The organism is Zhihengliuella salsuginis, from assembly GCF_014651715.1.
Classification (GTDB): domain Bacteria; phylum Actinomycetota; class Actinomycetes; order Actinomycetales; family Micrococcaceae; genus Zhihengliuella; species Zhihengliuella salsuginis.
The window spans coordinates 1-42,660 of the sequence record NZ_BMXK01000015.1 but is presented as its reverse complement, the minus strand read 5'-3'; the positions used below and the strand labels follow the sequence as shown (position 1 = coordinate 42,660).

Genomic DNA, 42,660 nt, shown 5'->3' with positions numbered 1-42,660 from the left:
CGTCGAGCTCGAAGTACATCGGCACGATCTCGAGCGGGAGCCCGGGCAGCAGCACGTCGCCGAGGACCGCCGGCGTCGTGAGGCCGCCCATCCCGTTGCCGGCATCCACGACGACCTTCAGCGGGCGGATCCCCGACAGGTCCACCAGCGACCGCAGGTACGCGGCATAGTCGGCCAGGACGTCGACCTCGTCGACCGAACCGCCGGCGACGCCGTCGGGCAGGCCGGAGTCCAGGTAGCGCACCGCGGCGTCGCGGATCTCGAACAGCCCCGTGTCGGCGGAGATCGGGACGGCGCCGGCCTTGGCCATCTTCATGCCGTTGTACTGCGCCGGGTTGTGGCTCGCGGTGAACACCACGCCCGCCGCCTCGCGGACACCGCAGGCGAAGTACAGCTCGTCCGTCGAGATCAGACCGAGCAGCTGGACCCGGCCGCCGCGACCCGCCGCGCCGCGGGCGAACGCCGCCGCGAACTCCGGCGACGACGGCCGCATGTCCCGACCCACCAGCACGGTCTGTCCGGAGAGGCCCAGCACGTCCACGAACGCGGCACCGACGGCCTCGGCCGATTCGGCGGTCAGCGAAGTGCCGACGAGGCCGCGAACGTCATACGCCTTGAAGGCGTCCTGCAAATCTACGTTGGTTTTCACGCCTTAGAGCCTACCGGCAGAAGGCCGCGCAGCGGGGACGGTCCACGCGAGGGCCGGTCTCTGCCGTGCACCCGTCAGGTTTAACGCTTCTTTCATTGAATAAACGAGTCTCAATCCGGCTGTCCGGTGCTCAGAAGAGGTCCGACCCGGCCGGTTCGCCCTCGCTGGAATCCCAGATGGTCCCGCCGCCGTGCTCCTGGTCGGGCGCGCGTCGCGACTGCTTCGCCGTGTAGTACAGAACTCCCGCTGCCACGGCGATCAGCAGCAGCATGATCGCCGAGATGGCCCAATTTTCGATCCCCATCATCCCTCATTCTCCGGATGCTCGATATGCCCGCTCGGTCGGCGCGCGGATCGCTCCTGCACGCTTACTATGGATGATAGTGCACTTCGTGTCCGTCGGGAAGTGGTGGGTTCTCCACAGATGCCGCCGATGCTCAGCATGGCACGCGGGTCGCCTGACATACTGGCGGGCATGGTGGAGAACACGACGACACAGGCCGCAACCGATCTGCGACGCGATGCGACGGAGGTGCTCCGGCGCCTGGTGGGAAGGCCGGACGCGGAGTTCCACGAGGGGCAGTTCGAGGCGATCCAGGCCCTCGTCGAGGGAGGGCGGCGCGCCCTCGTCGTCCAGCGGACGGGCTGGGGCAAATCGGCCGTCTACTTCGTCGCGAGCCTCCTGTTGCGTGCGCGGGGCTCCGGCCCGACGCTGATCGTCAGCCCGCTGCTCGCTTTGATGCGCGATCAGGTCGCGGCCGCGGAGCGGGCCGGGGTGCGCGCTGCGGCCATCAACTCTGCGAACGCGGTCGAATGGGGCGAGATCCGCGGCCGCCTCGAGGCCGACGAGATCGATGTTCTGCTCGTGTCGCCGGAGCGCCTGAACAATCCGCGGTTCCGTGCCGAGCAGCTGCCCGATCTCGTCCGGCGGATGGGTCTGCTCGTGATCGACGAGGCGCACTGCATCTCCGACTGGGGCCACGACTTCCGGCCCGACTACCGGCGCATCAAGGACCTGATCCGCGAGCTGTCGGACTCCGTGCCGGTGCTCGCCACGACGGCGACGGCCAACGAGCGCGTCGTGCACGACGTCGAGGAGCAGCTGGCCGCGGGCACGGCGGAGGTCTTCTCCCTGCGCGGGCCGCTCGCGCGAAAGTCGCTGCGCCTGGGCGTACTCCGGCTCTCCGGGCCCAAAGCGCAGCTGGCCTGGCTGCTCTCCAACCTCGATGCGCTCCCGGGCAGCGGCATCGTCTACAGCCTGACGGTCTCCGCAGCAGAGGATATCGCCCGCGCACTGCGCGATGCCGGCCACGTCGTCCGCTCGTACACGGGCCGCACCGACGCACAGGAGCGGGCCGAGGCGGAGCAGGACCTCAAGGACAACAAGGTCAAGGCGCTGATCGCGACCAGCGCACTGGGGATGGGATTCGACAAGCCGGATCTGGGCTTCGTCGTCCACGTCGGCGCACCGAGCTCACCGGTCGCCTACTACCAGCAGGTCGGCCGTGCCGGCCGCGGCACCGACAACGCCGACGTCCTGCTGCTGCCCGGGCCGGAGGACCGTGCCATCTGGCAGTACTTCGCGACCTCGTCCATGCCGGACCAGGAGCGCGCCGAGGCCGTTCTGGCGGCGCTCGGACAGAACGGCACCATGTCGGCGCCCCAGCTCGAAGCCAGCGTCAATCTCCGCCGGAGTCCCCTGGAGCTGCTGCTCAAGGTGCTCGCCGTGGACGGGGTCGTCGAACGGGTCCAGGGCGGTTGGGCCTCGACCGGCAGGCCCTGGGTCTACGACGCGGAACGCTATCAGCGGGTGGCCGCCGCCCGTGTCGCGGAGCAGAACGCGATGCTCGACTACGAGCACACGGAGGGGTGCCGCATGGAGTTCCTCTCCCGCGCGCTCGACGACCCGGCCGCCGCCCCGTGCGGACGCTGCGACAACTGCGCGGGGGCCTGGTACCCGACGGGCATCGACGAGACGGCCCAGCAGGGTGCCCAGTCGGCGCTCGGGCGCGTCGGCGTCGAGCTCGAACCGCGTGCCATGTGGCCCTCCGGAATGGATCGGCTGTCCGTGCCCGTCAAGGGCAGAATCAAGCCGGAAGAGCAGATGGGGTCCGGCCGGGCCCTCGCCCGCCTGACGGACCTCGGCTGGGGATCGCGACTGCGGGAGATCTTCGAGGGGCAGGGCGCCGACGGCCCCGTGCCCGACGACATGCTCGCCGCATGCGTGCAGGTGCTGGCCCAGTGGGGGTGGGGCGAGCGGCCCGTCGCCGTCGTCAACCTCCCCTCGCGGCGACGGCCCGAGCTGGTGCGCTCGCTCGCGCAGGGCCTCGCGAGCGTCGGAAGACTGCCCTACGGCGGGGAGCTGGCGTATGCGCACGACGGGCCTCGGAACGGGCCGGGCGGCAGCAGCGCCTTCCGCCTCGCGGACGTGTGGGAGCAGTTCTCAGTGCCCGCCGAGATGGCGTCCAACGTCCAGGCGGCCCCCGGCCCGATCCTGCTCGTCGACGATCTCGCGGACAGCCGCTGGACGATCACCGAGGCAGCGCGCACCCTGCGCCGGGCCGGCGCGGACGGGGTGCTGCCCTTCGTTCTTGCGCTGAACGCGTAGCGGGGAAACCGACTCTCAGGGTCAAGGACTAGACTTGTCACCATGCTCGAAACGCTGCTCTGGGTACTCGTACCGATCCTGGTCCTGACGCTCGGCTTCTGGTGGGTTTCCAGCCTCCGGAAGCGCAACGCCAGGCAGGTGGCCTCTGCCGTCTCGCCCGAGTCGGCCCGCGCCGCCGCGGAACGGCTGACGCCCGAACAGCACCGGTCGGTGTACCGGAATCTGGCCGCCGGGAACTTCCTGGGCGCTGTCCAGGAGTACCGGAACGCCACGGGCACCCGCAGCGTCAAGGAGTGCATCGTCGCCGTGCGCAGCCTCGAGACGCACCCCCAGGTCGCCGGCGACAGCGGTGCACGTCCCGCGGTCTCCTCACCCTCGGCACCCGAGGCCGCTGCACCGGCGCCGGAACCCGAGGCCGGCGCGGACGATCCGGCGGCCGGCGGCCAGGGGCCGGACGGCGACGGGGCCGGTGAGCTGCCCGACAACTTCGTGGTCCCCGACGACTGGACCGAGAAATTCGGCGGCGACGCCGGTCGGACTGTGGCCACCTACAAGATCACGGAGCAGGTCGACGGCGAGGCCCATGAATTCAGCACCGCCGACCTCCCCCCGGCGGAAGCGGACCAGTTCCAGTCGCTCATGCGGGATGCGAACTTCTCCGGCGCGGCCGACCTGCTGGCCTCCTACTCCGGCCTCACACGCGAGAAGATCCAGCCGCTCCTCGAGGCGGCCCCGGACGCGTCCAACGGGACCATCGAGGACGGCTTCTCTGACTTCGGGTTCGAAGGGGAGGGGCCGGACGGCCGCATCTCGTTCAACTCGGCCCACCTTCCCGGGGAACAGCGGTCCGCCTTCCTGCAGCACCTCGCCGAGGGGCGCCTCGAGGAAGCCGGCCGGATCGTCGCCGACTTCACCGGGCTGTCGGAAGCGGCCATCCGCCAAGTGCTCTCCTCCTTCAACGACGGGCGTTGAGCCAGTCGGGCCGAAGGCCCGCACCGCTCTTGCGGAACCCCTGACGCGCGCGGGCGCCTAGAGGCAATTCTCGTGCGCCGTACGGCAATCCCCGGAGGTGATGCACCTCATAATATGGTCCCCAGCCGCGGGAAGCGGCGTCCGCAGACCCGGGGAGGACCACGCATGAACGGCCCAGCCGATGTGCTCATCACCAACGCTCGCATCGACCCGGACGGTACGGGCGGCCCGCCCGGTGCGCAACTGGCGATCAGCGGTACCCGCGTCGTCGCGGTCGGCGACGACCTGGAGGGCCTCCGCGGCCCCGGCACCCGGGTCGTGGACCTGGAGAACCGGTATGTCATGCCCGGCTTCGCCGACGTCCACACGCACCACCTGCTGGCCGGAGAGGCCGACCTCTTCGAGCTCCGCATCAGTCCCGCGGCGACACTCGATGAGTTCCTGAACCGGGTCGCCGCCCACAGTGCGGGCCTCGGTCCCGAGGAGTGGGTCGTCGGCGGCGACTGGGGAAGCGGTCTGCTGGAGGCCATCGACAACCCCGAGGCGCTCGCGCGGCTGGACGAAGCCACGGGCGGCCGCCCCGCGATGTTGCGCGATGACAGCAAGCACAACCGGTGGGTCAGCACTGCCGCGCTCGCGGCCGCCGGGATCACGGACGCGACCCCCGACCCGGACGGAGGGCAGATCCTCCGCGACGGCGCCGGCCGCGCGACCGGAGTCCTCATCGAGGCCGGTGGGCTCGCCGTCGAAGCGGCGCGCTCCGCCACCGGGGACGACTCCGTCGAGCGAACCGCGCGCGCCTCGGAGCGCGGCATCGAGATCCTCCATTCCTATGGCGTCACCGCGTTCCAGGACGCCGCCGCGTCGCTCCAGCTGCTGCAGGGTCTCAAACACCTGGACGAGCGGGGGCGGTTGAAGGCCTGGGTCGTGACCTCGATGCTGGCGAACGATTTCATCTTCGGCGCCGAGCCGCTCGGGGAGGGGATCATCGAACGGCGAGACGGGTACCGGTCCTCGCACCACCGGCCCGACTTCATCAAGATCTTCCTCGACGGAGTCCCGCCGACGCGCAGCGGCGCCTTCCTCGAGCCCTACCTGCCGGACGAGGCGCACGGATGCGACCACCGGGGGCAGACCACCATGGGCCCGGAGGAGCTCGAGAGGTGGCTGCTGTCGACGGCCGAGCGCGGAATCTCGGCCAAGATCCACTGCACGGGAGACGCCTCCGTCCGGCTCGTCCTCGACACGGTTGAGAAGGTTCGCGGGCGCGGCTTCGACGGGCCGCGCTACCACGTCGCCCACGGGCAGTTCGTCCACCCGGACGACATCGGCCGGTTCGCCGAGCTCGGCGTCGACGCGGACATCTCGCCCGCGCTCTGGTTCCCGGGCGTCATCGCCGAGGCCATCGCGACGGTGCTGCCGCACGAGCGTGCGACCCGGATGCAGCCCAACCGGGACCTGCTCGCAGCGGGAGCGGTCCTGGCGGGCGGATCGGACTGGCCGGTGGCCGAGAGCCCCAACCCCTGGGAGGCGGTCTACGGCCTCGTCACCCGGCAGGACCCGACGGGCCGCTTCCCCGGAACGCTCTGGCCGGAGCAGGGCATCGAGCTGTCGCAGGCGATCGCCGCCTACACGACGTCGTGCGTTCGCGCGATGGGGCTCGACGACGTCACCGGCACGCTCACCCCGGGACTGTCGGCCGACTTCGTCGTGCTCGACGAGAGTCCCTACGAGGTCGACATCGACCGACTGCCGCACTTCTCCGCGGCGCAGACCTGGTTCGCCGGCGAACCGGTCCACTCCCGCTGACCCGCCGGCGGCCCGGGGCAAAACAAAAAACCCCCTCTGACGAGGGGGTTTTTGGCGGACACGGGGGGATTTGAACCCCCGGTCGAGTTTAACCCCGACCCTTCATTAGCAGTGAAGTCCGTTCGGCCGCTCCGGCACGTGTCCAGACCACTGGCAAAGCCAGCTAGACAAGACTAGCGAATCCGCCCGGCCCGATCAAAACGGGGGGCCGCCGCGGCGGGCGGCCTGCGGCGCGCGGCGGATCAGCCGGCGACGTGGCGCCACAGGAACTCGTAGCTGGTGGCCAGTTTCCGGGCCGTCTGCCGGTTGTCGGTGGCGCCGGCGTGGCCGCCCTCGAGGTCCTCGTGGTACCAGACGTTCGCGGCGCCGCGGTCGGCCATCTTGGCGTACATCTTCCGCGCCTGGACGGGGCCGACCCGGTCGTCGCTCGTGGCCGTCCAGATCAGGGAGGCCGGGAACACCGCGTCGTCGTCCATCTCGTCGAGCCGGTGCAGCGGCGAGAAGGTCCGCACGTACTCCCACTCCTCGGGCACGTCCGGGTCCCCGTACTCCGCGATCCACGAGTGCCCGGCCGAGAGCTGCGTGTAACGCCGCATGTCCAGCAGCGGGACACCGCAGGAGATCGCCCCGAACAGGTCCGGGAACCCCGTCATCATGTTGCCCATCAGCAGCCCGCCGTTGCTCCCGCCCGACGCGGCCAGGTGCTCCGGTCGCGTGACGCCGCGGGCCACGAGGTCGCGCGCGATCGCGGCGAAGTCCTCGTAGGCGCGGTGGCGGTTCTGCTTCAGCGCCGCCCGGTGCCAGGCCGGTCCGTACTCGCCGCCGCCGCGGATGTTCGCCACCACGTACACGCCGGTGCGTCCGTCGTCGTTGCTGCGGGTCAGCCACGCGCGCCCCACGGCCGCGGAGTACGACGGCGTCAGGCTGATCTGGAAGCCCCCGTACCCGTTCATGAGGGTCGGGTTGGCGCCATCGCACACCAGATCCGCGGGGCCGACCTGGAAGTAGGGGACGGCCGTGCCGTCGTCGCTCGTGGCGAAGTGCTGCTCGACCACCAGGCCGGCCGCGTCGAACCGTCCGACGGCGCGCTTGACGGGCGCGAGGCCGGTGAGGGACGGGGCCGGGTCGCCCGGCTCCAGTGTGCCGCGCATGAGCGTCGTCGGAGTCGTGAAGCCGGTGCGCGTGAGCCAGAGGTCGTTCCCCGCCGACTCGTCCTCGTCGTCGACCGCCGCCACCGCGACGGTCTCGAGCGTCCCGCCCGGGTCGAGTTCGGTCAGTTCCCAGCTGGTCGCGGGGGAGGCGACGAGGACGGCGGAGACGACGTCGCGGAGCACGGTGAGCACCACGAAGTCCCGGGTGAACGAGTAGGAGGACAGGGACGTGCGCGCATCCGGGGTGAAGACCACGTGCACGTCGGTGTCTCCGGCGAGGAACGCGTCGAGTTCGGCGACGGCCAGGGACCCGGCCGGGACGGGCACCCCGCCCGCGTCCCAGTCGGTGCGCGGGCTGAAGAGCACCCACTGCCGGTGCACGTCGACGTCGACGTCGGTGGGCACGTCGATCAGGCGCCACTCGCCGTCGACCTCGACGTGGGCGCGGGCGTTGTGGAAGTCGATCATGTCGAACGCGAAGGTGCGCTCGAACCCGGGGGTGGAGTCGTGGCTGACGACGGCCATCACGTGCTCGGCGTCGACGGCGAAGACCTCGGGGGCGTCCGCGGGGTCGACGCCCCGCTCGAGGCGGCGCACCGTCCGGGCGTACGACGACTTCGTGACGGTCGGCCCACCGTCGGCTCCCGGTCCGAAGTCGGTGGCGAGGTAGACCGTGTCGGGCCCCGCCCACGACAGCCGGGTCTTCGCCACGGGGAGGTCGAACCCGCCGTCGGCCGGGTCCACGAAGGCGCGGTCGACGACGTCGTACTCCCTCACCCGCACCGCGTCGCCGCCGTCGGGGGACAGGTTGACGAGGGCGCGCCGGTACGGCTGGCCGGGCGCGGGCCGCAGCATCGCGACCCCCGCGTACATCCAGTCGGTGCCCTCGTCGGCGGCCAGGGCGTCGACGTCGAGCAGGACCTCCCAGTCGGGCTCGTCGCGCAGGTACGACTCCCAGGTGGTGCGCCGCCAGAGGCCCTTGGGGTTCTCGGCGTCGCGCCAGAAGTTGTAGTAGAAACCGCCGCGCTTGACGACGCCCGGGATCCGGTCCTCGGCGTCGAGGGCCTCGAGCAGGGAGGCCTCCAGCCGGTCGAAGGCCGGCGTGTGCAGCCAGGCCTCGGTGTCGCGGTTCCGTGCGCGCACCCAGTCGAGCGCGTCGGTCGAATGGATGTCCTCGAGCCACGTGTACGGGTCGGGGCTCTGCGTCGTCGTCTCGCTCATGCCGCTCAGTCTAGGGTTCCGCCGGCGCGCTAGGCTGAAGGGGTGCCGCCGTGTCCATCCGGGCCGGCGGCCGAGCGATTTCACGCCGCGAAGGTTGCCCGCGCCCGGGCAGGGAGGAGACCCATTGTCGCGCGAGAGGTACGTCGTCACGGTCATCGGTGCGGGGCCGCGCGGCACGTCCGTGCTGGAGCGGCTGCTGGCCAGGCTCGAGGCGGACCGGCGCGACGACGATGCGTACCCGCACGACGGCGAGCCGCGGGCCGAGGGGTCCGCCGCCAGCGCCCCCGGCCGCCTCGCGATCCAGATCGTCGAGCCGTACCGGCCGGGCTCCGGGCACGTCTGGTCGAGCGCCCAGTCGAGGCTGTTCCTGATGAACACCCCGGCGGTGTACCCGACGGTCGCGCCGCCCCGGAGCGCCGACGGGCCCGGGCTCACGTTCGACCAGTGGCGCGGTCTCGGCGGGGACGGCGCCGTCCTCGCGCCCGTCGAGCAGCAGGAGCTGTCCGCGCTCGGGCCCGGCGACTACCCCTCGCGGGCCCTCTACGGGCGCTACCTGGAGCACGTGTACGACGCCGTCGTCGCGCGGCTGCGCGCCCACCCGAACGTCGAATCCGTCGAGCACCTGCGCGCAACCGCAGTGGCCCTGGAACGCCGCAGCACCGACTACCGGATCGAGCTCGCCGCCCACGACGACGCCGTCCGCACCTCCCGCGGGCGGATCGCCCCGACGGCCGGGCTGCGCGACCGGCGGCCGGGTGCCGCCGGGATCCCGGCGGAGGTTCCCGAGGCCGTGGCGAGCGACGCCGTCGTCCTCGCCGTGGGGCACGTGCCCGCGGAGCTGAACCCGCGTCAGGCCGCCGCCGGCCGCCGCGCGGAGGAGCTCGGGCTCAGCTACCAGGGGCCGAACGTGCCCTCCGACGTCGACTGGGAGATGTTCCCGGGCGGCGAGCCCCTGCTGGTCCGCGGGCTGGGGCTGAACTTCTTCGACGCGCTGGCGCAGCTGACCACCGCCCGCGGCGGCGACTTCGTGCCCACCGGCGCGGGGCCCGGCCGCGCGCTCGAGTACCGGGGCAGCAGCCGCGAGCCGAGGATCTTCGCAGCCTCTCGCCGCGGGGCGCCGTACCGGGCGAAGGCCGATGTGCCGGCGTTCGTGCCGCCGAGCGTGGAGCTCGTGTACCTCACGTTCGAGCGGGTGCACGCCCTCGCCGCTGCCGGCGCCCCGGGTGAACCGCGCGGCAAGGTCGGGTTCGACGCCCACATCTGGCCGCTGCTGCACCGCGACGTGCTGCGCACCTACTACCGGGTCGCGGCCCGGGTGGCCCCGGAGAAGTTCCGCGACGCGGACGAGTTCCTGGCCCGGATGGACGACCTGCTGGACGCGCAGATCCACCCCGAGCAGAACGTGCAGGGGACGCCCGTGCACGGCCAGGAGGTCTGGCGCTCGCAGGTGGCCGATCTGGTGGGGGCCATGGCGCCGGACATCGGCTGGCTGGACGTGCCCGGCCTCGGCGCGCCGTTCGCCAAGCGCGGGTTCCCCAGCGCGGACGCCTACCAGGCGGCGGTGATCGAATACCTCGAGGCCGACGCGGCGGGGTCGAGCGCGGGCGAGGACGACCCGCTGAAGATGGCGATCGGCGCCCTGCACGCCGGGCGACTGCTGACCAAGCGCCTCGTTGCCGAGTCGCTGATCGACGACGTCTCCCGCACCGACGAGGTGCAGAAGTGGTTCGAGCCGCTCGTCGAGGGCACCGCGAGCGGTCCGCCGGCGCGGCGCATCGAGGAGCTGGCGGCCCTGGCGCGCGCCGGCGTCGTGACGTTCCTCGGGCCGGACCCGGTGTTCACGCTCGACGACGAGGGCGAGTACTCGGGCGTGTTCACGGCCTCGTCGCGCTGGGTCGATGCCGCGCCCGTGACCGCCCACCACATGCTCGAGGCGATGATGCCGGCCAACCGCGTCGCGCAGGCCGCGTCGCCGCTGCTGAAGCAGCTGCAGTCGGACGGCCTGGCCCGCCCGAACGCGATCCCCACCGAGGACGGCGAGACGGTGCCGGGCCCGGGGTTCGACGTCGTCGGCACCCCCTACCGCCTGGTGGACTCCGGCGGCATCGCGCACCGGTCGATCTTCGTGCTCGGCCTGCAGCTCTCGGGCGTGCAGTGGGGCACTGCGATCGCGGCCGAGGCCGGCGGATCCTACGACGACGGCGCCCGCACCCTCGCGGATGCGGACGCCGTGGCGGTCGAGCTGCTGCGTCTCGCGCGCTGAACTACTTCTTCGGCAGCGCGAGTCCGACCAGCGCCGGGTCGTGGTCCGAGGCGCGGTAGGCGTCGGCCGTGTAGAGGTCGGTGAGGTTGTAGTTGAAACGGCTGTACTCGAGGGCCACCGGCTCGTCGGCGTTGATGTCCCAAACCGTCGATCCCGTCACGTGGCCGGCCGCGCCCTCGGAGGCGAGGATGTGGTCGAGGGAGCCGACCAGCCCGCCGTACAGGTAGGTGTGGTCCGTTGCGGCGCCGAGGTTGGTGTATCCGGCGTCGTGGAACACCTGCATCGGGTCCTCCTGCGTGTAGGAGTTGAAGTCGCCGGTGAGGAAGACCTTCTCCGTGTTCCGGTCCTGCTTCAGCTCGTCGGCGAAGGCCACAAGTGCCTCGGCCTGCGCGACGCGGGCCTCGTTCCAGGCGCCCTGCCCGTCGCCGGAGTCGGCGTTGCCGGAGCCGTCGTTCGGGTTCGAGCCCTTGGACTTGAAGTGGTTCACGATGGCCAGGAAGCGCGACTTGGAATTCCCGTGCTTCGTCTGGAAGGCCTGGGCCAGCGGTTCGCGGGCGTTGGAGAACGCGTCGGAGCCGGTCAGGATCACCGATTCGTCGATCGGCTTGACCGCGGCCTTCTTGTAGATGAAGGCGGTGCGGATCACGTCCTCGTCGGCCGGCACGTCGGCCGGCGACGGGACGAACGCCCACGCGTCGGCGCCCAGGTCCTCGTTCAGGGCGTCCGTCAGGGTCGCCAACGCGACGTCGCGGTCCTTGCCGAACGCGGCCGAGTTCTCGATCTCCTCGAGGGAGACGACGTCGGCGTCGAGCGCGTTGACCGCCGCGACGATCTTGGCCTCCTGCCGTTCGAAGTTCTCGGCGTCGGCGGCGCCGCGGGGCCCGTCCGGGTTGCAGCGGTTGGTGCCCACCGGATCGCCCTCGCGGTCGGTGTACCAGGAGCACGTGCCGCCGAGCTGCTCCACGAACTCCGCGCCCGTGGTGGGGAAGTAGTTCAGGACGTTGAAGGAGGCGAGCGTCACGTCCCCGCCGACCTCGGCGGGCGCCTCGGTGCGGGTCTCGGAGAACGACGCCGGCACGGCCGGGTGGTCCGCGCCCGTCACCTGTTCCCGGGGCTGGAAGCGCCACGTGTCGAACCCGTAGTGCAGCACCACCGGGGACGTGAACGTCACCTCGGCGCCCACGCGGATCTCCGTGGACGCGTCGAGGTAGGGCAGCGGCGAGTCCTTGGCCGCGTCGTTGCGCAGGTAGTCGGCCGACGCGCCGTCGTCGAGGGTGATCGAGCGCTGCGCGTTCTCCGCCTCGACGGCTGCGGCCAGCTCGGAGCCGGCGGGGGCGACGTCGGTCGGCTGCGGCAGCAGGGCCTCGCCCTCGACGAGGCTGCTCGTGCCGAAGGACAGGCCGATCTCGCCGTACTGGTTCAGCGAGTAGTTGTCAGCCACGGTCCAGTCGCCCTCGGGCTGCCACAGCATCGATTCGAACGGCTCGCGCTCGGCGTCCGTCTCCGGCCACGGGCCGGTGAGGGGCTTGACCGCCTCGGCCGGCTCGTCGAGCACCCCGACGCTGCCGCTCGACGCGTCGATCTGGGTGAGGTCGTAGTACTCGGTCGCGGTGCCGGTGACCTCGACGTGGTCGTCGACGGCGACCTCGGAGACCAGGGACGGGGCGTAGACGAACACGCCGTGGCTGGCGGTCGCCTCCATGTCGCCGCCGGTGCCCGGCGTCTGGATGAAGAAGCCGTCGAGCCCGCCCGTGGGGAAGGCGGCCGTGACGACGCCGCGCGTAGAGACCGCCTCGCCGTACAGGGGAGTGCGCCCGCCGTCGCCCTGGATCTCGGCGATGTCGACGGCGACCGCGGGCTCGCCGGGCTCCTCGGAACCGTCGTCCCCTCCGCCGGGCTCCCCGCCGGCGCCGGTCGAGGACGTCGGCGTGACGGAGCTGCTCAACGTGAAGTCGGCGGAGTTGTCGTCCGTGTCGACGCCGTCGGCGCGGTTGAGCGAGCGCGGATCCGAGTTGCCGGACGGGGCGGTCGCGGGCGCCGTCTCGAAGGTGTTGGAGGAGCCGTAGCCGAGGAGGTCGGCGACGTTCTCGACGCCCGTGATCGATCCGGTCGGCAGCGAGAGCCGGGTGTCGGTCTCGGCGAGGATGACCGTGCCCCGCGTGCCGGAGGGGTTGAAGCTGCCGCCGACCTCGAGGTCGGCGGCGGGCAGCTCAGCCCCGTTGCCGCCGTTCGATCCGCCGGAGATCAGGAAGTGCCCGCCCGGCTCGACGGTCCCCGTCAGGGGCGCCAGGCCGTGGGACTCGGCGTCGCCGGTGGCGGAGCGGTACTGGAGGCTCCAGCCGTCGAGGCTGACCGCCGCGTCCGTCGGATTGTAGAGCTCGACGAATTTGGTGGTGTAGGCGGCGTTGGCGCTGCCGCCGGAGAGGTAGGCCTCGTTGATGACGACGCCGGAGCCGTCGGCGGCCGATGCGGCCGGTGCCGCCGAGGCGGCCGGGGCGACCAGCGCCGCTGCGAGCACGGCTGCGGCGACGGCGGCGGATGGGCGGGAGAGATGAGTTGTACGCACTGTTGTTCCTCTGATGGGAAAGCATTTAGCAAACGCTTGATACTTCACCAGATTCTCATGAACTGTGCATGGCGTCACGGTTGACGCAGCATGTCGAATCCCGTCGGCGCCGCCGTCTCACCGAATTCTCATGCTTCTCATCTTTCCTAGGCCGCTCCTCATCTGCCCTTCATCTGGACTTGAGTAGATGGTTTGGCGACGGGACACCCGGTCGCGGACCGATCATCAGAGGAGTACACCATGACCGTCATCGACACCCGATACCCGGCCGCCGCCACCGAGAACCCGGCCGGGGGAGTCTCTGCCGCGCTCGAACCCGGCATACACGAGCAGGATCTGGCCGCCGAGCGCCTGGTCGCCGCCCGGGCCGCCTACACCACCCGCTTCGTCGCCGGGCAGGCCGCGCAGCAGCCGTTCGGCTACCGCCTGCGCTCCGGAGGCGGCGTCGTGCCGCGGGCGGGCGACGTCGTCCTCGCCCGCGTCCTCGAGATCGGCCAGCACAAGCGGTTGGAGAGCCCGGTCTCGCGCAAGGCACTGCTGTTCCCCGGCCAGGAGATCCTCGTCGCCTACGGCCACCGGTACGCCCCGGACCAGTTCCTCGCCCACGTGCCGTCGTCTCTGGAGCCCTGCGACCTCGTCGCCGGCGGCGGGCTCGCCTCCAGCGTCCGCGAGGCGCACGCCAGGGTCGACGAGGCCACGCGCATCGAACCCATCGGCCTGCTCTGCGACGGCGACGGCGTGGTCACCCTGCGCGACCGGGCGCCTCTGCAGCTCGTCCCCGCAGGCACGGAGGTCGTCGGCGCCCCGCCGGTCTTCGCCGTCCTCGGTTCGTCCATGAACTCGGGCAAGTCGACCACGGCCGCCTGCCTCGTCAACGGCCTCACCAATGCCGGGCTGACCGTCTCCGCCGGCAAGGTGACCGGCACGGGGGCCGGCAACGACGTGAACCTCTTCCGGGATGCCGGGGCCGCCCGCGTCATCGACTTCACCGACTTCGGGTACCCGACGACCTTCCAGACCGACTACGCCGAGGTGTGCCGGCTGCTGAGCAGCACGGTCTCCGTCCTGGCCGGCGACGGACCGGACGCGATCGTCCTCGAGATCGCCGACGGCATCTTCCAGGGGGAGACGGCCCGGCTCCTGCGCGACCCGCTGTTCCACCGGCTCGTCGGCTCCACCCTGTTCGCTGCCCAGGACGCGCTCGGCGCGCTCGCCGGCAGCAGGATCCTGCGCGAGTCGGGTGTCGACGTCGCCGCCATCTCCGGCGTCGTGACGGCGTCGCCCCTGGCCGCGGCCGAGGCCGCCGGCGAGGTGCCGGAGCGGATCATCGGCACCTTCGACCTGTGCGCGGACGAGACCGCCAGCGGCCTGCTGGCCGAGTGCGGCCGGTGAAGGCGGCCGCGCCCGGCGCCGAACCGCAGGGACCGGACCGCGAGTCCCTGCCGCCCCTGCTGACCGGTGCGCGGCGCTGGCACCTGGCGGCGCTGATCGCGCTCGCGGTGTCCCGCGCGGTCGTCTCCGTCATGGGCGCCGCGCTCGCCGGGCGGCTGATCGCCGCGGCCGGATCCGAAACCGCCGTCCAGGGCGCGGTGGTGGCGGCCGCCGCCGCGGTCGTCGTCGTTGCGACGTGCGTCTACGCCGAGCGGCTCGTGGCGGAGCGGCTGGGCCAGGACTACATCCACGAGCTGCGGGTGCGGCTGCTGCGGTCGACCCTCGACTCGGAGCGGCAGCGCAGTGCGGGCGTGACGATCGCGCGCAGCACCAACGACCTGACCGCGGTCCGCAACTGGGTGGGCCAGGGGATCGCCCCGCTGGTGGCGGGCCTGCCGTTGATCGTCGTCTCGATCGCCTGGCTGAGTCTGGAGAGCGTCTGGCTGGGCGCCGCCGTCGGCGCTCCGATGCTGCTCCTGGCCGGCGTGCTGGCGCTCCTGGCCGGGCCGTCCTTCCGGCGCGCCCGAGAGGTACGACGCCGGCGCGGACGCCTGGCCGCGCGCGTCGCCGACACCGTGCACGCCCGCGATTCGATCCGGTTCTCGGGCGGCACGGGCCGCGAGATGAGGCGTGTGGACCGGGACGGGCGGCTGGTCGTGGACGCCGCCGTCGCCCGGGCCGAGGTCACCGGCGGGCTGCGCGCGGCGTCGATGGCGGCGCCCCTCGCGGCCTCCCTCGGCGTCGGGGTGGTGGCAGCGCTCGGCCAGGTCGAGTCCGCGATGGCCGCGAGCGCGCTGATGCTGGCCGGCGTCATCGGGGCCCAGTGCACCGAGCTGGGGCGCGTCGTCGAGTACCGGCAGAACTACCGGGCCGCCCGCCGCATCATCGGCCCGGTCCTCAACGAGGCGCCGGGCGGTGGTGCCGCCTCCGACGGCGTTCCGGTCGGCGCGGAGCCGTCCGGGAGCCCGGAGAGGCTCGAGTACGCGCGACGGGGAGCCGGCGGCTCGGTCGCGGAGCCGCTCCTGATCGCCGACCCCGGGGAGGCGGTCCGCCTGGTCGGCCCGCCCGCGCGCATCGACGAGCTCTTCACCGGGCTGGCCGGCCTCTCGCCGCACCGGGCGGCGAGCCTGCTCGGCGGGAGCGACGTCGGCCGGCTCCCCTCCCGCCGGCGCCGCGCCCTGGTGGGTGCCGCCGGCGCATCCATGGCCCTCGAGCGGGGGAGCCTGCTGCGCTCCGTGCGCTACCGCGTCCCGGGATCCAGTGACGAGGAGGCCCTCTGCGCACTCGAGTCGGCCGGCGCCGACGTCGGCGCGTGGGAGCGGGACCTGCCGCAGGGGTGGTCCACCCTCCTCAAACACGGCGGGTCGCCGTTGAGCGCGTCCCAGCGGGCGCAGGTGCACCTGGCGCGCGCCATCCTCGGGACCCCGCCCGTGCTCCTGCTCAACCGCCTCGACGCCGACCTCGACGAGGCCGGACGCGGCGCCCTGCGGGCGCTGGTGCGCACCTACCCGGGCGTCGTCGTCTTCGCCTCGAGCGCACCGGAGACCGTGGCGCCGTCGGCGCGGACCGTCGTCGTACCGGAGTGAGGACCGGGCGGAAAACGCCGGCACGAAGAGCACGTAGCATGGCGGCCATGAGGGGAACCACCATCAGGCTCACGTCCACCGCGCTGGCCGCGTCCGTCGCACTGTCCATCGCCGGGTGCGGCTCCGGCGACGCCGACATCATGCCGACGGCGCCGGCAACGTCCGCAGTCGGCCCTGCGGCGACGCCTGCGGCCGGCACCTCGCGATCACCCGCGGTTGACGCCCCGACGCCGGAGGCCTCCGGCCCCGGCGAGCCGGCCGACCCCGGCCAGGCGTGGGCCGATGCGAGGATCAACCTGTTCCTCGGCGGGCAGGGCGCGCACAGCTTCGATGCGTTCATGGAGGGCACTCGGCACCGCGAGATCAAATCCTGGGGCACGCCGGAACCGGGGGTCCTCGGCGTCGTGGTCGCCTCGGGCGAGTGGTCCGGGGAGGACCTGACGTGGCTGGCGACGGACTTCATGCTGCACGGTGGACAGGAGACGCCCGAACTCGAGGAAGTGGTCGTCAGCGTCGAAGGCGCCGCAACAGTCGGCCGGGCGACGCGATCGGATGTCCCCGGCCTCGACTAGCGGCCTCCCGGCCCGCCGATCGTGCCGAGAACCTCGGTTCAGGACAACACAATGGCCGCTGCCTCGTCCGAAACTCGGGGGAGGCAGCGGCCATTGTCCACGCGGATGGTAAGGGATTTGAACCCTTGGTACGGGGTTACCGCACACCGGTTTTCAAGACCGGCTCCTTAGGCCGCTCGGACAACCATCCAGACTCCCCAACTTTACGGGGTCACCGCGATCCGCGCCAAAGCGGGCGGCCGGTGACGCGCGGTGGTCTTTCCGGTGCGGCCCATGACAAGGCAGAATGCGAGACGTGACCGCCGACACGGCGCCACATCGATTCGAACGGACGCCGGAGCGGCGACCGGCCGTCCGGCGGCTGGTTCCTCCAGCGGCCGTGCAACGAGGAGGTCAGATGAGCTGGTTGGACCGGTCCCATTCAGTCGCACCCCAGAACTTCAACCGCTGGCTCATCCCGCCGGCCGCGCTCGCCGTCCACCTCTGCATCGGGCAGGCCTACGCCACCAGCGTCTACAAGACCGCGCTGGTGGAGCACTTCGGGGCGAGCCTGACGGAGATCGGCGTCATCTTCTCGATCGCGATCGTGATGCTGGGGCTCTCCGCCGCCGTGATGGGCACGTGGGTCGAGCGGTCCGGGCCGCGCAAGGCCATGTTCGTCGCCGCCTGCCTGTGGGCGTCGGGCTTCTTCGTGGGCTCGGCCGGCATTTTCACCAGCCAGCTCTGGCTCGTCTACGTCGGGTACGGCGTCCTCGGCGGCATCGGCCTCGGAATCGGATACATCTCGCCGGTCTCGACCCTCATGAAGTGGTTCCCGGACCGCCCGGGCATGGCCACCGGCATGGCGATCATGGGCTTCGGCGGCGGCGCCCTGGTCGCGTCCCCGCTCTCCACCATGCTCATGCGGATGTACGACCCGGCCTCCGGCACCGAGGGCTGGGTGCCGTCCGGAGACGCCGTCGGCCAGCTCTTCGTGACCCTCGGCGTCGTCTACCTCCTCTTCATGCTCTACGGCTCGCTGACGATCCGGGTTCCGGCCGAGGGATGGCGGCCGCGCGGCTGGCACCCGGGCCAGGCCAAGAAGTCCGCGCTCGTGACCACCGCGAACGTCTCCGCCTCGAACGCCATCCGCACTCCGCAGTTCTGGCTCATCTGGGCGGTGCTCTTCCTCAACGTGACGGCCGGCATCGGCATCCTCGAGCAGGCGGCACCGATGATCCAGGACTTCTTCCGCGCTGGTGACGGCGCGTCCGCGGTGTCGGCGGCCGTCGCCGGCGGCTTCGTGGGCCTGCTGTCGATCGGCAACATGCTCGGCCGCTTCGCCTGGTCGTCGACGTCGGACAAGATCGGCCGGAAGCCGATCTATCTCGTCTACCTCGGCGTGGGCGCCGTGCTGTACACGGTGCTCGCCGTCGCGGGCGACACGAGCCGGCTGCTCTACATCTTCGTCGCGTTCGTCATCATCTCCTTCTACGGCGGCGGATTCGCCACGGCACCCGCCTATCTGAAGGACATGTTCGGCACCTACCAGGTCGGCGCCATCCACGGCCGTCTCCTGACGGCGTGGTCCGCCGCGGGCATCGCCGGCCCGGCCATCGTCAACGGCTTCCTCGACGCCCAGGGCGAGCCGGGGACGATGATGGCGGAGGACTACCGGCCCGTCCTGCTGACCATGGTGGGCCTGCTCGCGGCAGGTTTCGTCGCGAATCTGCTGATCCGGCCCGTGCGCGAGCGCTTCCACGAGCCGGTCGACCCGGCCGCGCGCGGGACTGCCGAGCCGGTGCCGGCCGCGGGCGCCCAGCTCGACGGTCCCGGCGCGAAGACCGCCGCCGACGCCGATCGCCCGGCGACGGACCTCGCGACGGGGCGGGTCGTTTTCGGGTGGCTCCTGGTGGGGGTTCCGCTATTGTTCGGCATATGGCAGACACTGACTCGCGTGGCGCAGCTCTTCGCGTAGGCGTCACCCGCGGTACCGAGGAGGCTGGATGAGCAAGCAGATGAGAGTGGTCGAGTACAACGGGTCCGGCGGACCCGAGGTCGTGAGCCTGTCCGAGCGCCCCGTGCCGCAGCCCGGTCCCGGAGAGGTCTTGATCAAGGTCGCCGCCGCCGGGCTCAACCGTGCCGACGTCGCGCAGCGCCGCGGCGTCTACCCGCCGCCGCCCGGCGAGAGCGACGTCCCCGGCCTCGAGGTCTCCGGGACCGTCGTCGAGCGCGGCCCGGGCGTCCAGATCGGCCAGGGGTACGACGACGGCGCCCACGTGTGCGCCCTGCTCGCCAGCGGCGGGTATGCCGAATACGTGGTCGCCCCGGCGGCGCAGACCGTCCCGGTCCCGGCCGGGGTCTCGCTCGTCGACGCGGCCGGCCTGCCCGAGGTCGCGGCCACCGTCTGGTCCAACCTCGTCATGGAGGCGGGGATCGTGCCGGGGGAGCGGCTGCTCGTGCACGGCGGATCCGGCGGCATCGGCTCGGCCGCGATCCAGATCATGACCGCCTACGGGGTCGACGTGGCCGTCACGGGCAGCACGCCGCAGAAGCTCGAGTACGCGCGCGAGCTCGGCGCCGACGTCGTGATCAACTACCACGACGAGGACTTCGTCGCGCGGGTCCGCGAGGCCACCCGGGAGGCGGAGGCGCCCGGTGCCGACGTCATCCTCGACGTCGTCGGGGCCAAGTACCTGGAGCGCAACGTCGACGCGCTCAGCACCGGCGGACGCCTCGTGGTGATCGGATTCAGCGGCGGGGCGCGGGCCGAACTCGATCTGGCCAAGCTCGCCGCCAAGCGGGGCAAGGTCATCGCCACGACCCTGCGCGCCCGCCCCGCCGAGGAGAAGGCCCGCATCATGCAGGAGGTGCGCGAGCACGTCTGGCCGATGATCACCCACAAGCATCTGGCCGTGACCACGGACCGGGTCTTCGGTCTGAGCGAGGCCCGCGAGGCACACGAGTACTTCGATACCGGGGAGCACCACGGCAAGGTCCTCCTGGTCGTCGATTGACGCCGGCCCTGTCTGCACGCGGCATCGGCGGCCCGGTGCCGCGGCCGCACCGTGGCAAGATGTAGGGATGGGATTCTTCGCTGGGTTGCGCGGGGCCCGCCGCGACAACAAGGAGCTCGGGCTGGGTGTGTGGCGGCGCGCCCACGACCGGTTCGAGCGCGGTCTCGACCGCTTCCACCAGGTCCTCGAGGGCATCGAGGGCGACGAGCTCTACAACGGGCTCGTGGAGATCGCGAACGGCCTGGCCGATCTGCAGCAGCCGGTGCGGGCCGTGTGCAGGCGCGCGCAGGAGCTCAAGCCGAGCACCGGCACGGACATCCCGGCCGGGGCCGACGTGGTGCACCGCGCGCTCTCGAAGGCCGCGAACGACCTGGCCATGGCCGCGCAGGCGGCCGCGATGGCGCGGCTCGAAGTCGAGCCCCTCGGGGCCGGGACGACCGGGAACGACCTGCACGTGCTCGAGAACGTGGCCCGTCGGGCGGAGACCGTGGCCGCCGGGGTGCGGCACGCCGAGGAAGCCGTCCTCCGACTTAGTTAAGAATCGACTCAAACTCGGTTGCGGCCGGATTTATTCCTCTGCGGGGGAAGACTACGCGGCTGGCGATCAGGTCTGTCGCGGCGGGGGACCGCGGTGGCAGGATGTCTCCATGACTACTTACGAGTCCCCATTTCTGAAGTTCAACGACGGCAGCACCATCCCCCAGCTCGGCTACGGAGTCTGGCAGGTCGAGGACGACGTCGCGGAGAAGGTCGTGGGCCTGGCCTTCGAGGCGGGCTACCGTCACATCGACACCGCGATGATCTACGGCAACGAGAAGGGCGTGGGCCGCGCGATTGCCGCGTCCGGCCTGCCGCGCGAGGAACTGTTCATCACCACCAAGCTGTGGAACGGGGACCAGGGCTACCAGGAGACCCTCGCCGCGTTCGACGAGTCGCTCGAGCGCCTGGGCCTCGAGTACGTGGACCTGTACCTGATCCACTGGATGACCCCCAAGGCCGGCAAGTACGTGGAGACCTGGAAGGCCCTCGTGGAGCTGCAGAAGTCCGGGCGCGCGAAGTCGATCGGCGTCTCCAACTTCACCCTCGAGGCGCTGCGCGAGATCGAGGAGGCCACCGGCGTCGTCCCGGCCATCCACCAGGTCGAGACCCACCCGTACTTCCCGCAGGCCGAGCTGCGCGCCTACCACCAGGAGAAGGGCATCCTGCACGAGTCCTGGTCGCCGCTCGGCAACAACTCCGAGCTCCTCGCGGAGCCGGTGCTGGCCGAGATCGCAGACAAGCACGGCGCGTCGCCGGCCCAGGTGGTCATCGCGTGGCACCTGGCCACGGGCAACGTCGTGATCCCCAAGTCCGTCACCCCGGAGCGGATCGTCCAGAACTGGGAGTCGCTCGGCGTCACCCTTGACGCGGACGACGTCGCCGCGATCGACGCGCTCGACAAGGGCGCCGAGGGGCGCATCGGCGGGGACCCGGCCGAGGCCGACTACCGCTGACAGCCGCTCGCTGTTCCACCGCGTCGCCGGAGGGCGGTGCCACCCCGACGGGGCGGCGCCGCCCTCCGGCGTTCTCCGGGGCGGAAGGCCCGGGAGCGCGGGAGACGAAAAAACGGCCGACCCGCGGTGCGGATCGGCCGTTGACTGGAGCCTCGTATCAGAATCGAACTGATGACCTTTTCATTACGAGTGAAACGCTCTACCGACTGAGCTAACGAGGCCTGTGGGCGTTGCTTCCCACGAGCGACTACTTTATAGGAGTCCTCGAGCCGAGGTCAAAACGAGTGCCGCCCGGCCGCGGGTCAGCAGGTCTTGCCGGGCTCCGGGGCCTCGCCGTCGATGAGGAACTCGTCGACGGCGCGCGTCACGCAGTCGTTGCTGCGGCCGTACGCGGTGTGTCCGAGTCCCTCGTAGGTCAGCAGGTGCACGTTGGAGGGGTCCTCCCCGGCGAGCTGGTCGGCCAGCGCCTGCGACCACTCGTACGGCGTCGCCGGGTCGCCGGTGGTCCCGATGACCAGGGCCTCCGCCGACTCCTCCAGCGGCTGCGCCGGTTCCAGGTCGCCCGTGGACTCGGCCGGCCAGCCGGCGCAGGAGAGATCGCCGCCCAGATACCAGCCGAGGGTCGGCGAGATGTCCTCGAGCTTGCGGTCCAGTGCCGCGCCGGAGACGGCGGGCTCCGGGTAGTCCAGGCAGTTCACCGCCGTGAACGCGTCCCACGAGTTGTCGGCGTACGTCCCGTCGGGCAGCCGGCCCGAGCGGGCGTCGGCCATCGACATCAGCGCCGCAGGGTCCCCCTCCTCCAGGTCCATCATCCCGGCGACCAGGGAGTCCCACCACCCGTCGTCGTACATGGCCAGCAGCAGGGCGTTGACCAGTTCCTGGTCGTTGAACTCGCGGCCGTCCGCCGTGGTGAGCGGGGCGTCCGCCAGGCGGTCGAAGAGGTCCTCGAGCTCGGCGAGGCCCTCCTCGACGCCCCCGTCGACGGGACAGCCGCGGACGCCGTCGCACCAGGACACCCACTCGCGCAGGGACTGCTCGAAGCGCTGGGCCTGTCCGGTGGTGACCTGGTCGATCCCGAGCACCGGGTTCATGGCCCCGTCCAGGACCATGCGGCCGACGTTGCCGCCGAAGAGGTCGGAGTAGGCGGCCCCGAGCTTGGTGCCGTAGGAGAACCCCAGGTAGTTCAGCCGCTCGTCGCCGACGGCCGAGCGGAGGATGTCGAGGTCGCGGGCCGCGCTGTCCGTGTCGACGTGGGGGAGCACGCGCGCGTTGTCCCGGGCGCACAGGGCGCCGAGATCGTCGATGTCCATGGCCTCGCCGACCCGGGAGGCGTCGAGCTGGTCGTCGCTGCGGCATTCAACGGGGGCGGAGTCGCCGACGCCGCGCGGGTCGAATCCGACGAGGTGGAACTTCTCCCGCAGCGTGGGCGAGAACGTGGCGGATCCGGCGTTCTTCACCAGGCCGACGCCCGAGGCCCCGGGGCCGCCCGGGTTCACCAGGAGCGAGCCGCGGGGCATGATCGCCTTCTGCCGGATCATCGCGATCCCGATGCTCGCGCCGTCGGGATTCCCGTAGTCCAGCGGCACGTCCACGGTGGCGCACTCGAAGTCCCCGTCGCACGGCTCCCACTGGGCCGACTGCTCGTAGTACCGCTCCAGGGCGTCCGGTACGGGCGCGGAGTAGGTGTCCTCCGCGGCGGTGTCGCCGGTGGCGCACGACGCCGTCATCAACACGGCCAGGGTCACAGCCACCGCTCTGAGGAGCTGCTGCGGTAGACGTCGGACGGGGCGGAGGGTGCTGGTGCTGCCTGTGCTCATGCGGCGTTTCTGCTCCTGACGGGATCGGGGTCCGTGCTGATCCGCGACAGGCGCGGGCGTGCTCGACCTGCCGGCGGGCGCCGCCTCCCGGCGAGCCGGTCAGGACCGGCGCGGTATCAGCCCCGCCATGAGCGCTTCCATCGCGATGAGCGGCGTGACGTTGGCGGCGATCCGTTGCCGGGCCTGCGAGATCAGGTCGATCCTGCCCAGCGTATCGGTAGGCGTGCTGCGGGCGGCGTACTCCCGCAGCGGTTCGCCCAGATAGTCGTTGACCAGTTCCGTTCGGGTCCCGAGCTGGATCACCAGGAGGTCCCGGTAGACGGTCGTCAGATCGATCAGCGAGCGGTCCAGCGAGTCGTTGACGCCGCGGCGTGCCCGCCGTTTGGCGCTCTCCTCGACTTGCTTGAACTGGCTGCGCAGCTGCGGCGGCACCACGGCGTCCGGCTCCAGCCCGAGCAGTTCGCGCAGCGACGCGGTCTCGGCGTCGGCCCGCTCCTGGGACGACGAGGAGGCCTCCGTCGTGGAGATCTCGACGATCTCCCCGGCCGCCCGGACGGCGTCGGAGACGGAGCGCAGCCGCAGCGGCAGCCGCACCGTCTTGTCGCGGCGCACGCGCGCCTCCTCGCTGCGGGCCAGGCGCCGGGCGACGCCGATGTGGGACTGGCTGACGCGGGCGGCGAAGTCCGCCTGCTCCGCGGTCAGCCCGTCGCGCCGCACCAGCAGATCGGCCACGGCCTCCCGGCTGGGGACGCGCAGGCTGACGGGGCGGCACCGCGAACGGATGGTCACCAGCACGTCGGCGGGGCTCGGCGCGCAGAGGATCCAGATCGTGTGCGGCGGCGGCTCCTCGATCGCCTTGAGCAGCACGTTGGTGGTGCGCTCGGCCATGCGGTCCGCGTCCTCCATGATGATGATGCGCCACCGCCCGCCGGAGGGACGGGCTTGAGCTTTGGCGATCAGCTCGCGCACGTCGGCGATCGCGTAGGTGACGTTCTCCGTGGTCACCATGGAGACGTCCGGGTGGTTGGACGCGCTGACGAGCCGGCAGGCCTTGCACTGCCCGCAGCCGGTGCCGGCCTCGCACTGCAGGGCCGCGGCGAAGGCCCGCGCGGCGTTCGACCGTCCGGATCCGGGCGGCCCGGTGAACAGCCAGGCGTGCGTCGGGTTGCCCCCGTCGACGGCGCGCGAGAGCTGCTCGACCGCGTGCTCCTGTCCCGGCAGCTCGTCCCAGACGCTCACGGGCGCACCTCCCGGGCGCCCAGGAGGGCGTCGACCCGGTCGGCGATGCGCCCGGCGAGCTCGTCGATGCCGGCCCCCGCGTCGAGTACGAGATAGCGTCCCGGGTCGGCCTCCGCCAGGTCCAGGAAGGCACGGCGGTTGCGCGCGTGGAAGTCGTCCGGCTCGGACTCCAGCCGGTCCTCGGCGCCGGTTCCGGCCGTACGACGGCGGCGCCCCGCCTCCGCGTCCACGTCCAGCAGCACCGTGAGGTCGGGCAGGAGGGACCGGGTGGCCCAGCGGTTGATCATCAGGACGTCGTCGACGCCGAGCCCGCGGCCGACGCCCTGGTAGGCGACGGAGGAGTCGATGTAGCGGTCGCAGACGACGACGGTCCCGGACGCCAGCGCCGGCAGGACGACCTGCTCGACGTGGGCGGCGCGGGAGGCCGCGAACATGAGCGCCTCGGTGCGGGCGTCCACGGTGCCGTGCCCGTGGTCGAGGATGAGTCCGCGCAGCTTCTCGCCGATCTCGGTGCCGCCCGGTTCGCGGGTCCGCAGCACGGTGCGGCCCGCGTCCGCCAGGTGCTCGGCGAGCCGGGCCGCCTGCGTCGACTTGCCCGCGCCGTCTCCGCCCTCGAAGACGACGAAGGCGCCGGCGGCGGGGCCGGGATCCGCGGGGACGGGGGCGCTCGGGGGTGTCGGGTGCTGCGTGGTCACCCCTCCAGCCTATCCGCAACAAAAGCGTCGGGAGGGTCATCTCGTTTCCGCGGTGGACAACCCGCGCCGCTACCCTCGTGTACATGACTGAGCCCGCCTCGCCCGCCCCGCACGACCCCGCCCGCGAATTCGCCGCCGACAGCCTCGTCGTCTCCCTCGGACGGCCGCCGCACGCGCTCGACGAGCCCGTGAACCCGCCGATCGTGCTCTCGTCGACGTTCCACGGCCTGGGCGGCCCCGGGGAGGGGGAGAAGGGGTACGGACGGTTCACGAACCCGACGTGGGACCCGCTCGAGGAGGCCCTCGGGACGCTGGAGGCATCCGACCTGCCCGGGCTCCTCTACGCCTCGGGGATGGGGGCGATCGCCGCCGCCATGTCGCTGATGCCGCTGAACGCGACGCTCGTCATGCCCCGCCACAGCTACAGCGGGTCCCTCTCGATCGTGAAGGACCTCGAGACCCGTGCCGCGCTCACGGTCCGGCACGCCGACATCGCGGACACCGGCGCGACCCTCGAGCTGCTCGACGGCGCCGACATGCTCTGGGTCGAGAGCCCCACCAACCCGATGCTCGAGGTCGCGGACCTGCCGGCCCTGATCGCCGCGGCGAAGGAGCGCGGCATCCTCACGGTCGTGGACAACACCTTCTGCACGCCGCTGCTGCAGCAGCCGCTCTCCGTCGGCGCCGACGTCGTCGTGCACTCGGCGACGAAGTACCTGGGCGGACACTCGGACGTGATCATGGGGGCGGTGGTGACCGGCCGCGAGGACCTGCGCGAGAAGCTGCACGCCTACCGCACCCTGCACGGGGCGATCCCCGGCCCCTTCGAGACGTGGCTGACCCTGCGGGGGCTGCGGACGCTCGCCGTGCGGACCGAGCGTTCGCAGGCGACGGCCCACATCCTGGCCGAGCGGCTCGCCGGGCACCCGGCGGTCGCGCGCGTCCGCTACCCGGGGCTGGCCGCCGACCCCGGCCACCAGCGGGCGCGGGAGCAGATGCGCGGCTTCGGGTCGGTCGTCTCCTTCGAGGTCGACCCGGCGTTCGCGGCGGCCCCGGCCGGCAGCGGGGAGGCGGCCGACGCCGTCATGGCCGCCCTGCGCTTCTGGACGCCGGCCACGAGCCTGGGCGGCGTCGAATCGCTGGCCGAGCGGCGCCGTCGTCATGCCGCCGAGCCGGAGAGCGTGCCGGCGGACCTGATCCGCCTGAGCGTCGGCATCGAGAACGCCGAGGACCTGTGGGCCGATCTGGAGCAGGCGCTCGACGCCGCGCGCGCCGCGGGTGCCGCCGCCGGCGCGACCTCCTAGACTGGGCAGCATGGAACTGGCTTACCTCTTCGAACAGGCCCTCTACCGCGGACTGGCCGTTGCCGGCCTCGGCCTGGCGTTGTGGGCGCTCGTCGACGCCCTGCGCCACCCGGGCGAGGCCTACCTGCGCGAGGGCAAGCGGAGCAAGGGGTTCTGGGGCGGACTCAACGCCGGCGCGGCCCTGTTCTGCTTCTTCGGCGTGATGGGCGGCGGCGCGGGGCTCTTCCAGCTCGTCGCGGCGTGCGTCGCGGCCGTCTACCTGGCCGACGTGCGGCCGGCCCTGTCCGGCAAGGGCGGCGGTTCCTACAACTTCTAGCCGCGAATGCGCCGCTGACCTCGCACGTCACAACCGCGCGGTGCGCAGTGGGGGATCGGTAGGATGTAAGTATGACTTACACCCTGATCCTGCTCCGTCACGGGCAGAGCGACTGGAATGAGAAGAACCTGTTCACCGGTTGGGTGGACGTCAGCCTGACCGAGAAGGGCCGCGCCGAGGCGACGCGCGGCGGTGAACTGATCACGGACGCCGGCCTGCGCCCGGACGTGCTGCACACCTCGCTGCTCAAGCGCGCGATCGTCACCGCGAACCTCGCCCTCGAGTCCGCCGACCTGAACTGGATCCCCGTCAAGCGCAACTGGCGCCTGAACGAGCGCCACTACGGGGCGCTGCAGGGCAAGGACAAGGCGGAGACCCTGGCCGAGTTCGGCGAGGAGAAGTTCATGGAGTGGCGCCGCTCGTACGACACCCCGCCGCCCGCCCTCGACGACGCCTCGGAATTCAGCCAGGCGGACGACCCGCGCTACGCCGACCTCGGCGACGACGCCCCGCGCACCGAGTGCCTCAAGGATGTCCTCGAGCGCATGCTGCCGTACTGGGAGTCGGACATCCAGCCCGACCTCGCCAGCGGGAAGACCGTCCTGGTCGCCGCGCACGGCAACTCGCTGCGCGCGCTGGTCAAGCACCTCGACGGCATCTCGGACGAGGACATCGCGTCCCTGAACATCCCGACCGGCATCCCGCTGGTCTACGAGCTCGACGAGGACTTCGCGCCGCTGAACCCGGGCGGCAAGTACCTGGATCCCGACGCCGCGGCGGACGCCATCAAAGCCGTCGCCAACCAGGGCCGCTAGTAGGCCCGGCCGAGACAGCACACGACGAGGGCCCGGCCTCCGCGAGCAGCGGAGGCCGGGCCCTCGTTCTGTCTCCGCCCGGGCGCCGGGCGGGACGCCGCGGACGGCCGCGGCGCCGCCGTCGTGCGGGCTACTGCTGGTCGATCTGCGGTTCCCACTCGCCGGTGACCAGGTAGTTCACCTTGCGGGCGACCGAGACGCCGTGGTCGCCGTAGCGCTCCATGTAGCGGCTCGCGAGGGTGACGTCGGTGGTGGTGGGGGCGTCCTGGTTCCAGTCGTCGGCGGCGATCGCGCGGAACACGCTGGCGTGCAGGTCGTCGATCTGCTTGTTGAGCTCGATGATCTCCGCGGCCTGGTTGAGGTCGCGCGTCGCGAGCAGCTCCCCGACCTTGGTGGCGATCTCGATGTTGAGCTTCGCCATCTGCGCGAAGGTCTCCTCCATGGACTCCGGAAGGACGTTGTCCGGGAAGCGCAGGCGCGTCAGCTGTGCGATGTGCCGGGCGAGGTCGCCCATCCGCTCGAGCGAGGCGCTCATGCGCAGCGAGCCGACGATCATGCGCAGATCGGACGCCACCGGGCCCTGCAGGGCCAGGATGTCGATCGCGTGCTCGTCCAGCTTGTTCTGGAGGAAGTCGACGCGGGCGTCGGCGGCGATGACCTCCTGTGCGAGCTCGGTGTCGGCGTTGGCGAAGGAATCGTAGGCGCGTTCCATTGCCTCTGCGACCAGCTTGGACAGGTTGATCAGTTCTTCGCCAATGGTCTGGAGCTCAGCCTGGAATACCTTGCGCATGCTGTCGTCCTTTCAGATGTGCCGCCCGGCCCGGCAGGGCTGGGAAGGCGGTCTTGTTCAGTTGTTCACAGTGACACTACTAAGTAAACCGCGAAGTCGCGCCAGGTGAACGTTGGGTGAATCAGCGCGGCGGGATCCGGATCCGTCGTCGAGCACTCTGGGCCACAGCCTAAGCTGGAGGGCGTGAATGATCCGTTGTGGCTGGTGATCGCAGGACTCGTGGGCCTGCTCCTCGGCGTGTTCGGCCTGGCCGCGTACCGCGCCAGCCAACGCCGCAGGATCGTGCTGCCCGAGGTCCTGGAGCCGACGCTGCCCGAGGGCACCGCGGAGATCCTCTCGATCGTCGGCCGCGCATTCGTCGTGGTCGACGAGGTCGACGGCGTGGTCCGGGCCAACCCGGCGGCCTACGCCTACGGGCTGGTGCGCGGGCACACGGTCGTCCACCAGCAGCTGCTCGATCTCGCCGCGCGGGTCCGCGGCGACGGGGTCATCGAGGAGAAGCAGTTCGAGCTTCCCCGGGGACCGCTCGGCCAGGGCGCGATCGTCGTGCACCTGCGGGTCGCCCCGCTCGCGGAACGCTACGTCCTGGTACTGGCGGACGACCGCACGGAGATCACGCGCACCGAGGCGATCCGGAACGACTTCGTTGCGAACGTCTCGCACGAGCTGAAGACCCCCGTCGGCGCGATCTCGCTGCTCTCCGAGGCCATCGAGGACGCGGCCGGCGACGAGGTGGCGGTCAAGCGCTTCACGAAGCGGCTGCACAAGGAGTCCGCCCGCCTGGCCGCCCTCGTGCAGGACATCATCGAGCTCTCCCGGCTGCAGGGAACGGACGTCGTCCTGCAGGGGCGCCCGGTGGAGGTGGGCCGCATCATCGGCGAGGCCGTCGACCGCAACCACCTCACCGCCGAGGGCAAGAACATCGCGGTCACCGTCGGCGGGACGAGCAACGTCGTCGTGCACGGAGATCCGGACCTGCTGATGACCGCCTTCCGGAACCTGGTCGACAACGCCATCCGCTACTCGCCGGAGGGCACCAAGGTCGGGGTCGGCGTGCGGGTGCGCAACGGGCTCGTCGAGGTGTCGGTGACGGACCAGGGGCCGGGCATCGGCCCGGACGACCAGGAGCGCGTTTTCGAGCGCTTCTACCGGGTCGACGCGGCCCGCTCCCGCCAGACGGGCGGCACGGGGCTCGGCCTGAGCATCGTCAAACACGTGATGTCCAACCACGGCGGCGAGGTCACCGTCTGGTCCCAGCCGGGCCAGGGGTCCACGTTCACCGTGCGGCTGCCGATCTACGAAGAAGGGACGGTGGCCGACGGCTCGCCGTCGGACGACGAGACCAATGGCGCCCAGGGCGCCTAGGAACTGAGGAGACCATATGACGCGGATTCTGGTTGTCGAGGACGAGGAGTCTCTGAGCGACCCACTGTCCTACCTGCTGGAGAAGGAGGGCTTCGAGGTCCAGGTCGTCGACAACGGCCTCGACGCCGTGACCGAGTTCGACCGCGCCGGAGCCGACCTCGTCCTGCTGGACCTGATGCTTCCCGGCCAGTCCGGGACCGAGGTCTGCCGCCAGCTGCGCCAGCGCTCGAGCGTCCCGGTCATCATGCTCACCGCCAAGGACTCCGAGATCGACAAGGTCGTGGGGCTCGAGCTCGGCGCCGACGACTACGTGACGAAGCCGTACTCGTCGCGCGAGCTCGTGGCCCGCGTGAGGGCGGTGCTGCGCCGCCAGGGCGAACCGGAGGAGCTCGTGACGAACACGGTGCAGGCCGGCCCCGTCCGCATGGACGTCGAACGCCACGTCGTCAGCGTCTCCGGCGACCAGGTCTCCTTCCCGCTCAAGGAGTTCGAGCTCCTGGAGATGCTGTTGCGCAACTCCGGGCGGGTGCTCACGCGCGGCCAGCTCATCGACCGGGTGTGGGGCTCCGACTACGTCGGCGACACCAAGACCCTCGACGTGCACGTCAAGCGCCTGCGCTCCAAGATCGAGCCGGACCCGTCGAGCCCGGTGCACCTCGTCACCGTCCGCGGGCTCGGCTACAAGTTCGAGTCCTGACCGGCAGCTGAAAAAGGCTGCGGCCCCGGATCCATTCCGGGGCCGCAGCCTTTTTCAGTGCGCTGGGGGCGGTACGACGGCGGCGCGTGCGTCCGCGGCCGGCCCGCCGGGGGCGGGGTCAGTGGCCGCCGCCGTGCTCTTCCTCTTCGTGCTCGAGGTGCTCGACAGTGCCCTCCTCGTAGCCGCCCGGCAGGTACTGGCGGTACTCCGGCAGGACCCCGTTGACGACCGGGACCGACTTCTCGACGCTCTCGCCGTTCACGGTCACGTCCACGAGGGTGTGGGAGCCGGGCTCCTCGCCGGCGGACGGGATGACGGTCTTGTTGGCGTCGTCCTCCAGCTTGGTCACGGAGTCGGCCGGGACGGCGATGGAGACGGCGGTGCCGTCGACGTTCAGGTTCACGCGGGTGTCGGCGTCGCTGTCGTTGACGAGGCTGCCCAGCACCCGTGCCTCTTCGTCCGCCGAGTTGGTGACCAGCATGAGGTTGCGGACCTCGAGGTCGCCGGCGGAGAAGACCACGCCGTCGCTCGGCGCGTACTTGTCGGTGGTCGCCTGGTCGTTGATCGCGCCGCAGCCGGTCGCGCCCAGGGCGACGACGGCGAGGGCGGCGGTGGCCAGGGCGCGGCGGCCGGGGATCTTCTGTGCGGTGATCACTGCACAAACTCCTCATCAAGTTCGAGTCGGGATGTTCTTGTCACTGCAGGCTGGGCCCGACGTGACGGCATTCGCCCCCAATCCTACTCGGAAAGCGACCCAAACTTTTACTCGTTGTCGAAGATGTGCCGCGGCGGCGACCGAAGCGCACCGTGGCGCGCTGTACCCGCCGGTAGGCGGGCTCCCGGGAGCCCGCGAAGGTGAATTATGCGTTAAGCGTGCGGCCGATGTGTGACAACTCGCCGAATTATCAAACGAATGCGTGATAAACTGCTTAGTGGGAAAGGGGATTATCCGAAAATGGTTTTTGAGGTTGGCGAGACGGTAGTTTACCCCCACCACGGGGCTGCACGGATCGAAGAGATCAAGATGCGGACCATCAAGGGCGAGGAGAAGATGTACCTCAAGCTGAAGGTCGCCCAGGGCGATCTGACGATTGAGGTTCCGGCGGAGAACGTTGATCTGGTGGGCGTCCGCGACGTCGTCGACCAGGCCGGACTGGACGATGTGTTCGATGTCCTGCGCGCGGAGTTCACGGAGGAGCCGACCAACTGGTCGCGCCGCTACAAGGCGAACCTGGAGAAGTTGGCTTCCGGCGACGTGATCAAGGTGGCAGAGGTCGTCCGCGACCTGTGGCGCCGCGAGAACGACCGCGGCCTGTCGGCCGGCGAGAAGCGCATGCTCGCCAAGGCACGGCAGATCCTCATCAGCGAATTGGCTCTGGCCAAGAAGCTGGACGAGGGCAAGGCCGAGAGCATGCTCGACGAGGTCCTCGCCTCCTAGGGCCCCGGCCCTCGGAAGGCAGGAGGCTCGCGCCCTGCACTATTGAGACAGCCCGTCCACCACAAGGTGGGCGGGCTGTTCTGCGTCCGGGGCCCGAACGGACCCGTGGCGCTAAGGTGAGAAGCGTGTCAACAGATCTACCCCCACCCGCAGCTCGCACCGCCGTCGTCATCGTTGCGGCCGGCAGCGGGACGCGCCTCGGCCGGAACATGCCCAAGGCGGCCGTGCCCGTCGCCGGCGTGGCGATGCTCGAGCGCGCCATCGGCTCCGTCGCCGACGCCCTGCCCGGCGCGCGGATCGTCGCGGTCGTGCCCGCCGGCCACCCGGGGCTGTGGCAGCTGTGCCGCACGGCCGCGGCCGGCACCCGGCACGACGACTGCGTCACCGCCGGGCTCGACCTCGTCGCCGTCGCCGGCGGCGCCACCCGCAACGACTCGGTGCGGGCCGGGCTCGACGCCGTGGGCGACGCGGAGCACGTCCTCGTCCACGACGCGGCGCGGTGCCTGACCCCGCCCGCGGTGTTCGCCGCCGTCGTGGACGCCCTCGCCGCCGGCGCCCGCGCCGTGGTCCCGGCGCTTCCTGTCGTCGACACCATCAAGACGGTCCGCGCCGCGCCGGACCCCGCCATCGCGGCCGAGGCCGTCGACTCGACGCCCGCGCGCAGCGGACTGCGCGCCGTGCAGACGCCCCAGGGCTTCCGGCGCGCGGTGCTCGTCGCGGCGCAGCGCCAGGTCGCCGCGTGGCCGGCCGAGCGGGCGGAGGCCGTCACGGACGACGCCCTGCTCATGGAGATGCTCGGCGAGGACGTCTACCTCGTGCCGGGCGACGAGCGGGCCCTGAAGATCACGACCGAACTCGACCTGATGCTCGCGGAGGCGCTGATCGCCGCGGGGGAGGAGCACTCATGAGCGGACCTGTCATCCCGCGGACCGGCGTCGGCATCGACGCGCACGCCGTCGCCGACGAGGAGCGGCCGATGATGCTCGCCGGCCTGCACTGGCCGGGCGAGCGCGGACTCGCCGGGCACTCGGACGCCGACGCCGTCGCGCACGCCGCGTGCGACGCCCTGTTCTCCGCCGCCGGGATCGGCGACCTCGGCACGCACTTCGGCACCTCCCGCCCGGAGTTCGCGGGCGCGTCCGGGGTGAGGCTGCTGGTCGAGGCCGCGCGGCTCGTGCGCGAGGCCGGCTTCGAGATCGGCAACGTGGCCGTCCAGTTCGTCGGCAACCGGCCCAAGTTCGGCCCGCGCCGCGAGGAGGCCAACGCGGTGCTGAGCGAGGCAGCCGGCGCGCCGGTCACGGTGACCGCGACGACGTCGGACGGCCTCGGGTACGAGGGCGCCGGGGCCGGCATCACCGCGTACGCGTCCGCGCTCGTCTACGCAGTCTGATTCCCGCGCGCGCTGCCGCCGCCCGCCGGCCGTGGGCTAACCTAGTGCGGGTGAGCATGCGATTCTACGACACCCGCCAGGCCAAGGTCCGCGACTTCACCCCGCTCGTCCCGGGACGGGCGGGCCTGTACTACTGCGGTGCCACCGTGCAGGGGATGCCGCACGTCGGCCACGTCCGCTCGGCCATCGCCTTCGACATCCTCACCCGCTGGCTCGAATACCGCGGGCTGGCCGTCACTGTCGTGCGCAACGTCACCGACATCGACGACAAGATCCTCGAGAAGTCGGCCGCCTCGTTCGCCGAGGGGTTCGAGCCCGGCGAGCACGACCGCGGCCGCGAGGAGTGGTTCGCGCTCGCCTACCGGTTCGAGCAGGAGTTCCTGCGCGCCTACGACACGCTCGGCGTCAAACGTCCGGCCTACGAGCCGCGCGCGACCGGGCACATCCCCGAGATGCACGAGCTGATCGCCGACCTCGTCGAGCGCGGCCACGCCTACCCGGCCCTCGACGACTCGGGCGACGTCTACTTCGACGTCCGCTCGTGGGACGGCTACGGATCGCTCACCCGGCAGAAGGTCGACGACCTCCAGGACGCCCCCGACGCCGACCCGCGCGGCAAGCGCGACCCCCGCGACTTCGCCCTCTGGAAGGGCAGCAAGCCCTCCGACCCGGCCGGCGCCTCCTGGCCGAGCCCGTGGGGCCGCGGCCGCCCGGGCTGGCACCTCGAGTGCTCGGCGATGGCCGGCAAGTACCTCGGCAGCGCGTTCGACATCCACGGCGGCGGCCTCGACCTGCGCTTCCCGCACCACGAGAACGAGCTCGCCCAGTCGACCGCCGCCGGCCACGACTTCGCGAACTTCTGGATGCACAACGGCATGGTCACGTACGAGGGCGAGAAGATGTCGAAGTCCATCGGCAACACGATCTCCCCGGCCGAGATGCTCGGGCTGGCCCCGGCCCGCGTGGTCCGCTACTTCCTGGGCCAGGCGCACTACCGGTCGCAGCTGGACTACAAGCCCACGTCGCTGGAGGAGGCGGCCGCCGCGGTGGAGCGGATCGACACGTTCGTCCGCAACGCCCGCGCCCTCACCGGGCACGACGGCGCCGCCACCGGGGTGCCCGGGGCGTTCGGTGCCGCGATGGACGACGATCTCAACGTCCCGCAGGCCCTGGCGGTGCTGCACGAGACGGTCCGTTCGGGCAACACGGCCCTGGCCGCTTCCGATGCCGGCCGTGCCGCCGAGGCACTCGGCGAGGTGCTCGCGATGACCGCGGTCCTGGGCCTCGACACGGTCGGCACGGCCGGGCCGGGTGGGGACCCGGCGGCCGCCGCCGCACTGGAGTCGCTCGTCGCCGCGCAGCTCGAGGCGCGGGCGGCTGCGCGGGCGTCCCGCGACTGGGCCGCAGCGGACGCGATCCGCGATTCGCTCGCCGCGGCCGGCGTCGTCGTGGAGGACTCAGCGGACGGCGCCCGCTGGACGCTCGAGCCCTGAATCGGGACGATTTGGCCGCGTCGGTAAAATGGTGACCGGTGGACACCACGGTCCAACCGTGATCGACCCCAAGATTTCTAGCCACGAGGAACTACACAATGGCAACAGGTAAGCGTCCCGGCGCCGTCCGCAAGACCAAGAAGGGCCCGTCCGTCGGCACCGGCGGCCACGGCCGCAAGAAGCTCGAGGGCAAGGGCCCCACTCCCAAGGCCGAGGACCGCGTCTACCACAAGGCGCACCGCGGCAAGCAGCTGGCGGAGAAGGCGGCCACGAAGCGCGGCGGCACCCGCGGGCGGTCCCGGGTCGCCGAGGAGATGGTCACCGGCCGCAACTCGGTGCTCGAGGCCCTGCGCACGCAGATCCCGTCCAAGACCCTCTACATGGCGACCCGCATCGACGTCGACGACCGCGTGCGCGAGGCCCTCAAGCTGGCCGCCGAGCAGGGCATCGCCGTCCTGGAGACCAGCAAGCCGGAGCTCGACCGGATGACGGACGACGCCGTGCACCAGGGCATGGTCCTCCAGATCCCGCCGTACCAGTACCCGGACGCCGTCGACCTGGTGACCGAGACGGTCCAGCGCGCCGCGCAGGGCCACATCAACCACCAGCCGCTCTTCGTCGCGCTCGACGGCATCACGGATCCGCGCAACCTGGGTGCGATCGTCCGCTCCGTCTCCGCCTTCCGGGGCCACGGCGTGATCGTGCCGGAGCGCCGCAGCGTCGGGATGACGGCCTCGGCCTGGAAGACGAGCGCCGGGGCCGCGGCCCGCGTGCCGGTGGCCCGCGCGACGAACCTGACGCTGGCGCTGAAGGAGATGAAGGCGCAGGGCGTCTTCGTCGTCGGCCTCGACGGCGGCGGGGACATGGACCTGCCGGGCCTCGAGCTCGCGACCGAGCCGCTCTGCATCGTCGTCGGCTCCGAGGGCAAGGGCCTCTCGCGGCTCGTCCGCGAGACGTGCGACGCGATCGTCTCCATTCCGATCGACTCCGCGATGGAGTCCCTCAACGCGTCCATGGCCGTCGGCATCTCCCTGTACGAAGTCTCGCGCCGACGCAACGGCTGACGCCGGCGGCGACGCAGCGTCGTCGCCACCTCGACTACCAAGGCGGTTTGTATGGCACAGCCCAGCGCTGATGTCCCGGTGTCCCCGAGCCCGGCGGGAAGCGGTCCCGAACGCTTCTCGCGTTCCTTTCCGCGCGGCGTCGCCGCGTCGGTCCCCGGCCTGTCCCCGGTGGCCGACGCCGTGAACGTGGCGGTTTTCGCCCCCGAACTCGACGGGGTCGACGTCTGGTTCACGGATCCGGACGGCTCGCTGATGCGGACGAGTCTCCCGGACACGACCGACGGCGTCTTCCACGGCCGGGTGGAGGGGCTGCGCCCCGGCGCCCGCTACGCCTTCTGGGAGCACGGGGCCGAGCTCCCGGAGAACGGGCAGCTGCTGGTCGACCCGTACGCCCGCGCCGTCGAGGAGTACGAGGACGGCAGCTTCTGGGGCGTGTTCGTGGAGGAGCACGGATTCGACTGGGGCTCCGTCGCGCGGCCCCACGTCCCGTGGCGGGACACGGTCGTCTACGAGGCCCACGTCAAGGGCCAGACCAAGCTGCACCCGGACATCCCGGAGGAGCTGCGCGGCACCTACGCCGGATTCGCGCACCCCGCGATGATCGAGCACCTGGCCTCCCTCGGCGTGACCACGGTCGAGCTGCTGCCGATCCACTTCCACATCGACGAACCCCACCTCCAGGACATGGGCCTGCCCAACTACTGGGGGTACAACACGCTGGGGTTCTTCGCTCCGCACCAGGCGTACGCCACAGCCGCCGCGCAGGCGGCCGGGCCCGCAGCCGTGCGGGACGAGCTCAAGGGCATGGTCAAGCTCCTGCACGCCGCCGGCATCGAAGTCGTGCTCGACGTCGTGTTCAACCACACCGCCGAGGGCGGACAGGGCCAGCAGGCGCTCTCGTGGCGCGGGCTCGCGGACCGCCACTACTACCGCCACACGGAGGACGGCGCCTACTTCGACACCACCGGCGTCGGCAACACCCTCGATTTCAACGAGCCCGCCGTGATCCGCATGGCGATGGATTCGCTGCGCTACTGGGTCGAGGAGTTCCACATCGACGGCTTCCGCTTCGACCTGGCCGTGTCCCTCGGCCGCGACGCGGCGAACCACTTCACCGCGAGCCACCCGTTCTTCACCGCCATCGCCGCCTCCGAGGCGCTGACCGGCGTGAAGATGATCGCCGAGCCGTGGGACGTCTCCATGGGCGGGTGGCAGACCGGCAGCTTCCCGCGCGGCTTCGCCGACTGGAACGACAAGTTCCGCGACACCGTCCGGGAGTTCTGGGTCGCCGACCACGGGCGCCTGGCCGCCGGCGACCACGGTGCCTCCGTCGCACGGCTCGCCGGCGCCCTCGCGGGGTCCCGCGACCTCTTCTCGAAGTCCGGGCGCGGCGCGCTCGCCTCCGTCAACCTCGTCACCGCCCACGACGGTTTCACGCTGCGCGACCTCGTCAGCTACGACCGCAAGCACAACGAGGACAACGGCGAGGAGAACCGCGACGGACACAGCCACAACAACTCGTTCAACCACGGGGTCGAGGGCCAGACGGGCGATCAGGACGTCAACGCGGAGCGCCTGAAGACCGCCTCGAACGTCATGGCGACGCTGGCCCTGTCGCTCGGAGTCCCGATGATCACCGCCGGGGACGAGATGGGCAAGACGCAGGAGGGCAACAACAACGCGTACTGCCAGGACAATCCCATGTCGTGGCTGCACTGGAACCTCACCGAGCACCAGCGGCAGATGCTCCAGACGACCCGCGACCTGTTCCGGATCCGGAAGGAGTTCCTCGCGAACCAGCCCTACAGCTACCCGGCCCGCGAGGATTCCGGTTTCCTGTTCTGGTTCAACGGGAACGGCGACCCGCTGCAGCAGGACGAGTGGACCAACCCCGGGACCCGGCTGATGCAGCTGCTCATCGGCTCCCCGGGCAGCGACATGGACGGGCTCGTGGTCTTCAACGGGACGCTGGAGGACCAGGAGGTCGCCCTGCCGCATGGCGAGGCCCTCGCCGAGTTCTCGGGACGACCGGAGGACCGCGCGCGGTTCGAACTGCGCTACAGCACGGACCCCGGCGACCTCGGCCACCAGGGGGTCATCCGCCGCGCAGGGGAGGCCCACACCGTCACCGCGAACTCCATCTCCATCTTCCGCGCGTAACACTGCCCGACACACCAAGTTTCTGGGCCGATTCCTTGGTTGATCCGCGGGCGGCGATTAGCGTCTAGGGTGTGAGCACCGCACCGAAACGCAGGTCAACCGAAACACGATACGGCCGGATCCCGGTCTCCGACGTCCAGCCGGTCGTCGAGGGGGGAGCGTTCCCGGCCAAGGCCGTCGTCGGACAGGACGTGCGCGTCAGCGCGACGGCGTTCCGCGAGGGGCACGACTCCGTCGGCGCCACCGCCGTCCTCTACGCCCCGGACGGCAGCATCAGCCAGGCCGCCCAGATGACACCCGGTGCACCGGGCAGCGATGCGTGGCACGGGCTGCTCCGGCCGGAGTCGACCGGCACGTGGTCGTTCGCCGTCGAGGCATGGGACGACCCCTATGGGACCTGGCACCACGCGGCCGCAGTGAAGATCGCCGCCGGCGTCGAGGCGGAGCTCATGCTCGCCGAGGGCGCCAAGCTCTTCGCCGAGGCCGCCGCCGCACTCCGCTCCGGGGACGAGCGGCCGGCTGCGGATGAGCTGGCGAGTCCGGACGCCGTCCGCGGCGACGCCGACCTCTACGAGGCCGTCGCCCGCATCCTCGCCGACACCACCCTGGTCGTCGGCGAACGGCTCGAGGCAGCCGAATCGCCGACCCTGCGTGCGGCGCTCGCCGAGCGTCCGATCCGCCGGTTCGTGACGAGCAGCGACCGCTTCGACCTGCTCGTCGAGCGCGAGCTGGCCGGCCGCGGAGGCTGGTACGAGTTCTTCCCCCGTTCGGAGGGGGCGGTGTACGACGACGCGGCCGGCCGCTTCGTGCCGGGGACCTTCGCCACGGCGCAGCGGCGCCTGCCGGCTGTCGCCGCCATGGGCTTCGAGATCCTCTACCTTCCGCCCATCCACCCGATCGGCCGCACCCACCGCAAGGGACCGAACAACACGCTGACCGCGTCCGAGCACGATCCCGGATCGCCGTGGGCCATCGGATCGGCCGCGGGCGGTCACGACGCGATCCATCCGGATCTCGGGACCGAGGCCGACTTCGCACGATTCGTCGCGCGGGCGGAGGACCTCGGCCTCGAGGTCGCGCTCGACCTGGCCCTGCAGGCCTCGCCCGACCACCCGTGGGCGACCGAGCACCCGGAGTGGTTCACGGAGCGGGTGGACGGGACGATCGCCTACGCCGAGAACCCGCCGAAGAAGTACCAGGACATCTACCCGCTGAACTTCGACAACGATCCCGAGGGCCTCGGCAACGAGATCCTGCGCATCGTCCGGCTCTGGATCGACCGCGGGGTCAAGATCTTCCGCGTCGACAACCCGCACACGAAGCCGGTCGCGTTCTGGGAGTGGCTGATCGGCGCGGTGGGCGAGGAGCACCCGGATGTCGTCTTCCTCGCTGAGGCATTCACCCGCCCGGCGATGATGCACGCGCTCGGCAAGGCGGGCTTCCAGCAGTCCTACACGTACTTCACGTGGCGGAACACCAAGACGGAGCTCGAGGAGTACTTCACCGAGGTCTCGCGCGAGTCCATCGCGTTCTTCCGGCCCAACTTCTGGGTCAACACCCCGGACATCCTGCCGGAGTTCCTGCAGTTCGGCGGGCCGGCCGCGTTCAAGCTGCGCGCCGTCCTCGCCGCCATGTCGAGCCCGCTCTGGGGCGTCTACAGCGGCTACGAACTGTGCGAGCACGTCGCCCGGCCGGGCTCCGGCGAGTACATCGACAGCGAGAAGTTCGAGTACCGGCCCCGCGACTTCGCCGCCGCCGAGGCGGCCGGCACGTCGCTGGCACCGTACCTGGCCCGGCTGAACCAGATCCGGCACTCGCATCCGGCCCTGGACGATCTCGCCAACCTCGAGCTGCACTCGGCCACCGACGACTCGACGATCGTCTTCTCCAAGTCGAAGCGCCGGTCCCCGGGCGACGCCGCGAGCGCCGACACGATCGTCGTCGTCGTGAACCTCGACCCCCACGGGACGCGGGAGTCGACCATCACCCTGAACCTCGAGGCACTGGACCTCACCCCGTCGCTCATCGGCGACGACGGGAAGTTCGAGGTCGAAGACCTCCTCAGCGGCCAGACCTGGCGCTGGGGCGAGCACAACTACGTCCGGCTCGACCCCCACGTCGAACCGGCCCACATTCTCCACCTCAGGAGGCCGTCCTCATGACGCCCGACAACGCACCCCGCACCGAACCCGGCACCACCGGGGCGCGCGCCCTGGAACCGATGCCGGTCGCCCCCGAGGTGCTCGACGCCGTCGCCCGCGGCACCTACCACGCGCCGCACGCGGTCCTCGGCGCGCACCTGGACGACGACGGCCACGTCACCTTCCGCACGCTGCGGCACCTGGCCGACTCCGTCGAGGTGCGGACGCACGAGGGGTCGCTGCCGATGCGGCACGAGCACCACGGCGTGTGGGTCGCCGTGCTCCCGCGCACGGACCGCGAGGGGCACGTGCCGGACTACCGCCTCCACGTCACCTACGGTGGCGGCACGTCGGCGGTCATCGACGACCCCTACCGCCACCTGCCCACCCTGGGCGAGGTCGACCTGCACCTGATCCACGAGGGCCGCCACGAGCACCTGTGGACGGTGCTCGGCGCCCACGTGCACCGGTACCACTCCGAACTCGGCGACATCGTCGGGACGGGATTCGCGGTCTGGGCCCCGAACGCGCAGGCAGTCCGGGTCAAGGGGGAGTTCAACCACTGGGACGGCGTGCCGCATGCGATGCGCTCGCTCGGCCACACCGGTGTCTGGGAGCTCTTCGTTCCGGGCGTCGAGGCCGGTGCCGTCTACAAGTTCCAGATCCTGGGTGCCGACGGCCACTGGCGGGACAAGGCGGACCCGATGGCCCGCGCCACCGAGGTCCCGCCGCGGACGGGGTCGGTCGTCGCCGAGTCGAACTACGGATTCGGCGACCACGAGTGGATGGAGCGCCGCGCGGCGACCAATCCGCATGACGCGGCGATGAGCGTCTACGAGGTGCACCTCGGTTCCTGGCGGCCGGGCCTGGACTACCGGGAGCTCGCCGACCAGCTGGCCGAGTACGTCGCCTGGCAGGGGTTCACCCACGTCGAGTTCATGCCCGTCGCCGAGCACCCGTTCGGCGGTTCCTGGGGCTACCAGGTCACCGGGTACTACGCGCCGACGTCCCGCTTCGGGTCCCCGGACGATTTCCGGTACCTCGTCGACACCCTCCACCAGGCGGGCATCGGCGTCCTCCTCGACTGGGTGCCGGCGCACTTCCCGAAGGACGAGTGGGCGCTGGCGAACTTCGACGGGCAGCCGCTGTACGAGCACGCCGACCCGCGCCGGGGCGAGCACCCGGACTGGGGGACGCTGATCTTCGACTACGGGCGCCGCGAGGTGAAGAACTTCCTCGTCGCCAACGCCCTGTACTGGCTCGAGGAATTCCACATCGACGGCCTGCGCGTCGACGCGGTCGCCTCCATGCTCTACCTGGACTACTCGCGCAACGACGGGGAGTGGGTGCCGAACGTCCACGGGGGACGCGAGAACCTGGAGGCGATCGCCTTCCTCCAGGAGGCGACGGCGACCGCCTACCGGCTCCATCCCGGCGTCATCATGATCGCGGAGGAGTCCACGGCCTTCGACGGGGTCACCCGGGCGACCGCGCACGGCGGCCTCGGTTTCGGGCTCAAATGGAACATGGGCTGGATGCACGACTCGCTCGAGTACATGGGCCAGGACCCGATCAATCGGCAGTACCACCACCACCAGATGACGTTCTCGCTCGTCTACGCGTGGAGCGAGAACTACATGCTCCCCATCAGCCACGACGAGGTCGTGCACGGGAAGGGCTCGCTGCTGCGCCGCATGCCGGGGGACCGGTGGCGGCAGCTGGCCCAGGTGCGGGCCTACTTCGCGTTCATGTGGGCGCATCCGGGCAAGCAGCTGATCTTCATGGGCACGGAGTTCGCCCAGGAGGGGGAGTGGAGCGAGCAGTACGGACTCGACTGGTGGCTGGCCGACACTCCTCCGCACAAGGGGGTCCACCGTCTGGTGCGCGAGCTGAACCTGTTCTACCGGCAGTCGCCGGCGCTGTGGAGCCAGGACAACGACCCCGCCGGGTTCGCGTGGATCGATTCCCACGACGCCGCCGGCAACACCCTCGCGTTCATCCGGGTCCCGGCCGACGGCGGGGCACCCGTCGTGGCGGTGGCGAACTTCGGCGGCGAGCCCAAGCACGGCTACCGACTGGGGTTCCCGGAGGCAGGCCGCTGGGTGGAGTCGCTCAACACCGACGCGGAAGACTTCGGCGGCTCGGGTGTTCGCAACGACGGACCCGTCGAGGCCGGTCTCGAGGGGCACCACGGGCAGCCCGCCAGCGCCGATGTCACGCTCCCGCCCCTCGGTGTGGTCTACTTCACCCGAGAAGATTCGACGCCCTCCAGCCCCGGGAGCGCCTAGAAGCGGGCGGGGCGGCCCGAAAAACCGCATGAATCCGGGGTTCTCCTGCCGGCCCGGCCGGCAGGAGCCCCCGAGTTTGCGTGCACACGGGAATGTGGGTATAGTTTTATCCCGCGCCGCACAGCGGAAAGGAACGGAAACGAAGCCCGAAGCCAACGGCGCAAGAACTTCTCAGAAAGGCCAGCGAGTCGAGTTGACAAGCTGAAATGACTGAGGTAAGATATAAAAGTTGCCGCGAATTGAGCGGATCGGCCGGATGAGGTTGGTTTGCAAAGCGTGTGTGTCTGTTGTTTGAGAACTCAATAGTGTGCCAAGTTTGTTGATACCAAAT

The 42,660-nt window shown here is 71.2% G+C and carries 33 protein-coding genes and 3 tRNA genes; 24 read left to right on the top strand and 12 right to left on the bottom strand.

Features of this window, described 5'->3' with window-relative positions:
- Nucleotides 1-649 (bottom strand): phosphohexomutase domain-containing protein (locus IE069_RS14555; protein ID WP_506016869.1); only part of this gene is annotated, 649 nt, incomplete at its 3' end.
- 130 nt (nucleotides 650-779) lie between these two features.
- Nucleotides 780-953, bottom strand: coding sequence for a hypothetical protein (locus tag IE069_RS14550; protein ID WP_189351395.1), 174 nt, complete (start codon nucleotides 951-953; stop codon nucleotides 780-782).
- Nucleotides 954-1,124: 171 nt separating this feature from the next.
- On the opposite strand from IE069_RS14550, the gene IE069_RS14545 reads away from it, so the two are divergent.
- From IE069_RS14545 to IE069_RS14535, 3 genes are all read left to right on the top strand, one after another.
- Nucleotides 1,125-3,257, top strand: a complete 2,133-nt coding sequence (locus IE069_RS14545) for a RecQ family ATP-dependent DNA helicase (protein ID WP_189351393.1) — start codon at nucleotides 1,125-1,127, stop codon at nucleotides 3,255-3,257.
- Between the two features lie 42 nt (nucleotides 3,258-3,299).
- Nucleotides 3,300-4,229, top strand: coding sequence for a cytochrome c-type biogenesis protein (locus IE069_RS14540; RefSeq protein ID WP_189351391.1), 930 nt, complete (start codon nucleotides 3,300-3,302; stop codon nucleotides 4,227-4,229).
- Nucleotides 4,230-4,394: 165 nt separating this feature from the next.
- Nucleotides 4,395-6,038, top strand: coding sequence for an amidohydrolase (locus IE069_RS14535; protein WP_189351389.1), 1,644 nt, complete (start codon nucleotides 4,395-4,397; stop codon nucleotides 6,036-6,038).
- A gap of 52 nt (nucleotides 6,039-6,090) precedes the next feature.
- On the opposite strand, the gene IE069_RS14530 is transcribed toward IE069_RS14535, so the two are convergent.
- A tRNA-Ser gene (locus IE069_RS14530) sits at nucleotides 6,091-6,182 on the bottom strand.
- Between the two features lie 98 nt (nucleotides 6,183-6,280).
- Nucleotides 6,281-8,410 (bottom strand): prolyl oligopeptidase family serine peptidase, encoded by a 2,130-nt coding sequence (locus IE069_RS14525; protein ID WP_189351388.1) that lies wholly within the window; start codon nucleotides 8,408-8,410, stop codon nucleotides 6,281-6,283.
- A gap of 124 nt (nucleotides 8,411-8,534) precedes the next feature.
- Between IE069_RS14525 and IE069_RS14520 the strand changes: the two genes are divergently transcribed.
- On the top strand, nucleotides 8,535-10,673 hold the full coding sequence (locus IE069_RS14520; protein WP_229791185.1) for an FAD/NAD(P)-binding protein: 2,139 nt from the start codon (nucleotides 8,535-8,537) through the stop codon (nucleotides 10,671-10,673).
- A 1-nt stretch (nucleotide 10,674) separates the two neighbouring features.
- Here IE069_RS14520 and IE069_RS14515 read toward each other — a convergent pair whose 3' ends face one another.
- Nucleotides 10,675-13,239, bottom strand: a complete 2,565-nt coding sequence (locus IE069_RS14515) for an ExeM/NucH family extracellular endonuclease (protein WP_229791184.1) — start codon at nucleotides 13,237-13,239, stop codon at nucleotides 10,675-10,677.
- A gap of 240 nt (nucleotides 13,240-13,479) precedes the next feature.
- On the opposite strand from IE069_RS14515, the gene IE069_RS14510 reads away from it, so the two are divergent.
- Genes IE069_RS14510 through IE069_RS14500 form a run of 3 tightly spaced genes read left to right on the top strand, consistent with a single transcriptional unit; the run spans nucleotide 13,480 to nucleotide 16,828 of the window.
- Nucleotides 13,480-14,631, top strand: a complete 1,152-nt coding sequence (locus IE069_RS14510) for a P-loop NTPase family protein (protein ID WP_229791183.1) — start codon at nucleotides 13,480-13,482, stop codon at nucleotides 14,629-14,631.
- Complete coding sequence (locus IE069_RS14505) at nucleotides 14,619-16,256, top strand: ABC transporter ATP-binding protein (protein WP_189351383.1); 1,638 nt, start codon at nucleotides 14,619-14,621, stop codon at nucleotides 16,254-16,256. Before IE069_RS14510 ends, IE069_RS14505 begins: the two co-directional genes overlap by 13 nt.
- 47 nt (nucleotides 16,257-16,303) lie before the next feature.
- On the top strand, nucleotides 16,304-16,828 hold the full coding sequence (locus tag IE069_RS14500) for a hypothetical protein (protein ID WP_189351382.1): 525 nt from the start codon (nucleotides 16,304-16,306) through the stop codon (nucleotides 16,826-16,828).
- 102 nt (nucleotides 16,829-16,930) lie between these two features.
- Here the strand turns inward: IE069_RS14500 and IE069_RS14495 are convergent.
- A tRNA-Ser gene (locus IE069_RS14495) sits at nucleotides 16,931-17,018 on the bottom strand.
- A 207-nt stretch (nucleotides 17,019-17,225) separates the two neighbouring features.
- Between IE069_RS14495 and IE069_RS14490 the strand changes: the two genes are divergently transcribed.
- The 4 genes from IE069_RS14490 (at nucleotide 17,226) to IE069_RS14475 (ending at nucleotide 21,317) form a co-directional block, all read left to right on the top strand.
- Nucleotides 17,226-18,785: an OFA family MFS transporter gene (locus IE069_RS14490; protein ID WP_189351380.1), complete on the top strand. Its 1,560-nt coding sequence runs from the start codon at nucleotides 17,226-17,228 to the stop codon at nucleotides 18,783-18,785.
- Between the two features lie 40 nt (nucleotides 18,786-18,825).
- The gene (locus IE069_RS14485) at nucleotides 18,826-19,824 is read left to right on the top strand and encodes an NAD(P)H-quinone oxidoreductase (RefSeq protein WP_189351397.1); all 999 of its coding nucleotides are present in this window, start codon (nucleotides 18,826-18,828) and stop codon (nucleotides 19,822-19,824) included.
- Nucleotides 19,825-19,891: 67 nt separating this feature from the next.
- On the top strand, nucleotides 19,892-20,362 hold the full coding sequence (locus IE069_RS14480) for a hypothetical protein (RefSeq protein ID WP_189351377.1): 471 nt from the start codon (nucleotides 19,892-19,894) through the stop codon (nucleotides 20,360-20,362).
- 109 nt (nucleotides 20,363-20,471) lie between these two features.
- A complete protein-coding gene (locus tag IE069_RS14475) occupies nucleotides 20,472-21,317 on the top strand; it encodes an aldo/keto reductase (RefSeq protein ID WP_189351375.1) in 846 nt (281 codons plus the stop codon).
- Nucleotides 21,318-21,462: 145 nt separating this feature from the next.
- Here IE069_RS14475 and IE069_RS14470 read toward each other — a convergent pair.
- From IE069_RS14470 to tmk, 4 genes are all read right to left on the bottom strand, one after another.
- Nucleotides 21,463-21,538, bottom strand: a tRNA-Thr gene (locus tag IE069_RS14470).
- 81 nt (nucleotides 21,539-21,619) lie between these two features.
- The gene (locus tag IE069_RS14465; protein WP_189351374.1) at nucleotides 21,620-23,134 is read right to left on the bottom strand and encodes an alpha/beta hydrolase; all 1,515 of its coding nucleotides are present in this window, start codon (nucleotides 23,132-23,134) and stop codon (nucleotides 21,620-21,622) included.
- Nucleotides 23,135-23,233: 99 nt separating this feature from the next.
- Nucleotides 23,234-24,373, bottom strand: coding sequence for a DNA polymerase III subunit delta' (locus IE069_RS14460; RefSeq protein WP_189351372.1), 1,140 nt, complete (start codon nucleotides 24,371-24,373; stop codon nucleotides 23,234-23,236).
- Nucleotides 24,370-25,068 carry a dTMP kinase gene (gene tmk / locus IE069_RS14455; protein ID WP_189351370.1) on the bottom strand — a complete coding sequence of 233 codons (699 nt, stop codon included), beginning with the start codon at nucleotides 25,066-25,068 and terminating at the stop codon, nucleotides 24,370-24,372. The genes IE069_RS14460 and tmk overlap by 4 nt, the downstream gene beginning before the upstream one ends.
- 83 nt (nucleotides 25,069-25,151) lie before the next feature.
- Between tmk and IE069_RS14450 the strand changes: the two genes are divergently transcribed.
- The 3 genes from IE069_RS14450 to IE069_RS14440 all read left to right on the top strand — a co-directional run bounded on the left by IE069_RS14450 (nucleotide 25,152) and on the right by IE069_RS14440 (nucleotide 27,503).
- Nucleotides 25,152-26,372 (top strand): trans-sulfuration enzyme family protein, encoded by a 1,221-nt coding sequence (locus IE069_RS14450; protein WP_189351368.1) that lies wholly within the window; start codon nucleotides 25,152-25,154, stop codon nucleotides 26,370-26,372.
- Nucleotides 26,373-26,382: 10 nt separating this feature from the next.
- Nucleotides 26,383-26,688, top strand: coding sequence for a DUF2516 family protein (locus IE069_RS14445; protein WP_189351367.1), 306 nt, complete (start codon nucleotides 26,383-26,385; stop codon nucleotides 26,686-26,688).
- Between the two features lie 71 nt (nucleotides 26,689-26,759).
- Nucleotides 26,760-27,503 carry a phosphoglyceromutase gene (locus IE069_RS14440; RefSeq protein WP_189351366.1) on the top strand — a complete coding sequence of 248 codons (744 nt, stop codon included), beginning with the start codon at nucleotides 26,760-26,762 and terminating at the stop codon, nucleotides 27,501-27,503.
- Between the two features lie 130 nt (nucleotides 27,504-27,633).
- Here the strand turns inward: IE069_RS14440 and phoU are convergent, their stop codons facing one another.
- A complete protein-coding gene (gene phoU, locus IE069_RS14435) occupies nucleotides 27,634-28,293 on the bottom strand; it encodes a phosphate signaling complex protein PhoU (RefSeq protein ID WP_189351364.1) in 660 nt (219 codons plus the stop codon).
- A 183-nt stretch (nucleotides 28,294-28,476) separates the two neighbouring features.
- Between phoU and IE069_RS14430 the strand changes: the two genes are divergently transcribed.
- A complete protein-coding gene (locus tag IE069_RS14430) occupies nucleotides 28,477-29,658 on the top strand; it encodes a sensor histidine kinase (protein ID WP_189351362.1) in 1,182 nt (393 codons plus the stop codon).
- Between the two features lie 16 nt (nucleotides 29,659-29,674).
- On the top strand, nucleotides 29,675-30,355 hold the full coding sequence (locus tag IE069_RS14425; protein ID WP_189351360.1) for a response regulator: 681 nt from the start codon (nucleotides 29,675-29,677) through the stop codon (nucleotides 30,353-30,355).
- A gap of 118 nt (nucleotides 30,356-30,473) precedes the next feature.
- Here the strand turns inward: IE069_RS14425 and IE069_RS14420 are convergent, their stop codons facing one another.
- Nucleotides 30,474-31,010, bottom strand: coding sequence for a hypothetical protein (locus IE069_RS14420; RefSeq protein ID WP_189351358.1), 537 nt, complete (start codon nucleotides 31,008-31,010; stop codon nucleotides 30,474-30,476).
- Between the two features lie 300 nt (nucleotides 31,011-31,310).
- On the opposite strand from IE069_RS14420, the gene IE069_RS14415 reads away from it, so the two are divergent.
- The 8 genes from IE069_RS14415 to glgB all read left to right on the top strand — a co-directional run bounded on the left by IE069_RS14415 (nucleotide 31,311) and on the right by glgB (nucleotide 42,329).
- Nucleotides 31,311-31,793 carry a CarD family transcriptional regulator gene (locus tag IE069_RS14415; protein WP_189351356.1) on the top strand — a complete coding sequence of 161 codons (483 nt, stop codon included), beginning with the start codon at nucleotides 31,311-31,313 and terminating at the stop codon, nucleotides 31,791-31,793.
- A gap of 125 nt (nucleotides 31,794-31,918) precedes the next feature.
- Nucleotides 31,919-32,701, top strand: coding sequence for a 2-C-methyl-D-erythritol 4-phosphate cytidylyltransferase (gene ispD / locus IE069_RS14410; RefSeq protein ID WP_189351355.1), 783 nt, complete (start codon nucleotides 31,919-31,921; stop codon nucleotides 32,699-32,701).
- Complete coding sequence (gene ispF, locus IE069_RS14405; protein ID WP_189351352.1) at nucleotides 32,698-33,183, top strand: 2-C-methyl-D-erythritol 2,4-cyclodiphosphate synthase; 486 nt, start codon at nucleotides 32,698-32,700, stop codon at nucleotides 33,181-33,183. Before ispD ends, ispF begins: the two co-directional genes overlap by 4 nt.
- Before the next feature lie 50 nt (nucleotides 33,184-33,233).
- A complete protein-coding gene (gene cysS, locus IE069_RS14400; RefSeq protein ID WP_189351350.1) occupies nucleotides 33,234-34,676 on the top strand; it encodes a cysteine--tRNA ligase in 1,443 nt (480 codons plus the stop codon).
- 98 nt (nucleotides 34,677-34,774) lie between these two features.
- Nucleotides 34,775-35,740 (top strand): 23S rRNA (guanosine(2251)-2'-O)-methyltransferase RlmB, encoded by a 966-nt coding sequence (rlmB, locus tag IE069_RS14395; RefSeq protein ID WP_189351347.1) that lies wholly within the window; start codon nucleotides 34,775-34,777, stop codon nucleotides 35,738-35,740.
- A 51-nt stretch (nucleotides 35,741-35,791) separates the two neighbouring features.
- Complete coding sequence (glgX, locus tag IE069_RS14390; protein WP_189351345.1) at nucleotides 35,792-37,900, top strand: glycogen debranching protein GlgX; 2,109 nt, start codon at nucleotides 35,792-35,794, stop codon at nucleotides 37,898-37,900.
- A 71-nt stretch (nucleotides 37,901-37,971) separates the two neighbouring features.
- On the top strand, nucleotides 37,972-40,062 hold the full coding sequence (locus IE069_RS14385; RefSeq protein ID WP_189351343.1) for an alpha-1,4-glucan--maltose-1-phosphate maltosyltransferase: 2,091 nt from the start codon (nucleotides 37,972-37,974) through the stop codon (nucleotides 40,060-40,062).
- Nucleotides 40,059-42,329 (top strand): 1,4-alpha-glucan branching protein GlgB, encoded by a 2,271-nt coding sequence (gene glgB / locus IE069_RS14380; protein ID WP_189351341.1) that lies wholly within the window; start codon nucleotides 40,059-40,061, stop codon nucleotides 42,327-42,329. Before IE069_RS14385 ends, glgB begins: the two co-directional genes overlap by 4 nt.
- Nucleotides 42,330-42,660 lie beyond the last annotated feature (331 nt).

What these genes read in the sequence shown, in the direction of transcription:
- IE069_RS14425 (WP_189351360.1), top strand. Translation starts at nt 29,675, where the DNA reads ATGACGCGGATTCTGGTTGTCGAGGACGAGGAGTCTCTGAGCGACCCA.
- IE069_RS14440 (WP_189351366.1), top strand. Translation starts at nt 26,760, where the DNA reads ATGACTTACACCCTGATCCTGCTCCGTCACGGGCAGAGCGACTGGAAT.
- IE069_RS14500 (WP_189351382.1), top strand. Translation starts at nt 16,304, where the DNA reads ATGAGGGGAACCACCATCAGGCTCACGTCCACCGCGCTGGCCGCGTCC.
- IE069_RS14450 (WP_189351368.1), top strand. Translation starts at nt 25,152, where the DNA reads ATGACTGAGCCCGCCTCGCCCGCCCCGCACGACCCCGCCCGCGAATTC.
- IE069_RS14465 (WP_189351374.1), bottom strand. Translation starts at nt 23,134, where the DNA reads ATGAGCACAGGCAGCACCAGCACCCTCCGCCCCGTCCGACGTCTACCG.
- IE069_RS14415 (WP_189351356.1), top strand. Translation starts at nt 31,311, where the DNA reads ATGGTTTTTGAGGTTGGCGAGACGGTAGTTTACCCCCACCACGGGGCT.
- IE069_RS14445 (WP_189351367.1), top strand. Translation starts at nt 26,383, where the DNA reads ATGGAACTGGCTTACCTCTTCGAACAGGCCCTCTACCGCGGACTGGCC.
- IE069_RS14535 (WP_189351389.1), top strand. Translation starts at nt 4,395, where the DNA reads ATGAACGGCCCAGCCGATGTGCTCATCACCAACGCTCGCATCGACCCG.
- IE069_RS14480 (WP_189351377.1), top strand. Translation starts at nt 19,892, where the DNA reads ATGGGATTCTTCGCTGGGTTGCGCGGGGCCCGCCGCGACAACAAGGAG.
- IE069_RS14525 (WP_189351388.1), bottom strand. Translation starts at nt 8,410, where the DNA reads ATGAGCGAGACGACGACGCAGAGCCCCGACCCGTACACGTGGCTCGAG.
- IE069_RS14485 (WP_189351397.1), top strand. Translation starts at nt 18,826, where the DNA reads ATGAGAGTGGTCGAGTACAACGGGTCCGGCGGACCCGAGGTCGTGAGC.
- IE069_RS14550 (WP_189351395.1), bottom strand. Translation starts at nt 953, where the DNA reads ATGGGGATCGAAAATTGGGCCATCTCGGCGATCATGCTGCTGCTGATC.
- IE069_RS14490 (WP_189351380.1), top strand. Translation starts at nt 17,226, where the DNA reads ATGAGCTGGTTGGACCGGTCCCATTCAGTCGCACCCCAGAACTTCAAC.
- ispF (WP_189351352.1), top strand. Translation starts at nt 32,698, where the DNA reads ATGAGCGGACCTGTCATCCCGCGGACCGGCGTCGGCATCGACGCGCAC.
- glgX (WP_189351345.1), top strand. Translation starts at nt 35,792, where the DNA reads ATGGCACAGCCCAGCGCTGATGTCCCGGTGTCCCCGAGCCCGGCGGGA.
- phoU (WP_189351364.1), bottom strand. Translation starts at nt 28,293, where the DNA reads ATGCGCAAGGTATTCCAGGCTGAGCTCCAGACCATTGGCGAAGAACTG.
- IE069_RS14540 (WP_189351391.1), top strand. Translation starts at nt 3,300, where the DNA reads ATGCTCGAAACGCTGCTCTGGGTACTCGTACCGATCCTGGTCCTGACG.
- glgB (WP_189351341.1), top strand. Translation starts at nt 40,059, where the DNA reads ATGACGCCCGACAACGCACCCCGCACCGAACCCGGCACCACCGGGGCG.
- IE069_RS14475 (WP_189351375.1), top strand. Translation starts at nt 20,472, where the DNA reads ATGACTACTTACGAGTCCCCATTTCTGAAGTTCAACGACGGCAGCACC.
- IE069_RS14545 (WP_189351393.1), top strand. Translation starts at nt 1,125, where the DNA reads ATGGTGGAGAACACGACGACACAGGCCGCAACCGATCTGCGACGCGAT.
- rlmB (WP_189351347.1), top strand. Translation starts at nt 34,775, where the DNA reads ATGGCAACAGGTAAGCGTCCCGGCGCCGTCCGCAAGACCAAGAAGGGC.
- IE069_RS14510 (WP_229791183.1), top strand. Translation starts at nt 13,480, where the DNA reads ATGACCGTCATCGACACCCGATACCCGGCCGCCGCCACCGAGAACCCG.